The sequence below is a fragment of the Streptomyces flavochromogenes genome (genome assembly GCF_000717595.1).
Lineage (GTDB): Bacteria > Actinomycetota > Actinomycetes > Streptomycetales > Streptomycetaceae > Streptomyces > Streptomyces flavochromogenes.
Genome location: NZ_JNZO01000014.1, coordinates 1 through 57,077 on the forward strand (window position 1 = coordinate 1; position 57,077 = coordinate 57,077).

General features: G+C 72.3%; 43 protein-coding genes, 5 pseudogenes and 1 riboswitch. Of the genes and pseudogenes, 31 read left to right on the top strand and 17 right to left on the bottom strand.

What is annotated here, in order from left to right; genetic code table 11:
* Window positions 1-265 precede the first annotated feature (265 nt).
* A pseudogene (locus IF00_RS47005) lies at window positions 266-655 on the top strand (tyrosine-type recombinase/integrase); the annotation flags it as partial.
* A gap of 99 nt (window positions 656-754) precedes the next feature.
* Here the strand turns inward: IF00_RS47005 and IF00_RS47010 are convergent.
* From IF00_RS47010 to IF00_RS0118095, 7 genes and pseudogenes are all read right to left on the bottom strand, one after another.
* Window positions 755-1,230: pseudogene (locus IF00_RS47010) on the bottom strand (IS5 family transposase); the annotation flags it as partial.
* Between the two features lie 326 nt (window positions 1,231-1,556).
* Window positions 1,557-5,396, bottom strand: coding sequence for a S8 family serine peptidase (locus IF00_RS0118070; protein WP_030319268.1), 3,840 nt, complete (start codon window positions 5,394-5,396; stop codon window positions 1,557-1,559).
* 213 nt (window positions 5,397-5,609) lie between these two features.
* On the bottom strand, window positions 5,610-6,617 hold the full coding sequence (locus IF00_RS0118075; RefSeq protein WP_030319270.1) for a helix-turn-helix domain-containing protein: 1,008 nt from the start codon (window positions 6,615-6,617) through the stop codon (window positions 5,610-5,612).
* A gap of 96 nt (window positions 6,618-6,713) precedes the next feature.
* Window positions 6,714-7,349: an SRPBCC family protein gene (locus IF00_RS0118080; RefSeq protein ID WP_030319272.1), complete on the bottom strand. Its 636-nt coding sequence runs from the start codon at window positions 7,347-7,349 to the stop codon at window positions 6,714-6,716.
* Window positions 7,350-7,436: 87 nt separating this feature from the next.
* On the bottom strand, window positions 7,437-9,824 hold the full coding sequence (locus tag IF00_RS0118085) for a xanthine dehydrogenase family protein molybdopterin-binding subunit (protein ID WP_030319273.1): 2,388 nt from the start codon (window positions 9,822-9,824) through the stop codon (window positions 7,437-7,439).
* Between the two features lie 5 nt (window positions 9,825-9,829).
* The gene (locus tag IF00_RS0118090; RefSeq protein ID WP_037638518.1) at window positions 9,830-10,366 is read right to left on the bottom strand and encodes a (2Fe-2S)-binding protein; all 537 of its coding nucleotides are present in this window, start codon (window positions 10,364-10,366) and stop codon (window positions 9,830-9,832) included.
* The gene (locus tag IF00_RS0118095; protein ID WP_030319275.1) at window positions 10,366-11,235 is read right to left on the bottom strand and encodes an FAD binding domain-containing protein; all 870 of its coding nucleotides are present in this window, start codon (window positions 11,233-11,235) and stop codon (window positions 10,366-10,368) included. Before IF00_RS0118095 ends, IF00_RS0118090 begins: the two co-directional genes overlap by 1 nt.
* Window positions 11,236-11,372: 137 nt before the next feature.
* Between IF00_RS0118095 and IF00_RS41340 the strand changes: the two genes are divergently transcribed.
* The 7 genes and pseudogenes from IF00_RS41340 to IF00_RS46470 all read left to right on the top strand — a co-directional run bounded on the left by IF00_RS41340 (window position 11,373) and on the right by IF00_RS46470 (window position 18,417).
* A complete protein-coding gene (locus tag IF00_RS41340) occupies window positions 11,373-12,446 on the top strand; it encodes an XdhC family protein (RefSeq protein WP_245234560.1) in 1,074 nt (357 codons plus the stop codon).
* A gap of 22 nt (window positions 12,447-12,468) precedes the next feature.
* Window positions 12,469-13,746 (top strand): TetR/AcrR family transcriptional regulator, encoded by a 1,278-nt coding sequence (locus IF00_RS43825; RefSeq protein WP_158710479.1) that lies wholly within the window; start codon window positions 12,469-12,471, stop codon window positions 13,744-13,746.
* 849 nt (window positions 13,747-14,595) lie between these two features.
* Window positions 14,596-14,754, top strand: a pseudogene (locus IF00_RS48055) (hypothetical protein); the annotation flags it as partial.
* A 103-nt stretch (window positions 14,755-14,857) separates the two neighbouring features.
* Entirely contained in the window at window positions 14,858-15,271 is a 414-nt protein-coding gene (locus IF00_RS0118115; RefSeq protein WP_051820389.1) for a helix-turn-helix domain-containing protein, read from the top strand.
* Between the two features lie 193 nt (window positions 15,272-15,464).
* Complete coding sequence (locus tag IF00_RS0118120) at window positions 15,465-16,079, top strand: gamma carbonic anhydrase family protein (protein ID WP_209439777.1); 615 nt, start codon at window positions 15,465-15,467, stop codon at window positions 16,077-16,079.
* A gap of 566 nt (window positions 16,080-16,645) precedes the next feature.
* Window positions 16,646-16,840 (top strand): annotated as a pseudogene (locus IF00_RS48060) (RICIN domain-containing protein); the annotation flags it as partial.
* 332 nt (window positions 16,841-17,172) lie between these two features.
* A complete protein-coding gene (locus tag IF00_RS46470; protein ID WP_158710481.1) occupies window positions 17,173-18,417 on the top strand; it encodes a hypothetical protein in 1,245 nt (414 codons plus the stop codon).
* 56 nt (window positions 18,418-18,473) lie between these two features.
* On the opposite strand, the pseudogene IF00_RS0118135 reads toward IF00_RS46470, so the two are convergent.
* Window positions 18,474-18,803, bottom strand: a pseudogene (locus IF00_RS0118135) (transposase family protein); the annotation flags it as partial.
* A gap of 426 nt (window positions 18,804-19,229) precedes the next feature.
* Between IF00_RS0118135 and dhaK the strand changes: the two are divergent.
* From dhaK to IF00_RS0118185, 10 genes are all read left to right on the top strand, one after another.
* The gene (gene dhaK, locus IF00_RS0118140) at window positions 19,230-20,222 is read left to right on the top strand and encodes a dihydroxyacetone kinase subunit DhaK (RefSeq protein WP_030319286.1); all 993 of its coding nucleotides are present in this window, start codon (window positions 19,230-19,232) and stop codon (window positions 20,220-20,222) included.
* A 26-nt stretch (window positions 20,223-20,248) separates the two neighbouring features.
* Entirely contained in the window at window positions 20,249-20,884 is a 636-nt protein-coding gene (dhaL, locus tag IF00_RS0118145) for a dihydroxyacetone kinase subunit DhaL (RefSeq protein WP_030319288.1), read from the top strand.
* Complete coding sequence (locus tag IF00_RS0118150; RefSeq protein WP_078944746.1) at window positions 20,881-21,372, top strand: PTS-dependent dihydroxyacetone kinase phosphotransferase subunit DhaM; 492 nt, start codon at window positions 20,881-20,883, stop codon at window positions 21,370-21,372. Before dhaL ends, IF00_RS0118150 begins: the two co-directional genes overlap by 4 nt.
* Before the next feature lie 132 nt (window positions 21,373-21,504).
* Window positions 21,505-21,711, top strand: a riboswitch (cobalamin riboswitch).
* A 29-nt stretch (window positions 21,712-21,740) separates the two neighbouring features.
* A complete protein-coding gene (locus IF00_RS0118155; protein ID WP_030319292.1) occupies window positions 21,741-22,439 on the top strand; it encodes an energy-coupling factor ABC transporter permease in 699 nt (232 codons plus the stop codon).
* Entirely contained in the window at window positions 22,436-22,825 is a 390-nt protein-coding gene (locus IF00_RS0118160) for an energy-coupling factor ABC transporter substrate-binding protein (protein ID WP_030319294.1), read from the top strand. The genes IF00_RS0118155 and IF00_RS0118160 overlap by 4 nt, the downstream gene beginning before the upstream one ends.
* 6 nt (window positions 22,826-22,831) lie before the next feature.
* Window positions 22,832-23,581: a cobalt ECF transporter T component CbiQ gene (gene cbiQ / locus IF00_RS0118165; protein ID WP_030319296.1), complete on the top strand. Its 750-nt coding sequence runs from the start codon at window positions 22,832-22,834 to the stop codon at window positions 23,579-23,581.
* Window positions 23,578-24,435, top strand: a complete 858-nt coding sequence (locus IF00_RS0118170) for an energy-coupling factor ABC transporter ATP-binding protein (protein WP_030319298.1) — start codon at window positions 23,578-23,580, stop codon at window positions 24,433-24,435. Before cbiQ ends, IF00_RS0118170 begins: the two co-directional genes overlap by 4 nt.
* A 232-nt stretch (window positions 24,436-24,667) precedes the next feature.
* Window positions 24,668-26,683 carry an NADPH-dependent 2,4-dienoyl-CoA reductase gene (locus tag IF00_RS0118175; RefSeq protein ID WP_030319300.1) on the top strand — a complete coding sequence of 672 codons (2,016 nt, stop codon included), beginning with the start codon at window positions 24,668-24,670 and terminating at the stop codon, window positions 26,681-26,683.
* Window positions 26,684-26,715: 32 nt separating this feature from the next.
* Window positions 26,716-27,252, top strand: coding sequence for a PadR family transcriptional regulator (locus IF00_RS0118180; RefSeq protein WP_030319302.1), 537 nt, complete (start codon window positions 26,716-26,718; stop codon window positions 27,250-27,252).
* Window positions 27,253-27,600: 348 nt separating this feature from the next.
* A complete protein-coding gene (locus IF00_RS0118185) occupies window positions 27,601-28,992 on the top strand; it encodes an FAD-dependent oxidoreductase (RefSeq protein ID WP_030319304.1) in 1,392 nt (463 codons plus the stop codon).
* Between the two features lie 100 nt (window positions 28,993-29,092).
* Here the strand turns inward: IF00_RS0118185 and IF00_RS0118190 are convergent, their stop codons facing one another.
* On the bottom strand, window positions 29,093-30,433 hold the full coding sequence (locus IF00_RS0118190; RefSeq protein WP_030319306.1) for a DUF2252 domain-containing protein: 1,341 nt from the start codon (window positions 30,431-30,433) through the stop codon (window positions 29,093-29,095).
* Between the two features lie 184 nt (window positions 30,434-30,617).
* Here IF00_RS0118190 and IF00_RS0118195 point away from each other — a divergent pair, with 184 nt between their 5' ends.
* A complete protein-coding gene (locus tag IF00_RS0118195; protein WP_030319307.1) occupies window positions 30,618-31,376 on the top strand; it encodes a GntR family transcriptional regulator in 759 nt (252 codons plus the stop codon).
* Window positions 31,377-31,489: 113 nt separating this feature from the next.
* On the opposite strand, the gene IF00_RS0118200 is transcribed toward IF00_RS0118195, so the two are convergent.
* Together IF00_RS0118200 and IF00_RS0118205 are read right to left on the bottom strand one after the other, a co-directional pair.
* Window positions 31,490-33,025 (bottom strand): amino acid permease, encoded by a 1,536-nt coding sequence (locus tag IF00_RS0118200; protein WP_030319309.1) that lies wholly within the window; start codon window positions 33,023-33,025, stop codon window positions 31,490-31,492.
* 73 nt (window positions 33,026-33,098) lie between these two features.
* A complete protein-coding gene (locus IF00_RS0118205) occupies window positions 33,099-34,073 on the bottom strand; it encodes a hypothetical protein (protein WP_030319311.1) in 975 nt (324 codons plus the stop codon).
* Window positions 34,074-34,375: 302 nt separating this feature from the next.
* Between IF00_RS0118205 and IF00_RS0118210 the strand changes: the two genes are divergently transcribed.
* From IF00_RS0118210 to IF00_RS0118230, 5 genes are all read left to right on the top strand, one after another.
* Window positions 34,376-35,857 (top strand): FGGY family carbohydrate kinase, encoded by a 1,482-nt coding sequence (locus IF00_RS0118210; RefSeq protein ID WP_051820391.1) that lies wholly within the window; start codon window positions 34,376-34,378, stop codon window positions 35,855-35,857.
* Window positions 35,854-37,281, top strand: coding sequence for an FAD-dependent oxidoreductase (locus IF00_RS0118215; RefSeq protein ID WP_030319315.1), 1,428 nt, complete (start codon window positions 35,854-35,856; stop codon window positions 37,279-37,281). Before IF00_RS0118210 ends, IF00_RS0118215 begins: the two co-directional genes overlap by 4 nt.
* Before the next feature lie 40 nt (window positions 37,282-37,321).
* Window positions 37,322-38,557 (top strand): FAD-dependent oxidoreductase, encoded by a 1,236-nt coding sequence (locus IF00_RS0118220; protein ID WP_030319316.1) that lies wholly within the window; start codon window positions 37,322-37,324, stop codon window positions 38,555-38,557.
* A gap of 123 nt (window positions 38,558-38,680) precedes the next feature.
* The gene (locus IF00_RS0118225; protein WP_030319317.1) at window positions 38,681-39,157 is read left to right on the top strand and encodes an NUDIX hydrolase; all 477 of its coding nucleotides are present in this window, start codon (window positions 38,681-38,683) and stop codon (window positions 39,155-39,157) included.
* A gap of 62 nt (window positions 39,158-39,219) precedes the next feature.
* On the top strand, window positions 39,220-39,471 hold the full coding sequence (locus IF00_RS0118230) for a hypothetical protein (protein ID WP_030319319.1): 252 nt from the start codon (window positions 39,220-39,222) through the stop codon (window positions 39,469-39,471).
* A 91-nt stretch (window positions 39,472-39,562) separates the two neighbouring features.
* On the opposite strand, the gene IF00_RS0118235 is transcribed toward IF00_RS0118230, so the two are convergent.
* Window positions 39,563-40,810, bottom strand: a complete 1,248-nt coding sequence (locus tag IF00_RS0118235; RefSeq protein ID WP_030319321.1) for a cytochrome P450 family protein — start codon at window positions 40,808-40,810, stop codon at window positions 39,563-39,565.
* A gap of 308 nt (window positions 40,811-41,118) precedes the next feature.
* A complete protein-coding gene (locus IF00_RS0118240) occupies window positions 41,119-43,044 on the bottom strand; it encodes an NAD-binding protein (RefSeq protein ID WP_051820469.1) in 1,926 nt (641 codons plus the stop codon).
* Between the two features lie 333 nt (window positions 43,045-43,377).
* Here IF00_RS0118240 and IF00_RS0118245 point away from each other — a divergent pair, with 333 nt between their 5' ends.
* Complete coding sequence (locus IF00_RS0118245; protein WP_030319327.1) at window positions 43,378-44,706, top strand: D-alanyl-D-alanine carboxypeptidase family protein; 1,329 nt, start codon at window positions 43,378-43,380, stop codon at window positions 44,704-44,706.
* A gap of 349 nt (window positions 44,707-45,055) precedes the next feature.
* Window positions 45,056-45,760 (top strand): DUF6058 family natural product biosynthesis protein, encoded by a 705-nt coding sequence (locus IF00_RS0118250; protein WP_030319328.1) that lies wholly within the window; start codon window positions 45,056-45,058, stop codon window positions 45,758-45,760.
* Between the two features lie 35 nt (window positions 45,761-45,795).
* On the opposite strand, the gene IF00_RS0118255 is transcribed toward IF00_RS0118250, so the two are convergent.
* The gene (locus IF00_RS0118255) at window positions 45,796-48,174 is read right to left on the bottom strand and encodes an ATP-binding cassette domain-containing protein (protein ID WP_030319330.1); all 2,379 of its coding nucleotides are present in this window, start codon (window positions 48,172-48,174) and stop codon (window positions 45,796-45,798) included.
* Window positions 48,175-48,319: 145 nt separating this feature from the next.
* Window positions 48,320-48,562, bottom strand: coding sequence for a DUF5133 domain-containing protein (locus IF00_RS0118260; protein ID WP_030319332.1), 243 nt, complete (start codon window positions 48,560-48,562; stop codon window positions 48,320-48,322).
* 141 nt (window positions 48,563-48,703) lie between these two features.
* Between IF00_RS0118260 and IF00_RS0118265 the strand changes: the two genes are divergently transcribed.
* Window positions 48,704-49,741, top strand: a complete 1,038-nt coding sequence (locus tag IF00_RS0118265) for an NAD-dependent epimerase/dehydratase family protein (RefSeq protein ID WP_030319334.1) — start codon at window positions 48,704-48,706, stop codon at window positions 49,739-49,741.
* 96 nt (window positions 49,742-49,837) lie between these two features.
* On the opposite strand, the gene IF00_RS0118270 is transcribed toward IF00_RS0118265, so the two are convergent.
* A complete protein-coding gene (locus tag IF00_RS0118270) occupies window positions 49,838-50,698 on the bottom strand; it encodes a glutathione S-transferase C-terminal domain-containing protein (RefSeq protein ID WP_030319336.1) in 861 nt (286 codons plus the stop codon).
* A 437-nt stretch (window positions 50,699-51,135) separates the two neighbouring features.
* Here IF00_RS0118270 and IF00_RS0118275 point away from each other — a divergent pair, with 437 nt between their 5' ends.
* From IF00_RS0118275 to IF00_RS47020, 4 genes are all read left to right on the top strand, one after another.
* Window positions 51,136-51,591 carry an RrF2 family transcriptional regulator gene (locus IF00_RS0118275; RefSeq protein ID WP_030319337.1) on the top strand — a complete coding sequence of 152 codons (456 nt, stop codon included), beginning with the start codon at window positions 51,136-51,138 and terminating at the stop codon, window positions 51,589-51,591.
* Between the two features lie 159 nt (window positions 51,592-51,750).
* Complete coding sequence (locus tag IF00_RS0118280) at window positions 51,751-53,118, top strand: acyl-CoA dehydrogenase family protein (RefSeq protein ID WP_030319338.1); 1,368 nt, start codon at window positions 51,751-51,753, stop codon at window positions 53,116-53,118.
* Window positions 53,119-53,277: 159 nt separating this feature from the next.
* The gene (locus IF00_RS0118285; protein WP_030319339.1) at window positions 53,278-54,150 is read left to right on the top strand and encodes a universal stress protein; all 873 of its coding nucleotides are present in this window, start codon (window positions 53,278-53,280) and stop codon (window positions 54,148-54,150) included.
* A 152-nt stretch (window positions 54,151-54,302) separates the two neighbouring features.
* The gene (locus IF00_RS47020; RefSeq protein WP_030319341.1) at window positions 54,303-55,373 is read left to right on the top strand and encodes a CAP domain-containing protein; all 1,071 of its coding nucleotides are present in this window, start codon (window positions 54,303-54,305) and stop codon (window positions 55,371-55,373) included.
* A 17-nt stretch (window positions 55,374-55,390) separates the two neighbouring features.
* On the opposite strand, the gene IF00_RS0118295 is transcribed toward IF00_RS47020, so the two are convergent.
* The gene (locus IF00_RS0118295; protein WP_030319342.1) at window positions 55,391-56,989 is read right to left on the bottom strand and encodes a sigma-70 family RNA polymerase sigma factor; all 1,599 of its coding nucleotides are present in this window, start codon (window positions 56,987-56,989) and stop codon (window positions 55,391-55,393) included.
* Between the last annotated feature and the right edge of the window lie 88 nt (window positions 56,990-57,077).

Genomic DNA, 57,077 nt, shown 5'->3' on the forward strand with positions numbered 1-57,077 from the left:
TCGCTGGAACAGTTCCCACAACTCGTCCGGCACCAGCCGCTCAACAATCCCCGCCACGAGCCCGCACCCTACCGGCTCCCCAAATGAGATGGCCTCTAAGAGAATCCTCCTGGACGCCCACCGCAAAGGCGGGATCACCGACGACCCCTTCCAGGGCGTTATCCCACCGGAGTACATACCCAACCGGATCACCATCCCCACGCTGGAGGAGATCCACGCGCTCAAGGCGGTTGCGTCCGAGGCGCTCGTCGTCATCATCGACCTGATGTCCGGGTGCGTACACCGGAACGGAGAGGCGTACGCAGCCAACCTCGAAGGGATGGTCGCGGACGACGGCTACCACATCACCGAGCAGATCGAGGGGAGGACCCGCCAGTGCGCCCCGTTCAAGCACCGGAAGCCCGGCGAGTTCCGCGAAGTCCCGATGCCGGCCACAGTCCGGGAAACCTTGCTCAGGTATGCAAGGGGCGCCGGCTCGGACCAGAGCGGCTTCCTCCTCCGCACTCAGCGCAACCCCTACTGGTCGCACTCGACGCTCGATTACCAGTGGAGCGCAGCAAGGAAACGTGCGGGCATCACGCGGAAGCTGAATCCGTACTCGCTGCGCCATTTCTTCGCCTCGAACCGCCTGTCCAACGGCATCCCGATCGCTGACGTAGCCGAATGGATGGGGCACTCGAACATCAACATGACGTACCGCATCCATCGCCACCTGATGCCCGCATCAATCGGCCGGGCGGCCAAGGCACTTGAGTACGGAGGCGGCGGTGACCAGGACGGTCAACACCAGTCCGAGGGTGTCGGTGATCAGGTGACGCTTGCGCCCTTTGATCTTCTTGCCGGCGTCGTGCCCTGACTGGTCTCGGCGACGTTGCCCGAGGTCTTCACGCTCTGCGCGTCCACTACGGCCGCGGATGGCTCCACCGTTCGGGCTTCGCCCGGCAGGTTCTGTCCCGCAGCAATTCGTGCACCTGCTCGGTGGTTCCGTCCGCCTCCCACTTGGCGTAGTAGTCGTAGACCGTCTTGAACGGCGGGAAATCGTGCGGCAGGTAATCCCACGGGATCCCGGTGCGGTTGACGGAGAGGATCGCGTTCACGATCTCTCAGATCATGCACCCGCGCCGCCGTCCCGGGCCCAGAGCGGGCCGCCCTCCAAGCAACGAACACGGGCTCGATCAGCGCCCAGCGGGCATCGGAGACGTCACTGCGATACGCACGCCGAGCACTCATACTCCGGCCAACGACCAACGAGTCGTGCAGTCACAAGAACATCCCAAAACACCAACTACTTAGATCAGATGCCCTCGCTGCGTGATCCACATCGTTCGGAACGCCGGCAGCGATCGAGCGCTGCATACAACACGCTGACGGCCGGGTCCCGGTCTGCGGACGGCCTCTTTCGCTCGACCGGCTGGGGTGTCTGTGGGCGATGAGACAGGTGGCGAGGCGCGTATGCGGCCGTCCGACGTGGCCAGTTGCCGGACCGGCACGTGGGTCCCCCGCCGGATGTCACCGCCCGGGGGGCCCACTTTGCATGCGTGTTGCTCAGTGTCGCCCTACTTGAGGGCGTACGCGCGGGTGATGGTCTGGACGGTGCGGCTGCCTGCCGCGTCCCAGGCCTCGGTCTTGAGCGTCACGTACCCGTTGGTGTCGGCGAGCTTGGGGTGCCAGAGCAGCGCCTGGAAGGAGTTGCTGTCCTTGCGCAGCACCTTGGCGGACTTCCAAGTGGCTCCGTCGTCATACGACACCGACACCTTGGCGCCGGCCATCGCGGCGGAGCCGGTCCAGCCCTTGGCCCTGGTGCCGTCCACGGTGAAGGTGAACGGCAGGCCTGCCCGCGCCTGGTTGAGCTCGTTCAGCGGCAGGTCGTAGTCGAGCAGGACCACCGGCATGGGCTCGCAGACGTTGGGCTTGGGAATGAACGCCGTGTCGCAGTCCTTGACGGCCATGGTGGTCGGTGCCGCCTGGCTGAAGTTCCACTCGGTGCGGATCTGGCGGCCCAGGGTGACGCCCGGGACATCGGTGGCGAGCTTCTGGTCGAGCACGTACCGGTAGTCCGCCTTCTCCGGCACCAGCTGACCGAAGCCGGTGATCGGCTGCCCGTTGAGGTAGAAGCTCCAGGTGTTGGTCAGGCCCCGCAGGGTGTGGGTGGGCTCGTTGTCGGCACCGCTGCCGCCGGGCAGCTTCTGCCAGACGTCGGTGCGGCAGAACACACACGGTCCGAATTCGTACGGTGACAGGCGCGTCGGACCGGCGAACCAGCTGCGGGTGTAGGTCTTGCCCGGTGTACCGAAGGTGCTCCGCAGATCGGCCATCGTCCAGGTGGAGGTGTGGAAGTTGGCCCCCACCGACGGCATATAGGAGACGCCGGTGCCCGCCAGGAAGTGGTCGTCGCGGCTGGTGCCCTGGTAGAGGGGTTGCCCGTCGCTGATCGCGGTCCACTGCTTCGGACCCCAGGCCGGCAGGTACTCGGCACCGAGGCGTCGTGCTCCGTCGGAGTGGTACGTGTTCCTGACCTTGGCGAAGGCTCCGACGGCGACGGTCTTGGCGAGGTCGGCGGGGATGTGGTCGTCGGTGAAGTGCGGCGCGTAGGTGTAGCTCGACTCCAGGACGCCCTTCAGGGCGATCCGGACCGTGCCCTTGGCCAGCAGTGCCTTGAGGCCGGCTGCGTTGTCGTACGTGGCGTGGGCGACCGGGACGGCCTGGCCCGCGGGAACGCCGCTGCCACTGGGACCCGGGTTCGCGGGCGCCACGATCACCGCGGCGGCCCCGGCGGCCGCGGCCCTGACGGCCTGCTCATCGGCCTTGGTGACGTCGGCCACGGAGACCAGGACAGTCTTGCCGTTGACGTCGGCACCGGAGAAGTCCTGCTCGGTGCCCGCGCCGAGGTCGACCAGTTCGGTGCGCTTGGTGCCCTCGAACCGTTTCGCGAGAACCGAGGACTTCAGCGGGATGCTGAGGCGCCCGGGGCTGGTGACCTCCAGCTGTACCAGCGGCTCGCGCCGGTGCAGGAAGGTCTCCACCCGCAGTGCACCGGAGGTGGCGCCCGCACTGGGAATGGCGCCGAACTTGGTGTCGGACCTGTTGGCGGACCCGCTGACGCCGACGAAGTTGGAGTGGCTGTTGATCGTGCCATCGTCGCGGACGATCTGCAGTGCCACCTGGCCGGACTCCAGCGGCCGCTTATCACCGTCGATCTTCACGCTGAGGTCGGTGGCGGTGGTGCCGTCGACGGTGAAGCTCTGGTCGCGGTCGGCGACTTCGATGTTCGGGGCGGTGAAGAGGTCTGCCGCATGGGAGACCGCGCCGCCGGTGGGGGCCGCCGAGAAGACCGAGCCCTCGACGGAGTAGTGGCCGAGCGGCACTGACAGGGTGACCGCGCCGGTGTCGTACAGCGTCCGGGTCTCCCAGACGGTGTTGTCCAGCCCGTGCAGGGTGAACTTGAAGGCCCGGGGGGTCTTGCCGAAGCGGTCGGTGACGTTCAGCGTGACGTCGTGCTGTTCGACGGCGGTGGCGAAGCCGAGTGCGGCGTGCACCGACTCACCGCTCGTGGCGGTGGCGGTGACGGAGCCGCTGTACAGCCCGGTCGCCAGACCGTTGGGGTCGAGGATGACGTTCACCTCGGCGGTGGAGCCGGCCGGGACGGCGAGCCGCCCGTCGGACAGACCCGCTCCCGAGAGGGACAGCGAGCCTGCGGGGACCTCGGTGCCGCTCGCGTCCTCGGCCGACGCGGCCAGGGCAACAACAGTGTCGGTCGTGGCGTTGTTGCGGAGCCTCAGGGTGCGGGTCCGCTTCTCGTACGTGTCCTTCTGCCACGGGATGATGCGGAAGTCGGCCGTACCGGACAGCTCCAGCGACGGGTCGAGCGCGGCTGGGATGTCGACCCGGCCGTAGCCCTGCTGATAGACGGTCTGCCCGGCGGCGGACTTGGCGTGCGCGGTCAGTGCCTCCTTGATGCGCTGCCCGGACCACTCGGGGTGGCGCTGCTTCAGGATCGCGGCGGCCCCGGACACGTGCGGGGTGGCCATCGAAGTGCCGTTGGCCGAGGTGTAGTTGGCGTCCACGGGGGTGCCCATGGCGGTGCCGGCCGCGCGGGCGGCGACGATGGCCACACCCGGCGCCGTGATCTCCGGCTTCATCGCCATGTCGCCGAGCCGCGGGCCGCGGCTGGAGAACGGGGCGAGCTCGTCGGACTTGTCGACGGCGCCGACGGTGAGGGCCGCGTCGGCGGCGCCGGGGGTGCCGAGGGTGCTGTCGCCGGGGCCGCTGTTGCCCGCGGCGATGACGAACAGGGTGTCCGAGGAGGCGCTGAGCGAGTTGACCGCGATGGTGAGCGGGTCTTCACCGGGAGCGTCGTCGCCGCCGAGGCTCATGCTGACGATGTCGGCTCCCTGGGCGACGGCCCACTCCATCCCGGCCAGGATGCTGGAGGTCGGGCCCTGGCCGGTGTTGCTGAGCACCTTGCCGATCAGCAGGTCGACGCCCGGGGCGACGCCCTTGTGCTTGCCGCCGGAGTTGGCGCCGCTGCCCGCGACGGTGGCCGCGACGTGGGTGCCATGACCATGGCCGTCCTGGACCCCCTGACCGCTGATGAAGCTCTGGCTCCCGACGATCTCCGACTTGATGTCGGCGTTGTTCAGGTCGGCACCGGTGTCCAGGACAGCGACCTTCACGCCCTTGCCGTCGTACCCCTTGCCCCAAGCCTCCGGGGCGCCGATCTGCGGCACACTCTGATCCAGCGCGACCTCGGCCTTGCCGTCGTACCAGAGCTTGGTCACCCCGGCCGCGCCGGGCATCGTCGCGCCGCGGGCCTTGCCCGCCTTCGGATTGACGGACTGCCAGAAGTCCTTTGCGTACTGCTTGTGGACGTGGACCGAGGACAGCCCGAGCCGGGGCATGACGCGCATGCTCTCGCTGCCCGGCAGATCCTCGGACTTCACTCGCAGCGCCGCGGCGTCCGGCGCGCCCTGGAAGTCGACGATGGCGGGAAGTTCGGCGGACTCTGTGTCGGCGTATCCGTCCCGAATCAGCCGGCTGACATTGAACAACTCGCGGTCCACCGTGCCCGAGGCGAGCGCCGTCGCCGTGACGTCCGGGTAGACGTAGACATCGCCGTTCTGGCCGCTGGTGGACTCGAAGGTCTTGGAAGTCCCCTCTGCCGACTGGACCTGCACCGCCTGACGGCCGCCGGGCTCGGTGGTGAGCGAGACGGTGTCGCCGGTGATCAGGGTGACGGCCGATGTGGTCGCCCCCTGCTGCAGAACCGACCGATCGCTCAGGTCCTGGGGTGTCGCTGCGGTCGCGGTCGGGAGCTGGCTCGTCAGTGACAGTGCGACTGTCACCGCGATCCCGCTGACGAGGGCGTTGCGCCGTCGTCTGAGGCGGGCTGTCTGCATCAGGTGTCCTTTCAAGAGCTCAACGAATGGGCGCGTCAAGGCAGTTGATGTCTGAAGAGTCCCGACCGAACGTCCGGCCGATGACGCGCCAACCGGAACCTAGCTGTCCGGTCAGGGAGCCATCCAGAGCCCGAGTGGCGCATACATGCCAACTGGCGCATCATCGCCAGTTGGCGGCATGACGGTGACCCGCCGAAGGGGCCAAGGACCGCCCTATGCGGAGGTGTTCGTTTGCGTCCGATCTACGCCGGATGGGGTGATCCAGCCCCGCTCGGACGCCTGCCAGCCCAGTTGCATGCGGCTCGAGGCGCCGGCCAGGTCCATGAGGCCGCGGATTCGGCGGTTGACCGTCCGCTTGCCGATGTCCAGTTGCCGGGCGATCGCGTCGTCGGTCAGACCGGAGAGCAGCAGGATCAGGAGCTGGATCTCCGCACCCGAGAGTTCGTTCCTGCCGCGTGTGTCGGCAAGCCGCGGGTCCAGAGGGAGTGCCGACGCCCATGCAAGTTCGAAGAGTGCGATCAGGGCATCGAGCAGGGGCCCTCGGTGGATCTGGACGACGGCACCCGGCGGCCTCCCGCCGTCTGTCCGCAGTGCCACAAGGGCGGCGGATCTGTCGACGATGACGAGTTTGACGGGGACCCTTCCGAGCACACGAGCCTGTTCACCGGCATCCGCATACAGGCGCATCTCCCCCTGTGCGCCGTCCTCCTCGATCGCGGCGCGGTCGTACACCGTGCGGTAGCGAATGCCTGCGGTCAGCTGTTCGAGCTCGGCCGCGTTGACGTCCTCGTCCACCAGATACGGCGCCGTGTCGAAGCGCAGCACCTCCTTGCGCGCGCGGCGCTGGATCTGTTCGTACCGCTGCGCCAGCGTCTCGTCCGGCACGATCTCGGCGATCTCCTCCAGAGAGGCGGTCCCGGGCGCGGTGCGGTACTCCTTGGTGAGCTGCCTCAGCACACCTCTGACGGATTTGAGTTCGTTCATCCGCAACTGCAGCAGCGTTTCGCCGGCAATGTCCGGTGGGGCGGGTATGAGTTGCGCGGGCCGGTCGTCGGTGATGGTGACGAGGCCCTTGTCCGCGAGCCCTGTCAGCGCCTCGTCGAGGTGTTCGCCGCTCAGCCCGAGCAGCTGCCGCACGCGGTTGACCCGGCTTCGGCCACACCCCACCAGCAGGTGGTACACCTGAGACTCGGCCGTGCTCAGGCCCAGCGCCTCCAGCATGCATGTCCTTTCTTAGCCGATTCCTTGCGAGGCTTCTGTGCGGACGGCTCCCCCAGGAACCGTGGTCCGCGCCCGGGGCGACTGCGCCGTAGGGTTTCATCTGCGGGAGCGCCGCCTCAGCGCATGGATCATCACCACCGCGAGCAGTACGGCCGCCGTGGGTGCCGCGGCCTTCCTGAGCAGCACGGGCAGCGCCGCCGCACCGAGGTCGATGGCTTCCGGCTCGGTCGCGCGTCGGCCCTGGAGGGTGTCCGCTGTGCCCGTCGTGTGCACCGCGGACGCGGCAGGCCCGGCGTCCCGCAGAAGGTCTTCGAGTCGGGTGGCGAACTGCCGGACTATGCGGTCGCCGACCTCGGTCATGATGCCCCGGCCGAACTGTGCCGGCCGGCCGGTGATGTCGAGGTCCGTGCGTACGCGCACCAGGGTGCCGGCCGGGTCGACTGTCAGCGTCGCGGTGACCAAGGCCGACGCGGTGCCCGCGCCGCGGGTCTCGCTCCCGCTGAGGTCGAGGAGCATCGAGCGGGCGGCGGCGTCGCGGGTGACGGTGCCCTCGCCGCGGTAGCTCATCTGCACTGCGCCGACCTTGACCTTGACGCGGCCGGTGAACGAGTCGCCGTCGAGGGTGTCCAGCACGGCGCCGGGCATACAGGGCGCGACCCGGTGGAGTTCCTGGAAGAGTTTCCAGGCGTCGTCGGGGTGGGCCGGGACGGTGAAGGAGTGATCGAGCTGCATGGTTGTCCAATCAGGGGGCGACCGGCCGGGGACGGCCGTGGATGCGGAGCCCGTGCAGGTGCGGGCGGGCTCAGGTGCGGGGCGGACTCAGGTGCCGGCTGCCGTACGGATCAGTGCGCGCACCCGACTGGGTGAGAGGGGGCCGCGTCGTACGACCGCGCCGAAGGGGCGCAGCGCGTCCTCGACGGCGCCGGCGAGTACGGCCTGGGGGGCGATCGCGCCGCCTTCGCCGAGTCCCTTGACGCCGAGGTCGTTCATGGGGCTCGGGGTGAAGATCTCGTCCATGTCGAGGTCGGGGATCTCCGAGGACGTGGGCACCAGATAGTCCATGTAGGTGCCGGTGCGGGGCTGACCGTCGGGGCCGTAGACCATCTCCTCGTACAGCGCTCCGCCGATTCCTTGCGCGATGCCGCCGGTGACCTGTCCTTCCGCGATCATCGGGTTGACGATGTTGCCCGCGTCGTGGACCACGACGTAGTGCAGGATCTCGATCTCGCCCGTGTGTTCGTCGACCTCGACGACGGCCGCATGCGCTCCGCTCGCGACCGCGAAGCCCGGTGGGCGGAAGTGCACGGTCTCGCTGATCTCTGTGCCGTGCCGGCCGTCGGTGGGTTCGGGGGTGCCGGGCAGCGGTGCCTTCCCGGCCAGTTCCGCCAGGCTGATGGACGGGCCGCCCGGTTCCTTGGCCCGCACGATGCCGTCGCTCAGGTCGAGGCAGCCTTCCGCGACACCGAGGCGGCGGGCTGCCGCTTCGACGATCTTCTCGCGGACGAGCCGGCCGGCCCTGTGGGTGGCGTTTCCGGCGTTGACCAGGGCGCGGCTGGCGATGGTGCCGACGCCGAACGGGGTGGCTTCGGTGTCGCCGCCGATCACGTCGATCACATCGAGCGGCACTCCGATGGCATCGGCGGCGATCTGCGCCATGGAGGTGCGGTGGCCCTGCCCCTGGGACGGGGCGCCGATGGCGAGCCGCACCCGTCCGCTGGGAGCGATGTCTATGCGCGCGGTCTCGAACGGTCCGAGGCCGGTGGCCTCGATGTACATGGCGAATCCGATGCCGACGTGCTTGCCGTCGCGGGCGCCTTCGCGTTGTCGGGCCCGTACCTGATCGACGTCGGCCTTCGCGACGGCGCGGCGTAGGAGTTCGGGGAAGTCCCCGGAGTCGTAGGACTGCGGTTTGCCCGAGCGGTCCACCAGGCCGGTCGCGTACGGCATCTCGTCGGGCCGCACGAGATTGCGCGCCCTCAGCTCCTCGGGCTCGATGCCCAGTTCTGCGGCCAGCCGGTCCATGGCCCGTTCCATGGCGAAGACCGTCTCCGGACGTCCGGCTCCCCGGTAGGGCGTGGCGAAGGCCGTGTTGGTGAGCACGCCGACGACGTCTATGTGCACGTTCGGGACGCGGTAGGGGCCGAGGAGGTGGCACAGCGAGTTGTACGGCACGACCAGCCCGGTCATGTTGTACGCGCCGAAGTTGACGGTGATGCGGTCGCGTACCGCGATGAGGCGGCCTTCGGCATCCGCGGCGAGTTCGATGCGGTGGATCTGTTCGCGGGCGTGCGAGGAGGCGGTCAGGTTCTCGTTGCGGTCCTCGCGCCACAGCACGGGGCGGCCGAGGTGACGGGCGGCGTGCGGGATGAGGAGTTCCTCCACGTAGAGGATGCCCTTCTGGCCGAAGCCCCCACCGACGTCGGCCGCGATGACGTGGACCGTGGCGGGTTCCAGGCCGAGGGTGTGGGCGATGGCGTCCCTCAATCGGTGCGGGGTCTGGGTGCCCGACCAGACGATCAGTCGGCCGCTGTACGGATCGACCTGGGCCGAGATCGCGCGGGTCTCGATCGGCGAGGCGACGTACCGGTGGGCCTCGAAATGTTCGCTGACCACGGCGTGCGCGCCTGCGAACGCCTCATCCGGGTTGCCGACGCGGGTGGCGACGGCGACTGCGGTGTTGTCCGGCAGGTCCTCGTGGAGTCGGATCGCGCCCTCGGTCAGGGCATGTTGGGGGTCGACGAGCACTGGCAGCGGGGCGTACCGCACCTCGACGAGTTCCAGGGCGTCCTCGGCCAGGTAGCGGTTCTCGGCGAGGACGACGGCGACGGGCTGGCCGACGTAGAGGACCTTGTCGCGGGCGAGCAAGGGCATGGGAGTCATCCGGACCAGCGGGTCCAGGAGTTCGGCGAGGCCCGGCGGGGTGCGCAGTTCTTCCTTGTTCAGCATCGCGGGCAGGTCCCTCACGTGGTCGCCTGTCCACACGGCGACGACGCCTGGTGCGGCCAGGGCCGCGGTCACATCGACCGACTCGATGCGGGCGTGGGCGTGCGGGCTGCGCAGGAAGGCGGCCTCGACGGCGCCGGGGAGGGCGATGTCGTCGACGTAGCGGCCGTTGCCGCGCAGCAGCCGGTCGTCCTCGACGCGTGGGACGGAACGGCCGATCCAGCCGCCGTCGCCGGACCGGGCCCGGCCGGAATCGTGGGACATGCGGGTCACTCCCCGAATCGCTCGTCGAGTGCCTGGCACACGGCACGGCGGATGTTGCGGTAGCCGGTGCACCGGCACAGGTGCCCGCTGAGCGCGTCGGCGACCTGTTTCTCGTCGGGGCGCTCGTGCTGTTCGACCAGGGCGGTCGCCGTCATGACGAATCCGGGCGTGCAGAAACCGCACTGCATGCCGTGGCACTCGTGGAAGGCTCGCTGCACCGGGGTGAGTGGGGCGTCGGCGGGGGCTAGGCCCTCTACCGTGCGGAGCTCGGCACCAGCGCATTGCACAACCAGGGTCAGGCAGGTGCGCACCGGCTTGTCGTCGACGAGAACGGTGCACGCCCCGCAGACTCCGTGTTCGCAGCCGACATGGGTGCCGGTGAGGCCGAGCCGGTCGCGCAGGAAGTCGCTGAGCAGCAGCCGCGATTCGACCTGGGCGGTGACAGGCCGTCCGTTGACGGTGAGGCTGATCTCGTGCCAGGCGGAGGGCTCGGCGAGCGGCGGTGTGCGCGCGCCGAGCGGGGCGGGGACCGAGGGGGTCATCAGCAACGCTCCCAGGCGGTGGTGCAGGCGCGGACGAGGAGGTGGGCGGCGCCCTCGCGCCGGTACTCGGCGGTGGCGTGGACGTCGTCGGAAGGGGTGAGGCGGGAGAGTGCGGCGTTGGCCGCTGCGGCGACAGCCTGCTCACCGATGTCGCTCCCCACGAGCGCATCTTCCACAGCGGGCAGTCGTACGGGGACGGGGCCGGCGCCGCAGAAGACCACGCGGGCGGCGCGGCAGGTGTTGGTGGCGGTGTCCCGTTCCAGGACTGCGGCCACGCCGACGGTGGCGAAGTCGCCGTGTCTGCGGGTCAGTTCTTCGAATGCCCAGCCGTGGTGTGCCGGGGGCAGCGGGAAGACGACCTCGGTGAGGAGCTCGTCCGCTTCGACTGCCGTGGAGAAGGTGGCGACGAAGAAGTCCTCGGCGATGACCGTACGGGTGCCCCGCGGACCCGTGATCACGAAGCGGGCGTCCAGGGCCAGTGCCGCGGTGGGCAGCTCTGCGGCCGGGTCGTGGTGGGCGAGGCTGCCGCAGACGGTGCCGCGGTTGCGAATCTGAGGGTGTCCGATGTGGCCGATCGCGGCGGCGAGCAGCGGCCATCCGTCCCGTACCGCGTTGTCCGCGGCGGCGTGGGCCTGCCGTACGGCGGCTCCGATGCGGAGGTCGCCCGACCCGTCCACGTGGAGCCGGCCGAGTTCGGGGATCCGTGTGATGTCCACGAGCACCTCGGGCCTGGCGAGACGCATGTTCAGCATGGGGATCAAGGACTGGCCGCCCGCCACGACCTTGGCCTCCCGCTCCTCGTCGGCGAGGAGGGCGACCGCCTCGCCGACGGTGCTGGGGGCGGTGTAGTCGAAGGGTATGGGTTTCAACCTGCTGCCACCGGACCTCTCGTGTCGTCGCGCCGTGGCATTCCACACGGGCCAACTTATCTAGTACCTTAAATGATTCACATTAAAGCTTCTTCTTGGCAAGAGGTTGCGAGAGATTTCAGGCCCGTGGAGGCGACATGCGACACGTCATCGACCAGGCAGCCGCCTGGCAACGCTCCGGAACCCGCTTCGCCATGGCAACCGTCGTGCGGACCTGGGGCTCGTCCCCGCACGGTCCGGGTGCGTCGATGCTCGTGTCCGAGGAAGGCCGCATCGTCGGCAGCGTCTCCGGCGGCTGCGTCGAAGCCGCCGTATGCGCGATCGCGGAGGAGGTGCTCGCGGGCGCCGCCCCTACGCTCGAACGCTGGGGGGTCGGTGACGAGGACGCCTTCGCGGTGGGCCTGACCTGCGGCGGGACGATCGAGGTACTGGTCCGCGAGGTGGGTGCGGATGTACCGCTCAGTCGACTCGCCGCCGACATCGCGGCCGGCGTACCAGTGGCCCTGGTCACCCCCGTCGACGGCAGCGGCTTCCTGACCGTCGGCTGCGGGAGGGCAACCGGCTCCCTGGGCGACCCCCGGACGGACCGGGCGGCGACCCTGGCCGCCGAGGGCATGCTCCGGCGCGGCGCCAGCGGACTCGTGACCAGCGGGAACGACGCGACCGAGGAATCCGCCTGCGCGCCGGAGCGTGAGCTCCTGGTGCAGTCCTTCGCCACGCGACCACGCCTGCTGATCTTCGGCGCGGTGGAGTTCGCCCGTCCCCTGGCGGACATGGGCGCCGCACTCGGGTACCGCGTGACGGTCTGCGACGCCAGGCCCGCCTTCGCGGTGGCCGAGCGCTTCCCGAGGGCCCACGAGGTCGTCACCGAACGACCCGACCGCTGGTTCCGCGCCCATGAGCACCTGGTCGACGCTTCGTCCGCGGCATGTGTGCTGACCCATGACGCACGGTTCGACGTGCCGGTTCTCGACCTCGCCCTGCGTAGTAGAGCCGGGTACGTCGGAGCCATGGGCAGCCGCCGGACGCACGCGGACCGACTGGAGCGGCTGCGTAGAGCGGGCACGACCGAAGCGGAACTGGCACGGCTGCGCTCGCCGATCGGCGGCCGAGATCGTCGCGGTACTGCGCGGCGGCACCACCCTGCCGCTCACCTTGCGAACCGGCCCGGTACACAAAGTGTAATCTTTTTTGAACGACTGTTTTTATGAACACTCGTTTAATCTGTACTGCGTGGATCCGAAGAACAAGAGCCGTCGACGATCGGCCGCAAGCCCCAAGCCGGAAGCGGAAACCGGCCGGGGAACAGGGCAACCGCCACCGCGCCGTCCCGGCTCCCACAACCCGGAGCGCAATCGCCAGGCGGTCCTTGACGCGGCGCGGCGACTCTTCGGCGCACACGGCTACAAGGGCGTGGGCGTCCGAGCCATCGCGGCCGAGGCGGGAGTGACACCCGGCCTGGTGATGGCGTACTTCGGAACCAAGGACGGCCTGTTCCGTGAGGCGGTGGCCGGCGGGTCGGGCATCACCGACGACGTGCTGTCCGCCGCAGCGGACAGCACGGGCGAACTGCCCGCGACTCTGGCCCGCGCCTACCTCAACCGGTGGGATCACCTGCCGGTCGACGACCCCTGGCCCGCATTGATCCGCTCGGCCGTCAACCACCCGCCAAGCGCCGAGCTTCTGCGCACGATCCTGGAGCAGCAGGTCGGCGAACCCCTCGCGCGCCTACTGGGCGACTCGGCCGACGCGGAGGCGCGTGCCGCCGTCATTCGGAGCGTCCTGTTCGGCGTGATCATGGAGCGCTACCTCTTCGCCCATGAACCGGCGGCCTCCGTGCCCACCGAGGAGCTCGCTCCTGCGTTGACGGACGTGCTCACCACCGCATTCGGCAACGCCCTCGACCTCGCTCCCCCACCTGCGCCGGGCGGCGCCACCGACGGCGAGGAAGGATCCGTTCGCCCCGGCGTCGCCCGCTCCACAACGGGCTCCGAGGACACCTGGCCGCACTCGGAGCCCGTACACCCCGAGCATCTGCGCCCGGCGCCCGCTACCCGGGCGGCGGACAACTCCCCCGCAGCCGTGTTCGCACGACTCAACGAGTGCGCCGCTGCTCACCAGGAACTGATCAGCAGGACCGTCCGCGAGTACGGCATCAGCCTGCCCGCCTACGACGTGCTCGCCGCCCTCCACGACGCGGGAGAGCCCTACCGCCGGACGACGGGCGAAGTGGCAGCGGCCGACAGGGTCCGCGCGGGCGGTCTCACCCAGCACGCGGACCGTCTGGAGGCAGAGGGGCTGATCCGGCGCGAGCGCGACGCGGACGACCGCCGGATCATCCGGCTGTGTCTCACCCCGGAGGGTCTCGCACTGGCCGAGCGGATCTTCGCCGTACGGTCGGCCCAGGAGCAAGAACTGCTCGCCGGACTGGGCTCGGCAGACCGGCGCCGGCTCTCCGGGCTGCTCGGAGCCCTGGGGCGAACGCTGGGGGCCGGGGTCCCGGAGAAATGACGGCAGCCGGCAATGGCGGTTGCCGTCATACGTGTCCGATCCGCACAGCACGCCTGGAGAGCCTCCGTTCTTCCGGTGAGGACGATGTCAAAGGCTGCCGAGGCAGGGAGGAGCAAACACTCGGCTTCCCAGGCAATACAGGGGCAGAGGCGATCGGCCTGTCGAGCCGCGTCCATCGGGCACTCGTCCCACGCAGGAGCAGTTCCGCCACACGGACGAGTGACAGCGCCGGGTGCAGGGTGAAGAGCCTGCGCTCAGTCCGTCCGTCTCGACGCAGGTGCCGATGAGGATGGTCATCTGCGTTCTGCTCCGGCATTTGTCGTGTGAGGCACATGGGCTCACGAGATCGTGCGACTGTGGGATATCTGCTGGTTGTGAGCACGTGTTGACGGATCCGCATCGAAGACCGGCTTCAATCCAGCCCCTGGGACGTCGGCCGACAGCGCTCACGGCGGCGTGCAGGGCGGCGGGAGGTGCGTGGTGCGGTCCTGTAGCGCTGCTGTGCGTAGTGCGGCAACCACGGCCGCGGTCGTCGGGTTGGTCGTCTCGGTGTGACGGGTCGCGGCGAACAGGAGGCGCAGGATCGGGTGGTCCTTGATGGGCGACATGCGGATTCCGGGTGTGCCCGGGTCGATGGCTGTCTGGGGGACGAGCGCGGTGGCGAGGCCGGCTCGTGCGAGGGCGAGCTGGGCGGCGATGTCGGCAGTGACTCGATAGCCTGCCTAAAGGGTTCCATTAGAAATCATCCCCTTGACCTGACAAGTCGAGGTGAGCGACCTTCAGCGCATGGAAATCCTCGACTGCATCTCCGCGGTTGCCCGGCCCATCCACGATTTCGGGGACGAGTTCATGTCCGACGATGCGACCGCCGCCATCGGCCTGCGCGCCGGGTTCGCACCAGGGCGTGGCTTCTACTGCCGGGGACGCTTCGGGGTGCTCGGCGAGGCGCCGGCTTCGGTGGTCCAAGCGGTACAGGGTTTCCTCGGCCCCGATCTGGTCACTGTCGGGTGGCGGGCCGGACGGTCCGTGATGCCTCCGGAGGAAGCCGCCGCCTGCTACGCACCAGGCCGTCCGGACGTGAGGGCGCGCAAACATCCCCACCGACGCCGACGTGGAGCACTTCAACCACCTGGCACAGCAGCTGATCGACGCCGCCGACGCCGAGGCACTGCCTCTGTTCGCCGGCTGGCGCGCGCAGCCCTGCCCCGGCGACGCCCCTGTCGGAGCGGCGATGCAGCGCATCCACGTGCTCAGGGAACACCGTGGCGCCTGCCATCTGGCAGCGGTGCGCCTGTGCGGGCTGAGCGCCCAAGAGGCAATGGTCATCAACCTCGGCGTCGAGCAGGCAGCCCACTACGGCTGGCAGGAGCCACGTCCCGTCGCCGCAGCCCTGACCCCCCGATGGCAGCGTGCCGATCGACTCACCGACGAGTTGCAAGCGCCGCTCTACGCCACACTCACCGACCGGCAACGAACCGAATTCGCCCAGCACGTCCATGCATTGACCGGCGCCCTGACCGCATGACCGGATGTCGTGAACACCAACAGGTGAACGAAGGCCGGGCGGTTTTCACCACCGCCTAACCACCGGCCCTGGACGCCACCCCAAAGAGAAATGCGATGAAGGTCAGCACAACGCCCCTCTCGCAGGTGCTCGGCCGGTCCGGGCGCGGGTCTCGCCTGGTGGAGCGGCGCGCGCCAGCACTCCAGGGCGCGGCATGATCGCGACCATGCTGATTGCTCATGAGGGTCGTTCACCGACCGTCCACCCCACGGCCTATGTCGCTCCGACCGCCACGCTGTGCGGAGACGTGCGCGTGGGGGCAGGATGCCGGGTGCTGTTCGGCGCAGTGCTCACCGCCGAGGGCGGGCCGGTGGAGCTGGGCGAGGGCAGCATCGTGATGGAGAACGCCGTCCTGCGTGGCACCCGACGGGATCCGCTGATTCTTGGACGGCAGGTCCTGGTCGGCCCCACCTCCTACCTGACCGGCTGCCGGGTCGAGGACGAGGTGTTCCTGGCCTCCGGCAGCCGCGTCTTCAACGGAGCCCGGATCGGGACTCGCTCCGAGGTGAGGATCAACGGCATCGTGCATCTGCGCACCGTGTTGCCCGCCGACTCAATGGTGCCGATCGCCTGGGTCGCCCTCGGCGACCCGGTGCGCATCTTTCCGCCGGAGGACCACGCCGAGATCTGGGCGGTGCAGAAGAACCTGGACTTCCCCGGCTACGTCTTCGGACTGGACCGTCCAGCCGACGGCGAAAGCCTGATGCCGGCCATCGCCGAACGCTTCGGCCGCAGCCTCGGCCGCCACAGCAACGACCAGCAGATCTGAGCCCCGCGGGAGAGGCTCGGGCCTGCCATCCGCTCAAGGGCCGGCGTGGCCCGCCTGCCCGTACACGGCGGTCAGCAGGGTCCATAAGGGCCGCAGGCCGGGGTCACTCCACCGTCTGCCGGGCCAACCAGCATTCCGCCGGAGCGCGGAAAAAGGGGCGCCGGCCCGGGCCGAAACCGAAGACCATGCGCTCGGGCGCTCTCGTGGCGGCCTGGGCACAAGGAAGGGCGGGGCGGGGTCGGGAGCCGCGGCCGGGACCACTCGGCAACCAGCAGCTTTGTGTCCGCCGCTGCTTGCCGGGTCGCACCAGTCCAACTCGGCGTATACGTGCTCGAACCCGACGGCGGCCAACTGCCGCTCACCCCAGACCTCAGCCACCCGGACAGATGCCGTCAGACGCCGTTGGCGTACACGATCACGATCCACAGCCGGAGTAAAGGCGCCAAGCTCGGCTCTGCTGGAGTTTCGCCGGGTGGAGCCTCATGCTTCGTCGACGGGGAAGATAGAGTCCGCGATCTGCACGAGCTGGTCGTCACTCAGCTGCGTGGGAACCATCCACGGAGGCCGGTTCCACTCTCGGATTCTCCACGTGCAACGGCTCGCCCGCCCAGCAGTTCATCCCTCTGGCGGACATCTCCGTCTCCCCGTCAGGCCGGTGCCTCCACGTGCCCTGGGGCAACACCACGAACGGCACCCGGTTCCAGATGCCCGACTGCAACGGCGGGCCGCCCCAGAAGTGGTCGTTCATGACCCGCGATTGAGCCTCCGCGTCCACCCGTACCCCGCCCCGCTCGACCGTGCGGGGTGGGGCAGGGGCGGGCCGGTCTCCTCACGCATATCGGCCCACCAGGTCCGGGGCCACACAGGTATCCCCGAGGTGAGGACAATCGCCTCTACGCGAGACGCCGGGACCCAATCGGCCAGGACGGCGGCCGACTGTCGGGGCGGTCCAGATGCCGTGTCCCTTCGGGTGCGCGCCTCGTTCGCATACGTGGGCTTCGGTCGATCGAGTACGAGGTGCCTCATGCGGGTCCGGATGGTTTCGGAGAGTGAGAACGGGTCCTGTGCGGGGACGGTGGCACGTACGGGGAGGATGAACGTCCTGGACCGCGCGTTCGCGCTGTTCCCGGACCGCAGCCCCGCGCGAGTGACGGTGGTCCACGTCCTGGACTTTCCCGCGGGGTCGTTCGCGCTCGACGACCTGCGCGCACGTGTGGCCGAGCGGGCGCCCGGGCTGGAAGCCCTCAATGTCGCGGCGGTCGGAGGAGCTCGGTCCTGGACGCGGACCGCGCCGCCCGAGGCCGGGCTGCATGTGGGCGCGGAGCACGTGGACGGCCGGCTCGGCGAAGCCACCGACGCGCTGCTGCGCGGGGCTCTGCCCGCCCGTCCGGCCCCCGGCTGGGACCTGCGGATGCTGACGTGTCGGGTCGATCAGGTGCAGCGGGTGTGCTTCCGCATCGACCATGCCGTCACGGACGGCGTCGGTGCGGCCCACCTGGTGGCGGCGCTTCTGGCGGACGCACCCGTCGTAGGGCCGTACCCCTATCGGCCGCCCGTGTCGCGACGTACCCCGCGAGCGTGGTTGCGTACGTCGCCGTTCGGAAGGTTTCCCGAGCACGAGACGGTTCCCGCCGGGTGCGACGCGGCGGGGAGCGGGCTGGCGGCCATGGCGTACGCGGACGTCCCGGACGGCCGCCTGCGGGCGGTGGCTTCGCGGTGGGGAGTGGGCGCCAACGATGTCTACCTCACAGCGGTGACCGGCGCGCTCGCGGCCTTGCAGCTGCGGCAGGCGGGCCGGGCACAGGACCTGCGGGTGGTGATGCCTATGTCGGTCCGAACGCAGGAGGCACAGTTCACGCCAGGGAACGCCGCTCTGCCGGCGATGCTGCGGTTGCCGTGCACCGCGACCGGCCCGGGTGCCCGTCTGGAGACCGTGGCCGGGCAGACCCTCGCCCACAAGGGTTCCGGGCTGCGGGAGGGCGGCTGGAAGACCCTCCTGCGCGTACCTCCCCGACTCCTGCACCGCTCGATGCAGCGCCCCGGTTTCCGCCTGGCCACCAGCCACATCCACATCAACGGCACCTACCGCGTCCTGGGTGCTCCCCCGCTCGCCGCCAGCATCTTCGGCCTGAACAGCCCCGGCATGCTCGGCTACTTCTCCCTCACCCGGACCATGACTACCGCCCGCATCACGATCGTCCACGACCAGTCCCATACTGCGGCCGCCGACCTCCCCGAGCTGTGGCTGAAGGCTCTGGACGAACTCTCCGAGCACATGGAGCCCGTCGGCGCGATGCAGCAGATCGTCCCGCCCACCCAGTTGCGGGACAGCCCTTAAAGGGTGTTGCAGAAGGTCCGGCTTGGGCATGCCGAAGTGGCGCCTGACCTGCTGTCTCACCGTGTCATGGCGAGGTTGTGCATGGTGGCGACGGCCTGCACCGCGTGGTGGAGGCCGTCTCCTTTCTGGCGGCAGTCGCGCAATATCTTCCAGTTCTCCATCCGGGCGAAGGTGTGCTCGACGCGGGCACGGACGCGGCGGTGTTCGGCGTTGTCTTCCTCCTGGCCGCGCAGGAGGGGACGTCCGGCTCTTTTGCGGTGCGGGACGATCAGACCGGTGCCGAGGCAGGCGCCGTCTGCGAGGCCCGACTCCCGCCACACGTGGGCGTCGGCCCTGTTGAGGTGGCCTGCTACCAGGGCCGCCGGCACTGGGTGGATGGCCGAGATCGGGATCCACCGCCACGGGCAGCCAACGATCCGCGGTGGCGTCATCGACGACAACCACTGGGGTCGCGTCGGGGGCGAGGGGAGAAATGTCGTGCTCAGCCACGGCCAGGAGTGTCCCACGCGCCGCGCCGGACCCGCCCTTGCAGACGCTCCGGAATCACGTCCACGGGATCCGACTCACGACGCACCGGTGCACTACCGCGGCCTCGCGTCGATAATTGCGCCATGATGCGCATTCGCAAAGAGCATCCTCTGTCACTTCAGCCTGACGCACCATCAGGAAAGTCGGCATTCAGTCAGCATCCGTACCGCGCCGAACCGTCGCCGGGCGCCACGAACCGCCAAGATCAACAATTGGCCTCGCCTGCCCTGACCTGCAAAAACCCTGCTCAGCGACTTGACTGCTAATCTCACTAGGAGGTATCCGTGAGGATGCTCATCAACGTCCCCGAGACCGTCGTCGCCGACGCGCTGCGCGGGATGGCCGCCGCTCATCCCGAGCTCACCGTCGACGTGGAGCGGCGGGTCGTGGTGCGACGGGACGCGCCCGTCGCCGGGAAGGTCGCGCTGGTCTCCGGCGGCGGGTCCGGGCACGAGCCGTTGCACGGGGGGTTCGTGGGGCCCGGGATGCTGGCGGCCGCCTGTCCCGGGGAGGTCTTCACCTCGCCGGTGCCCGATCAGATGGTGCGGGCCGCGGCCGCCGTCGACAGTGGCGCCGGGGTGCTGTTCGTCGTCAAGAACTACACCGGTGACGTGCTGAACTTCGAGATGGCGGCGGAGCTCGCCGAGGACGAGGGCATCCAGGTCGCCAAGGTCCTGGTCGACGACGACGTCGCCGTCACGGACAGTCTCTACACGGCCGGCCGGCGCGGGACCGGCGGCACGCTCTTCGTGGAGAAGATCGCGGGCGCGGCCGCCGAGGAGGGCGCGCCCCTGGAGCGCGTGGAGGCGATCGCCCGCCGCGTCAACGAGCGCTGCCGCTCCTTCGGCGTCGCCCTGAGCGCGTGCACCACCCCCGCCAAGGGCAGCCCGACCTTCGATCTCCCCGAGGGCGAGCTGGAGTTGGGCATCGGCATCCACGGCGAACCGGGCCGTGAGCGCCGCCCGATGATGACCTCCCGCGAGATCGCGGACTTCGCCGTCGACGCCGTCGTCGAGGACCTCCGCCCGTCCGGGCCGGTGGTCGCGCTGGTGAACGGGATGGGCGCCACTCCGCTCCTCGAACTGTACGGGTTCAACGCCGAGGTGCAGCGCGTCCTGGGCGAGCGGGGTGTGCCGGTGGCCCGGACGCTCGTCGGGAACTACGTGACCTCGCTCGACATGGCCGGCTGCTCGGTGACCCTCTGTGAGGTGGACGAGGAACTCCTGCGCCTCTGGGACGCGCCCGTGGAGACGCCCGCGCTGCGCTGGGGCCGGTGAGACCGGCGAAGGCAGAGGGGACCGACATGACACAGACCTTCGACGCCGACTTCCTCGTGCGCTGGCTGGCCGCCGTGGCCGAGGCCGTCGACCGGGAGGCGGACCGGCTCACCGAGCTCGACTCGGCCATCGGCGACGCCGACCACGGCGCGAATCTCAGGCGCGGGTTCGCCGCCGTGACCGAGACCCTGGCCAAGGACCCGCCCGCGACGCCGGGCGCGGTGCTCACCGCCGCCGGGCGGCAGCTGATCTCCACCGTGGGAGGCGCTTCGGGGCCGCTGTACGGCACGCTGCTTCGCCGTACCGGCAAGACGCTCGGCGACGACGAGCGCGTCACCCGCGAGCGGTTGGCGGAGGCGCTCGGATCCGGCGTGGCCGCCGTGTCCCAGCTGGGCGGCGCGCAGGTGGGCGACAAGACCATGATCGACGCGCTGGTGCCGGCCGTGGAGGGGTTGCGGGGCTCGTTCGGCGCGGCCCGCGCGGCGGCCGAGGAGGGCGCGCTGGCGACCGTACCCCTGCGGGCACGCAAGGGCAGGGCCAGCTATCTGGGCGAGCGGTCGGTGGGGCACCAGGATCCGGGGGCCACGTCCTCGGCGCTGCTGTTCGCCGCGCTCGACGAGATCGCCCGCACGGAGACGTCGGGCACCGAGGGGGCGTCATGAGTGCGGGGAGCGGGCCCGGCGCGGGTGCGGTCCGCCCCGGCGCGACCGGCTCCGGCTCCGGCTCCGGTGCGGACTCCGAGTCCGGTTCCGGTTCCGTCGGCATCGTGCTCGTCTCGCACAGCGCCGCCGTCGCGACCGCCGTGGCCGGGCTGGCCCGGGGGCTCGCCGGTGGCGGTGACCTCGCCCCGATCCTCCCGGCCGGCGGGACCCCGGACGGTGGTCTCGGGACGAGTTCCGAGCTGATCTCCGAGGCGGCGAAGGCTGTCGACCGGGGCGCCGGTGTGGCGATCCTCGTCGATCTGGGGAGCGCGGTGCTCACCGTGAAGGCCCTCCTCGCCGAGGGCGACGAACTGCCCGAGGCCTCCCGGCTCGTGGACGCGCCGTTCGTCGAGGGCGCGGTGGCCGCCCTGGTCACGGCGAGCGCGGGCGGGGACCTCGACGCCGTGGCGGCGGCCGCGTCGGAGGCGTACGCCTATCGCAAGGAGTGACCGAGGAGGGTGACCGTGGGAGTGCCCCGGGGCCGCCCGGGGCACTCCCACGAGTGACTGCGGGTGACTGCGGGGAGTGAGCGAGGGGCCGCACCCGGTGGCGACCGTGTTGTGATCCAGCAGGTCAACGCACTAATGTCGCAGGGCCTTGGTGTACGGGAAACCGGTGCAGTACCGGTGCGGCCCTCGCCACTGTGATCGGGAGGTCCGGCTCCACCCCCGCGGGGAACACCCTCGGGGAAGCCACTGGACCACGTCGGGAGACCGTCGTGGTGTGGGAAGGCGGAGTCGGGCGGAATGACCGTCAGCCAGGAGACCGGCCAGGGTGCGTTGTCCATCCACGAGGTGCTGGAGAGGGTCTCCCAACCATGCATATAGCCGAGGGGTATCTGCCCCCTGTGCACGCGGCCGCCTGGGGCGTCGCGTCCGCGCCGTTCGTCGTCCACGGGGTCCGCGCGCTGACCCGCGAGGTGCGTTCGAATCCTGAGTCCACCCTGTTGCTCGGCGCCGCCGGCGCCTTCACGTTCGTCCTGTCGGCACTCAAGTTGCCTTCCGTGACCGGCAGTTGCTCCCATCCGACGGGTACGGGCCTGGGCGCCATCCTGTTCCGGCCGCCGATCATGGCGGTCCTGGGGACGATCACCCTGCTCTTCCAGGCCCTGCTGCTCGCCCACGGCGGGCTCACCACGCTCGGCGCGAACGTCTTCTCGATGGCGATCGTCGGGCCCTGGGCGGGATACGGGGCCTACGTACTGCTGCGCCGGTTCGGTGCCCCGCTGATGGTCGCCGTCTTCTTCGGCGCGTTCGTCGCCGACCTGTCGACGTACTGCGTGACCAGCGTCCAGCTGGCGCTCGCCTTCCCCGACCCGGGCAGCGGCATCCCCGGCGCACTCGCCAAGTTCGGCGGGATCTTCGCCGTCACGCAGATTCCGCTCGCGGTCAGCGAGGGCCTGCTCACCGTGCTCGTGATGCGCCTGCTCACCCAGTCCAGCAAGGGCGACCTGATCCGGCTCGGCGTCCTCGCCGGACGCACGTCGGAGCGACGCGAGGAGGCGACCGCGCGATGAGCCGGAACGCGAAGATCAACACCCTGCTGCTGCTCGTCGTCGCCGCGCTCGCGGTCCTGCCTCTGGCGCTGGGACTCGGGGACCACAAGGAGGAACCCTTCACGGGGGCCGACGCGGAGGCCGAGACGGCGATCACGGAACTCCGGCCGGACTACGAGCCGTGGTTCAGCCCGCTCTACGAGCCGCCGTCCGGGGAGATCGAGTCGGCGCTGTTCGCCCTTCAGGCGGCCCTCGGCGCCGGTGTCCTGGCGTACTACTTCGGACTGCGGCGCGGCCGCCGTCAAGGAGCCGCGCGGGCCGGGGCGGACGGGGCCGATGCCACGACCGGAACCGCGGACGGCAAGGGCGGCTCCGGCGGCGGGTCCGCCGGCGAGCCGGGCGCGTAGCCGCCGATGCTGCCGATCGACGCGGCGGCGCACAGCAGTCGCTGGCGCCGCCGCCATCCGGCCGAGAAGGCGCTGCTCGGCTTCGGTCTCACCCTGTGCGCGGTCGGTCTGCCGCCGTGGCCCGGCGCGGTCCTCGTCGCCGCGGCCACGCTCACGGTGCTGCTCGGTCCGGCCGGTGTGCCGGGCCGGGCGCTGTGGCGGGCGTTCCGCATCCCGCTCGGGTTCTGTGTCACGGGCGCGATCCCGCTGCTCTTCGAGGTGGGCGGTACCCGGGGGCTCGTGGCCCTCGCGCCGGACGGTCCGACGCAGGCGGGCGAGTTGCTGCTGCGGACCGCTTCGGCCTCGCTCGGGGTGCTGCTCTTCGCGTTCACGACGCCGGTGTCCGACGTGCTGCCCCGGCTGGTACGGGCGGGGGTGCCGGCGCCGGTGGTGGACGTGGCGCTGGTGATGTACCGGATCATCTTCCTGCTGCTCGACGCCCTGTCCAAGATCCGGCAGGCGCAGGCGGCCCGGCTCGGGCACACCACGCGGGCCGCGACCTGGCGTTCCCTCGCGGGTCTCGGTGCGACCACGTTCGTACGGGCCTTCGACCGGGCGCAGCGCCTGCAGTCGGGGCTCGCCGGGCGCGGGTACGACGGGACGCTGCGGGTCCTGGTGCCCGCGTGTGCGCTCTCCCGTCCGTTCCTCGCCGCGACGGGTGCGCTGCTCGCCGGGCTCGTCGCCCTCACCCTCGTACTGGAAAGGCTCCTTCCGTGACGTCTCCGACCCCTGTCGTGGAACTGGTGCAAGCCGGCTTCGCCTACGAGGACGGGCCCCCGGTCCTGTCCGGCGTGGACTTCGCCGTCGCGGAGGGGCGCGCGGTCGCGCTGCTCGGGCGCAACGGCAGCGGCAAGACGACGCTGCTGCGCCTGCTCAGCGGCGGGCTGCGATGCGTGAGCGGGTCGCTGCGCCTGGACGGTACGGAGGTGGCGTACGACCGGAAGGGGCTGACCCGGCTGCGGACCACCGTGCAGCTGGTGGTGCAGGATCCCGACGACCAGCTGTTCGCCGCGTCCGTGGACCAGGACGTGTCGTTCGGTCCGATGAACCTGGGCCTGCCCGAGGAGGAGGTGCGGCGCCGGGTTCGCGAGGCCCTCGATGCGCTGGACATCACGGCGCTCGCCGACCGGCCGACGCATCTGCTGTCGTACGGGCAGCGCAAGCGGGCCGCGATCGCGGGCGCGGTGGCGATGCGCCCCAGGGTCCTGATCATGGACGAGCCGACGGCCGGTCTCGATCCGCACGGGCAGGAGCGGCTCCTCGACGCGCTCCAGCGGCTGCGGGAGGCCGGTACGACGGTGCTGATGGCCACGCACGACGTGGATCTGGCGTTGCGCTGGGCGGACGAGGCGGCGGTGCTCGCCCCGTCGGGGCTGCGGACCGGCCCGGTCGCGGAGCTCCTCGCGGACGACGCGCTGCTCGACGAGGCCCGGCTTCGCCGCCCCTGGGGTACGGCGGTGGCCCGGCTGCTCCGCACCCACGGCCTGCTCGCCACGGGGGCGTCCGAGCCGCGGACGCCGGAGGAGCTGGACGCGTGGCTCGGGGCGGCGGCTTCCTCGCGTACCGAGTAGCTCGGAGCCGGCGTCTTCCCTGCGGAGCCAGTGACTCGGAGCGGCGAGGACGCCCCTGCGTACCGAGGGCTCGGAGCGACGGCTCCTTCTCCTCGGGAGCCGCACGCGCCGAGCGGCCGCCGGAAGCTACCGAGTAGTAGACATCACGTTCCGAATCTTCTGCAACTAGTTGCACAAAGGGAGGGGGTCCCCTAGAACTGAGGACGACGATCCTGCGCGAGGAGGCGCCCGCATGACCCCGTACCCGCACCTGCTGAGCCCGCTCGACCTCGGGTTCACCACCCTGCCCAACCGGGTGATCATGGGGTCGATGCACGTCGGCCTCGAGGAGACCGAGCACGGCTTCGAGCGCATGGCCGCCTTCTACGCCGAGCGGGCCCGCGGCGGCGTGGGCCTCATCGTCACCGGAGGCATCGCGCCCAACGACGCCGGCCGCCCCTGGGACGGCGGCGCCAAGCTCACCACCGCCGACGAGGTCGCCGAACACCGGCTCATCACCGACGCCGTGCACGCCGAAGGCGGCCGGATCGCGATGCAGATCCTGCACTTCGGCCGGTACGCGTACCACCCCGCGCTCGTCGCGCCCAGCGCCCTCAAGGCGCCCATCAGCCCCTTCGTACCGAACGAGCTGACGGACGCCGAGGTCGAGCAGACCGTCGAGGACTACGCCCGCTGCGCCGAGCTCGCCAAGGAGGCCGGATACGACGGCGTCGAGGTGATGGGCTCCGAGGGCTACCTCATCAACGAGTTCATCGCCGCCGCGACCAACCAGCGCACCGACCGCTGGGGCGGCTCCTACGAGAACCGCGTCCGCTTCCCCCTGGAGATCGTCCGCCGGATCCGCGAGCGCGTCGGCGAGGACTTCATCCTCGTCTACCGCCTCTCGATGCTGGACCTCGTGCCCGGCGGCTCCACCCTGGAGGAGGTCGTCCAGCTCGCCAAGGAGATCGAGGCCGCCGGGGCCACCATCATCAACACCGGCATCGGCTGGCACGAGGCGCGCATCCCCACCATCGCCACCTCCGTGCCGCGCGGTGCCTACACCTGGGTGACGAAGAAGCTGATGGGCGCGGTCTCCGTGCCCCTCGTCACCAGCAACCGCATCAACACCCCCGAGGTCGCCGAGGAGATCCTCGCCGACGGCCGCGCCGACCTGGTCTCGCTGGCCCGCCCCTTCCTCGCCGACCCGGACTTCGTCGCCAAGGCCACCGCCGACCGCGCCGACACCATCAACACCTGCATCGGCTGCAACCAGGCCTGCCTCGACCACACCTTCAACCTGAAGATCACGTCCTGCCTGGTCAACCCGCGCGCGTGCCACGAGACGGAGCTGGTCCTCTCCCCCACCCGCCGCGCCAAGCGGATCGCCGTCGTCGGCGCGGGCCCGGCCGGCCTCTCCTGCGCGGTGTCGGCCGCCGAGCGCGGCCACTCCGTGACCCTGTTCGACGCGGCCGCCGAGATCGGCGGTCAGCTGAACATCGCCAAGAAGGTCCCCGGCAAGGAGGAGTTCGACGAGACGCTGCGCTACTTCCGCGTCCAGCTCGCCGAGCGCGGGGTCGACGTACGCCTCGGCACGCCGGTCTCGGCCGGTGACCTGGACGCGTTCGACGAGGTCGTCGTCGCCACCGGCGTCTCCCCCCGCACCCCCGGCATCGCGGGCGTGGACCACCCGAGCGTGCTCAGCTACCTGGACGTGCTGCGGGACGGCGCGCCCGTCGGCGAGCGGGTCGCGATCATCGGCGCCGGCGGCATCGGCTTCGACGTCGCCGAGTTCCTCACGGACGGCGGGGAGGGCGCGAGCCAGGACCCCGAGACGTACTTCCGCCAGTGGGGTGTCGACACCTCGTACGAGAACCGGGGCGGCCTGCGCGCCCCCGAGCGCGGCGCGCCGCCGCGCCAGGTGCACCTGCTCCAGCGCAAGGAGTCCAAGGTCGGCGCCGGCCTCGGCAAGACCACGGGGTGGATCCACCGCACCGAGCTCAAGCACCGGGGCGTCGCGATGGTCGCCGGCGTCTCGTACGACCGGATCGACGACGAGGGCCTGCACGTCACGATCGGCGGCGAGTCGCAGCTGCTGCCCGTCGACACCGTCGTGCTCTGCGCGGGCCAGGAGCCGCGCCGGGACCTGTACGAGGAGCTGATCGCGGCGGGCCGCGTGGCGCACCTGATCGGCGGCGCCGACGTGGCCGCCGAGCTGGACGCCAAGCGGGCCATCGACCAGGGCACCCGCCTCGCGGCCACCCTGTGATCACCGTGGCCGGCCACTCCTAGGATGCGTTCATGTCACTCCCGCACGCGATCCTCACCGCGCTGCTCGAGAAGCCGTCCTCCGGCCTCGAACTGACGCGCCGCTTCGACAAGTCGATCGGCTACTTCTGGTCGGCCACGCACCAGCAGATCTACCGCGAGCTGGGCAAGCTGGAGCAGGCGGGGCACATCCGTGCCCTGCCCGCCCCGGTGCCGGTACGGGGACAGCGCAAGGAGTACGAGGTGCTGCCCGCGGGCCGCGCGGAGCTCGGCACCTGGGTGGCGAGGACCGAGGACCCGAAGCCCATGCGGGCCGCCCTGCTGCTCCGGATGCGGGCGGCCGCGGTGGTCGGGGCGTCGGGCCTGCGCGCCGAGCTGACCCGTCATCTCGCTCTGCACCAGGAGCAGCTGGACGAGTACCTCGCGATCGAGACGCGTGACTTCCCCAGCGAACGCCGCCACTCGGAACCCGACCGGCTGCGCCATCTCGTCCTGCGGGGCGGGATCGAGATGGAGCGCTTCTGGGTGGAGTGGCTGACGGGGGCGCTGGCGGAACTCGGGACGGAGTGACGTCCCCGGCGGGCCTCTTCGGACCCGCCCGGGCGACGACAAGGCGGCTGGGGGTCCCCCTGCTCGAAGAGCTCGGGGGAGCGGTGCCGGACGCCGCGAGCCCGGCCTGATCGAGAAGACACGCCCTGGGCGAACCAGAGACCGGAGCGCCGGTGCCGAGCGGGAGGTACGTCCACGGTGTCGGCCGCCCCCGGGTCGAGTGTCCCGCCGGGCGAGTTCGCGAGGTGTGCCACGCCCGTCACCCTGGCCGGGCTCCCGGGCGGCCGAAACCGAGTGGCGGTGCCGCCCCTCGACACGTACGCGCGTGGATACTGGGTCGTTGGAGTTCCACGACACGAAAGGGCGGGTATGGCCGACGACTTGGGGCATCGCGCGACACGTCACGCGGTGGTCATCGGGGGAAGTCTCGCCGGGCTGCTTGCCGCCCGGGTGCTGGCCGAGCACGCGGAGAGGGTGACGGTCGTCGAGCGCGACCGGCTGCCCGGGGGCCCGGAGGCACGGGCGGGCGTCCCGCAGGGCAGGCACCTGCACGTCCTGATCGCGGGTGGGCAGCGGGCGCTCGACGAACTGCTCCCGGGGTTCACGGACGAGTTGACCGCGCTCGGGGCGCCCACGGTGGGCGCCCCCGCCGACATGATCCAGTGGCAGAACGGCAAGTGGTTCCGCCGCACCACCGCCACCACCCACCACTACACCGGCCCGCGCCCCCAGCTGGAATGGCTGGTGCGGCAGCGGGTGCTCGCCGATCCGCGCATCGAACTGATCGAGGGCACCGAGACCGTGGGCCTGACCGGCGACTCCTCGCGGGTCAGGGGCGTACGGCTGCGCGAGCGGGGCGCGGGGGCCGACAGGGAGTCCCGCACCCTGGCCGCCGATCTCGTGGTGGACGCCTCCGGGCGCTCCACGAAGGCAGCCGACTGGCTCGCGGGGATCGGGGCGGAGGCTCCGCACGAGGAGACCCTGGACACGGGTCTCGCGTACGGCACCCGGGTGTACCGTGCCCCGGACGATGACCCCGGCACCGACGCGACGGGCTACTACATCGTGCCCAACCCCGCCCAGGTGTACGGCGGTGTCGTACTGCCCCTGGGCGACGGTCAGCACCTGGTGACCCTCTCGGGCTTGCGCGGCGACGAACCGCCCACCGAGGAGGGCGCGTTCGAGGAGTACGCGAAGCGGCTGCCGCATCCGGTGATCAGCGACTGGCTGGCGCGGGCCGAGCCGGTGTCCCCGGTGTACGGCTTCCGCAGGACCGCCAACATCCGGCGCCGGTACGACCGTCCGGGCCGCCGCCCGGCCGGCTTCCTCGCGACCGGCGACGCGCTCTGCGCGTTCAACCCCATCTACGGGCAGGGCATGGCGGTCGCCGCGCTCAGCGCCGTCGCGCTGCGCCGGGCGCTCGCCGACCCGAAGCGCACCGCGACGACCCGTACGGTGCAGCGCGCGCTCCTCGACGCCTCCCGGCAGGCCTGGGACATCTCGGCGGGCGCAGACAAGAAGATGCCGGGCGCGACGGGTGACGCGGCCCGGCCGGGTCCGATGGACCGGGTCGTCGGCTGGTACCTGGGCCGGGTGGTGGAGCGGTCCGCGGGTGATCCGGCCGTGGGGGCGTCGTTCCGTGCGGCGATGACCCTGACCGCCCCGCTGACGAGCCTGTTCGCCCCGCCGGTGGCGCGGGCGGTGCTCTTCGGGCCGATGGCCGAGACGCCGTCGGGGCCGCCCCTGCGCCGCGACGCGTAGGGGGCCTCCGGGGCCGGGCCGCGGCCGTGGGGCCCGGCCCGGCCACCGGAGGGTGGCAGGGCCTCTTCGGTACGTTCCCTCTCAGCCCCCGGCTTCCTTCTCAGGCCCCCGGCGCGGCCACCACCACCCCGGCGGCTATGGCGCCGCCGAGTGCCGCGTAGTCGTCGGCGTTCTGGTTCGCGTAGGCGAGGGAGAAGTCGGCGACGGCACGGTCGAAGACGTCCGAGCCGCCGAGGTAGGCCGCGATCGCGATCCGGTCGCCGGAGCGGGCGTGGGCGCGGGCCAGGGCACGGCCGCAGAGCCTCGCGTAGTCCCGCAGCATGGCCGGGGACATGGTCTCCACCTCGGCGGAGCCCTTCATGTCGCGCAGCTGGCGCCAGTAGAAGTGGCGTTGCTCGGGTCCCGTCATCCAGCCGAGGAAGATGTCGCTGGCGGCCTGGGTCAGGCGCTGCCCGTAGACGACACGGCGCCCCTGGTGGGCGTACGCGCTCGGCTCCAGGTAGGGCTCGAGGACCGATCTGCCGGCCTCCTTGATCTGGAGGAGGAGCGGGTCTCCGTCGTCCCGCCCTTCGAGGAGAAGGACGAAGCAGCGGGTGCCGACGCTGCCGACCCCGACGACCTTGCGAGCGGCTTCGAGGAAGTGGTAGCGGTCGAGGAGCACGCGCCGCTCCTCGGAGAGCGAGCTGCGGTAGTCGTTGAAGATCTTGCCGAGGGTGACCCGGTCGATGTCCGTGGTCCGTTCGAGGAGCGGCGGGTCGTCGACGAAGTGCCGGACGCCGGTCCCGTCGGTCTCGGTGAGCTTGGCGAGCGCGTGGAGGCTGGTGCGCCGGCGGGCGCGGGCGAGCCGGTTCTCGAATCGGGCGCGTTCGTCACGGCGTACCAGGGGGACGAGGTCGTCGGCGGCGATCCGCTCGTACCAGACGGTGAGTTCCCCGAGGTCGGCGAGACGGCGCATGGTGGTCCGGTACGACTCCACGGCGACGAGGGCCGCCCGGCGGGCCTTGGCCCTGCTGCCGCCGTTCTGGAGGGCGGCGACGGTGATGCTGGCGGCGAGCCTCTTCACGTCCCATTCGAAGGGGCCGGGGAGCGTCTCGTCGAAGTCGTTCACATCGAACAGGAGCGTCCGTTCGGGTGAGGCGTAGACCCCGAAGTTGAGGAGGTGGGCGTCGCCGCAGAGCTGGACGGTGAGTCCGGTGTGGCTCTGGGCGGCGAGGTCGGCGGCCATGACGGCGGCGGCGCCGCGGAGGAAGGCGAAGGGGGAGGCCGCCATCCGGCCGTACCGGAGGGGTGCGAGGTCGGGCAGCCGGTCCACGGCCTGGCGTTCGAGCACGTCGATGGGGTCGGGGCGCTGGGAGCTGGGTATCCAGCGGCCGTGGGAGGAACGGGGGACGTGCTTGCGGGCCGCCCTGCCTCGTTCGGCACGCTCCGACGGTGTCGTCATCCGGCCTCACCCGCCTCATCCGCGGTCACGGTCCCGTCCCCGTCACCTGGTACCTCATTACAAGGTGACTCGCTCGTTTCGGCCACTCTGCCGGGCAGCCCTGGCAAAATGGTTTAGACCAATGATAGGAATTGGTCACCCGCACGACCCATGCGGTCACGCTGAGCGAAGAGAGGGTTTGATCATGGCCGAGCCCGAATCCGAGGCGGCGGCAGACGCGCCGCTCTATCTCCGGGTCGCCGCCGCGCTGCGCGAGGACCTCGCCCACCGCCGCATCCCCCCCGGCAGCAGGCTCCCTTCAGAACGATCCCTGTCCCAGCGCTACCACGTCAACCGTCAGACGGTACGCAGTGCGCTCCAACTCCTGCGGGAAGAACGGCTCGTGGTGACCGACCGGCGCGGCACCTTCGCCGCCTCCGGAGCCGAGGGCGGGGGCGAACCCGTCGCCCCGGCCCTGACGGCCCGCCGGCCGACGTTCCCGGGCGGTCCCCGCGCGGCCGAGGCACTGGTACGGGCCTCGCTCACCTGGGAGCCGCCGCCCACTCCGCTGACGACGCGGCTCCTGCTGACGCCGGGCGAGCCGACGCTGGTGCACCGGCACGTGGTGCTCGGGCCGCACGGAACGGCGCTCCAGCGGGCGGTGTCGTGGTTCTCGCGGCCCGCACTCACCGAGATCCCCCAACTCGCGCGCTACCGGCGGGGGCGGGACTGGCGCCAGCAGCCCGATCTCCGGCTGCTGTACCACTGGATGCACCAGGCGGGCCTGCGGGTCACCCACCGGGAGTCGGTCGGCGTGCCGGGACCGGCCACGACGACGGCCGGCGGCGCGGCCCGGCTGATCGTCCACCGGGTGGTGAGCGATCAGCACGGGCACGCGCTGGAGATCACGGACATCGACTTCTCGGCCCAGTCGGCGGCCTGGACGTACGAGTTCAGCGCCTGAGGGGCGGGCCGGTTCCTGTCCGGTACGGGGACAGGAACCGGCTCTCCCGTCACGGGACCCGGCTCACCCCTGCCGTCCGGCTCCCGGGCCACGACGGCTCCTGGGCAGCTCCGTCAGATGATGCCCTCCGAGATCTCCGCCTCCTCGCGGGCGTTACCGTACGTCGTCGGGGTGCCGTACGAGCGCCGGGCCACGTACCACCAGACGCTGGCCAGGACGAGCACGGCGGCCAGCGCGATCACGGCGTAGTTCATGGTGTCGACCGTCACCGGGGACTTCTGCGGCAGGCAGAACAGCACGGTCACGAACGCCACCCAGACGACGGCGGTCCAGCCGATCGGCTTGCTCCAGCGGCCCAGGCTCCACGGGCCGGGCGTGAACCGGTTCCCGGCGCGCAGTCGCAGATAGATCGGGATGGCGTAGGCGGGCGTGATGCCGATGACGTTGATCGCGGTGACGGCGCCGTAGGCGGTGGCGGAGTACAGCGAGGGAAGGGCGAGCACCGCGGCCACGGCCACGGCGAGCCAGACCGCCGGGACCGGGGTCTGGGTGCGGCCGCTGACCTTGCGCCAGATCGCCGAGCCGGGGAGGGCGTTGTCGCGGCTGAAGGCGAAGACCATGCGGCTGGCGGCGGCCACCTCGGCGTTGCCGCAGAAGAGCTGGGCGACGATGACGACGAGGAGCAGGGCGGTGGCTCCGCCGCTGCCGAGCGCGTCCAGGAAGATCTGGGCGGGCGGGACGCCCGTGGCGCTGTTCTGCGTGGCGGTGTAGTCCTGGATGGCGAAGCTCAGCCCGGCGAGCAGGGCGAATCCGGCGAGCCAGGAGACCCAGATGGCCCGCACGATGCCCTTGGAGGCGGCGACGGACGCGTTGGACGTCTCTTCGGAGAGGTGGGCCGAGGCGTCGTAGCCGGAGAACGTGTACTGGGCGAGGAGCAGGCCGATCGCGGCGACGTAGAAGGGATTGGCCCACCCGGTGTCGTTGACGAACTCGGTGAACACGAAGTCGACGGACTGGTGCCGGTCGGGGATGAACGCGAGGGCGCCGACGATGATCGCCACGCCCGCGAGGTGCCACCAGACGCTGATCGAGTTGAGCACGCTGACCAGGCGGACGCCGAAGAGGTTCAGGACGGCGTGGAGCAGCAGGATCGCGAGGAATATCAGGAAGGTGGAGCCCGCGGTGGGCTCGAATCCCCACTGGAGGTTGAGGAAGGCTCCGGTGAAGAGCGCGGCGCCGTAGTCGATGCCCGCGATGGCGCCGAGGAGACCGAGCAGATTCAGCCAGCCGGTGTACCAGCCCCAGCGACGTCCGCCGAGCCGGTCGGCCATGTAGTAGAGGGCGCCGGAGGTCGGGTAGGCGCTGGTGACCTCGGCGAGGGCGAGGCCCACGCACAGCACGAAGAGACCGACGCCGACCCAGCCCCAGAGCATGACGGCGGGGCCGCCGGTGCCCATGCCGAAGCCGTACAGGGTCATGCATCCGGAGAGGACGGAGATCACCGAGAAGCTGATCGCGAAGTTGCCGAATCCGCCCATGCGGCGGGCGAGGACGGGCTGGTAGCCGAGCTCTCTCAGCCGCGCCTCCTCGTCCTGGGCCGGGGGTGGCTTGCGCAGCGCTTCGGTGGGGTCGGGGGCGGTGCGGGACATGCGTTCCTCCGGGGACGGGGGGTGAGCGGGCTCGGGGGGTGCGGGGGGACGGGATGGGACGCGGGAACGGGCCTCAGCCGCTGAGACAGCGGGCGCGGGCCCGCAGGAAGACCTCTTCGGCGAGCACGCGGTCGTCCGGATGAGGGGTCCGGTACGCCCACGGCAGGGTCGTGTAGTACGGGCCGAGCGATTCGAAGACCCGGGCCGCGTCGGTGAAGCGGAGGGCTCCGAAGAGGGCGTGCGCCAGGTGGTTGAGGTCGAGCAGGGAGGCCTCGTCGGTGGCGCAGAAGAGGAACCAGGTGTCGAGGGCGCGTTGGGCTTCGCGGACGGCGTCCTCGGCGACCCAGTGGAGGTCGAGGGCCCGCTCGTGGCCGCGCTCGCGCCGGTAGCGCTCGACGCGCACGTACAGCGGGAGGACGTGCAGGGCGGAGCCGACGGGTGCCGCAGAGGCGGCCCAGTGCGAGTAGTTGACGGCCTCGGAGAGCGGTCCCGGGCGTCGGGCGTACACGAACTGGAGCATGCGGTGGTGCGCCTCGCGGTTGTGCGGGTCGCGCTTCTCCGCCTCGGCGAGCAGGCCCCAGGGGCCGGGCGGCAGCATGGGGGCCGGCGGGGACAGCCGGTGCTCCTCCATGCGCTGTCGGCCGTCGAGGGCGGCGAGGGCGATCAGGCCGACCCAGGGCACCGGGTCGTCGGGGGCCAGATCGGCGGCCTCCCGGCACGCGGTCCAGGCTTCCTGCCAGAGCTCCCGGGTGCGGGCGTGGCCGGCGCGGTGCGCGCGTACGGCCCGCTCGACGGTCACGCGGCTGTGCATCACGGTGGCGGCGAGGCTCCCGGGCTGTTCGGTCCGCCACATGTGGACGACGTCGGTGCCCGCGGCGACGGCCGCGAGGACCTGGGTGCGGCGGGTCCAGCCGTCCCAGCCCCTCGTCTCGTCGAGGAGCCGCGCCATCGCCACCCAGCGTCCGGTGCGTAAGTCCTGGACGGCGTTGCGCAGGGCGTGGTCGTGGCCCGCGGGGTGGTAGACGGGTCTGAAGCCGTGTCCGGCCATCAGGGGGTGGTGCGTGGTGTGGATGACATGGGTCCTCGGTGGATGGAAGGGGGTGGTCAGTCCCCCGGCGGGCGTCCCGGCCGTTGATCGGCGATCACTATAGAGGGCTCTGGATCCGACCGGTCCACTTTCTTTCGTGACAGTAATTATCAAGCCAACGACCAAATTTGACTCACCGTCAGGTTCGGATGCAGACCTGACGGGATCACCCGCCGGGGCTTGACGGAGCGCCGCGACGACGGCACCCTGACCCTTTTCGGTGATCGGATGATCACTGAAAGTCCAGGGACAGGAGCAGCGCGATGACGGGCGGCCCGGTACTCGCCGTCGACCAGGGCACCTCGGGCACCAAGGCCCTCGTCGTCTGCCCCGAGCGCGGAGTCGTCGGCACCGGTACGGCTCCCGTACGGCCCCGGTACCTGCCGGGCGGCCTCGTCGAGGTCGACCCGCGTGAGCTGTACGACTCCGTGGTCACCGCGGGCCGCGCGGCGCTCGCCGAGGCCGGTACGACGGTCGTCGCCGTGGGTCTCGCCAATCAGGGCGAGACCGTCCTCGCGTGGGACCCCGCCACCGGCGAGCCGCTCACCGACGCCCTGGTCTGGCAGGACCGCCGAGCGGCCTCCGTCTGCTCCGAACTCGATTCGCACGCAGAGCAGTTGCGGCATCTGACGGGCCTCCCCCTCGACCCCTACTTCGCCGCCCCCAAGATGGCCTGGATCCGCCGCCACGCCACCGGCGCAGGCGTCGTGACCACCAGCGACGCCTGGCTCGTCCACCGGCTGACCGGCGCCTTCGTCACCGACGCGGCGACCGCGGGACGGACCGGACTGCTCGACCTCGACAGCGTCGCCTGGTCTCAGACCGCCCTCGACCTGTACGGCCTCGGCGGCGAACGTCTCCCCCGGGTCGTGGACTGCGACGCGCCCGTCGGCACCACCACCGCCTTCGGCCCGACGCTGCCGCTCACCGGCCTGCTGGTCGACCAGCAGGCGGCGCTGCTCACCCAGAGCGCCGACGACCCGGCCGCTGCCAAGTGCACGTACGGCACCGGCGCCTTCCTCCTCGCGCAGACCGGCCCCGCACCCCGGCGCGCGTCCTCGGGGCTGGTCAGCTGTGTCGCCTGGCGGCTCGGCGGACAGGTCGCCCACTGTCTGGACGGCCAGGTGTACACCGTGGCCTCCGCCGTGCGGTGGCTCACCGACCTCGGCGTCATCGGCGGGGCGGCCGAGATCGACCCGGTCGGCGGAGGGGTCCCGAACTCCGGCGGCGTCACCTTCGTGCCCGCGCTCGCGGGACTCGCCGCGCCCTGGTGGCGGGGCGACGTGCGCGGCTCGCTCACCGGGCTCGGCCTGGACACCACGCCGGGCCATCTGGTCCGCGCCCTGTGCGAGGGCATCGCCGCGCAGGTCGTGGACCTCGCCTCGGCCGTCGCGTCGGACCGGGGCGCACCGCTGACCTCGCTGCGCGCCGACGGCGGCCTCACCCGGTCCGCGCTGCTCATGCAGACGCAGGCGGACCTCCTCCAACTGCCGGTCGAGGTCTCGTCGCTGCCGGACGCGACAGCGCTCGGTGTCGGCGCGGTGGCCCGGCTCGGACACGACCGGACTCTCACCCTCCGCGAGGCCGTACCGGAGTGGAAGCCCTCGGCCGTGTACGAACCCCGGATCTCGGGCGACGAGGCGGACACGCGCCTCGCGCGGTTCCGGGGCGAGGTGGCGGCGCTGGTCGAGCGGGCGGGGTCGGGCTCCGGGGTCCCGACGCGCGAGGGCTCCGGCTCCTCATGAGCGTCACCCGTACAGGTCCCCTGCCCGCCGGCTCCGAGGCGACGTACGACGTCGTGGTCGTCGGCGCGGGGGTCGTCGGCTCCGCGATCGCCCGGACGCTGGCCCGCCACCCCCTGCGGGTCGCCCTCGTGGAGGCCGCGAACGACGTCGGCGACGGCACGTCGAAGGCCAACACCGCCATCCTGCACACCGGCTTCGACGCTCTGCCGGGCACGCTGGAGGCGAGGCTCGTCCGCGAGGGATACCGCATGCTCTCCGCGTACGCCCAGGAGACCGGCATCCCCGTGGAGCCGACCGGCGCCCTGCTCGTCGCCTGGGACGAGCAGCAGCGGGCCGCCCTCCCCCGCCTCGCGGAGAAGGCCGAGCGCAACGGACACCACACCACCCGGCTGCTCACCGCCTCCGAACTCCGTGCGCGCGAACCACACTTGGGTTCCGGTGCGCTCACCGCGCTCGAAGTGCCGGGCGAGTCGGTCGTCTGCCCGTGGACGACCACCCTCGCGTACGCCACCCAGGCCGTCCGCTCGGGCGTCGACCTGCACCTCGACTGCCGGGTGGAGAAGGTCCGCCCGGGGGATCCGTACCACCGGCTCGTCACCCGGCGCGGGGTGCTGCGGACCCGGCATCTCGTCAACGCCTGCGGTCTCCACGCCGACGCCTTCGACGCGCTGGTCGGCCGCGAGGACTTCACCGTCACCCCGCGCCGCGGGCAGCTGCTCGTCTTCGACAAGTTCGCGCGCGACCTGGTGCGGCACATCCTGCTCCCCGTGCCGGGCCCGCTCGGCAAGGGCGTGCTGATCGCGCCGACGGTGTACGGGAACGTCATGCTCGGGCCCACCGCCGAGGACCTGGACGACAAGACCGCCACCGGCACCACGGCGGAGGGACTCGCCGGACTCCGCGAGCAGGGCGGCCGGATCCTCCCGGCGCTGCTCGACGAGGAGGTCACCGCCGTCTACGCCGGGCTGCGGGCCGCCACCGGGCAGGAGGACTACCGGATCGCCGCGCACCCGGCTCTCCGCTATGTGACCGTGGGCGGGATCCGGTCCACCGGGCTCACCGCCTCCTTGGCCATCGCCGAGCACGTCCGCGGGCTGCTCGCCGACTGCGGGCTCGGCCTCGGGCCCGAGCGGCCCCTCGCCAGGCTCCAGATGCCGAACCTCGGCGAGGCCTTTCCCCGCCCGTTCCGGGACGCCCGGCTCATCGCCAGGGACCCGGACTTCGGTGCGATCGTCTGCCACTGCGAGCGGGTCACCCGGGGCGAGATCCGGGCCGCGCTCACCTCGACGATCCCGCCGGGCGGCCTCGACGGACTGCGCCGCCGCACGCGCGCGCGTGGCGGCCGCTGCCAGGGGAACCACTGCGGCGCCGAGGTACGGGCGTTGTTCGAGGAGCACGCGGAGCGCCGGGAGGGGAACCGGTGAACCGTACGGGCATGGTCGCAGGGGTACGAGGAGGGGCCCGGTGAACCGCACGGTCGACGTGCTCGTGGTGGGCGCCGGACCCGCCGGACTCGCGGCGGCCGCGCGCCTCGCCGCAGCGGGTGCGGGCCACGTCGAGGTCCTGGAGCGGGAGCAGGCCGCCGGCGGGGTCCCCCGGCACTGCGCCCGTGCGGGATTCGGCGCGGACGCCCGGGGCCGCCCCCTGGACGGTCCGGGCTACGCGCGCCGCTCGGTGCGCGCGGCACTGCGCGCCGGGGCCACCGTCCGTACGGGCGTGTCCGCCACCGGCTGGGCGGGGCCCCTCACGCTCGACGTCACCGCGCCGACCGGGCTCGAACGCATCCGGGCCCGCGCGATCGTCCTGGCCACCGGTGCCCGCGAACGCCCTCGCAGCGCACGGCTCGTCCCGGGGTCGCGGCCCGACGGGGTCCTGACCACGGGCGAGCTCCAGCGGCTGGTCATCCGGTTCGGTGCGCGGCCGGAGCGCATCGGGCGGCGGGCGGTGGTCGTCGGCGGCGATCCCGTCGCCCGCAGCGCCGTGCGAACGCTGCGCGCCGCCGGGGTCGAGGTGGCGGCCGTCGTCTGCGAACACCCGGCGGGAAGGGCGGCGTTCGGGGCCGTCCCGGTGCTCACCGGCGCGGTCGTGTCGGAGCTTCTGGGCCGCGGGCGGCTGACCGGGGTCACGGTCCGGAGCGGGGCGGACGGTGCGACGCGGCACACGCTGCGGTGCGACACCGCGGTCTTCACCGGGGACTGGATCCCGGACCACGAACTGGCCCGCGCCTGCGGCCTGCCGCTCACGCCCGGCACGCGGGGCCCCGCGACGGACGGCGCCTTCCGCACCACCGCACCCGGGGTCTTCGCGGTCGGCAACCTCCTGCGCGGCGTGGAGCCGGCGGTGGTGGCCGCCGCCGAGGGGCGCGCGGTGGCGGCGGCCGTGATCGACCTGCTGGAAGGAGACCCCTGGCCGGAGGGTGCGGTGCCGGTGGGAGTACCGCCGGCCGTACACACGGGATCGGCGGGGCCGCTGCGGTGGGTGACGCCCGGTCTGTTCGGCCCGGTGGCCGCGCCTCTGCTCGTACGGCCGGAGCGCGGGCTCGTCCGGCCGGTCCTGACCGTCACCCAGGACGGTGCCCCGCTGCGGCGGATGCGGCTGAGCGGCTCGCTCGTCCCGTGGCGGACGGTGCGGTTGCCGGCGCGGTGGGCGGACGGGGTGGATCTCGGGGGCGGTCCGGTGGTGGTCGGCGCCGAGGAGTGACGCACGCGGCGGGGGCGTGGGCGACGAGCCGTACGCGCGGGGCGCGAGGGCCCGGTGTGCGCGGCAGCGGCGACCCGTGTGCGCGGCTGCGGCGACGGGGGCCCTTCGGCCAGACTGGCCCGCATGTCTGACAAACGCAGTGCGGGTCTTCTCGTCTTCCGCCGTACGACGGACGGCGGCGTCGAAGTACTCATCGGTCATATGGGCGGGCCCTTCTGGGCGTCCCGCGAGCAGTCGGCCTGGTCGATCCCCAAGGGGGAGTACGAGCCGGACGAGGCCCCGGAGGCTGCGGCGAGCCGCGAGTTCCTGGAGGAGCTGGGGCTTCCGGCGCCCGAGGGCGAGTGGCTGGACCTCGGCGAGAACCGGCAGCGCAACGGAAAGCTCGTCACCGTCTGGGCCGTCGAAGGGACACTCGACGCGGGCGCGATCGTGCCGGGCACCTTCACGATGGAATGGCCGCCGCGCTCCGGCGTCCAGGGGGAGTTCCCGGAGATCGACCGGGCGGGCTGGTTCGTCCCCGAGGCGGCCGCGCCGCTGCTCGTGGAGGGTCAGCGGGTCTTCCTGGAACGGCTGGTGGAGCGGCTCGACGGGCGGGGCTGAGGGCGATTGTCAGACCCGTACGAGAGGGTGGTGAGCGCCGAACTGTCGAGAGGGAGCCCGACATGACCACGACCACGATCACCGCAAGCGAGCGCGCGGCCGCCCAGGCGTACCTGCGGTTGCTCGAATCCACCCAGGCCGTGCTGACCGATCCACAGCTCGCCCCGTACGCGGGGGTGATGCTCACCCATCCGATGGCCGAGGCGGACGAGGCGCTCCGCGCCGCGGGCCTCGTGGGCAACGAGGCGCGGCTGCTGCGGCTCGTCTCGTCCCTCCGCACCTCCCCCGCGACCGTCTGGGGACGGGCCGGGTGAGGGGGCCGGCCGGGTCCGGAGGAGCCGGGTGAGGGGGCGGGCCGGGTCCGGAGGAGCCGGCCCGCCCCGCCCCCGCACGGTTCGGGGACCGTCAGCCGCCGGGCCTGACCGGAAGCGTCCTGACGCTGTTGCCGACGAAACCGGCGTGGCGGGGCAGCTCTGACTCCGGGACGGCCAGGTCCAGCTCCGGGAAGCGGGTGAAGAGCGCCTCCAGGGCGATCGTGGCCTCCATCCGGGCGAGCGGGGCCCCCAGGCAGTAGTGGGGGCCGTGGCCGAGCGACAGGTGCTTCACGGTCGCCGTGCGGGTCAGGTCGAAGCGGTCGGCGTCCGGGCCGTGGGCCTTGGTGTCCCGGCCCGCAGCCGAGTACCCGGCCAGAACCGGTGTGCCCCGCGGGACAAGGATGCCGTCGACCGTGAGGTCGCGGGTCGGATAGCGGAACGGGAAGTAGCTGACCGGGCTGTCCCAGCGGAGGGTCTCCTCCACCACGTCCGCCCAGGTCGCTCGGCCCTCGACGACCAGGGCGAGCTGGTCGCGGTGGGTGCAGAGCGCCCGGACCGCGTTGGTGAGCAGGTTCAGGGTGGTCTCGTGGCCCGCGACGATCAGCAGAAGAAGGGTGCCGATCAACTCGGCCTGGTCGAGCCGGTCGCCGTCCTCGTCCCGGGCGGCGATGAGCGCGCTCGTGAGGTCGTCGCCGGGGGCGGCGGCCTTGTCGGCGGCGATGGCGGCGAGGAGTTCGACGAGTTCGCGGTTGGCCGCGACGGCCTGTGCGGGCGTGGTGTCGGTCGCGACCACCAGGCTGGAGAGACGGTGCAGCCGGTCTTGGTGCTCGGCGTCGACGCCGAGCAGTTCGCAGATGACGCCGAGCGGCAGCGGAAGCGCGTAGTGGCGGCGCAGGTCGGCGACGCCGTCGCCGGTCCTGGCCGCCTCGGCGAGCCCGTCGAGGAGCCCGGCGGTGACCGCCTCGACGCGCGGGCGGAGTTCCTCCACCCGGCGGTTGGTGAAGGCGCTGCTCACCAGGGTGCGGAGGCGGCGGTGGTCCGCGCCGTCCGCGGTGATCATGCCGGGCACGGTGGCGAAGGTCCGCAGGGGCCAGCCGTCGGGTATGCGTCCCTCGGCGAGTGCGGTGAAGTGCTGGGGGCCCTTGGCGACGTCGGGGTGGGAGAGGAAGTCCCGGAGGGCGTCGTGGCCGAGGACCGCCATGCCCTCGATCTCGCCGGGGAGCACCACCGGGGTGACGGCGCCTTCGGCGAGGAGGCGGGCGTTGTGCGCGTGGGGGCAGCCGCCGGCGGGGTCCAGGCGGTGGGGGGGGCGGGGGGTGGGTGCGGGCAGTGCGTTCACTTCGGCAGCTCCTGTCTGCGGATCCTTGCGGGCGGGACCAGGGCGGTGGGACCCGGTGCGGGTCCTTGTGGTGCGGAACCAGGGCGGTGCGGGTCTCACGGGTGCGGGGCGAGGGTCGTGGGCGCACGCCAGGGCGCCGTCCCGTGTGCCCACCCGTCCCGACCCCGCGTGCCCACCCTTCCCGACCCGGGGGTCCCCGGACGGAGTCCGGGGGAGGGACGATCGCCCACGCGAGAGGGACGCGTGCGGCCGCGGGCAGGCCCACGGGACGAGCGGTCAGGGCCGGTGCCCGTGGGCCGAGCCTACGGTCAATCGTGCTCCGCTCGTGGGGGGTTGAGCGGCGCGTGGCCGCCGCGGCCCAGGAGTTCGGCCAGGCCTCGGCGGGTTGCCGCCACGACGACCCGGTCGTCCGGCTTCAGGACGCGGTCGGGGTCCAGGCGCCAGGCCTGGCCCGTACCCGGCCCGGTGCCTGCGCCGTCCATGGCGATGACGCGCCACTTGCCCGGTTGGAAGGCCTCGGCCACGGTCAGGCCGTCCAGGAGCGGGTGGGCCGCGACGTCCACGGCGGCGAAGAGCAGGACCCGGCGCTCGACCGGTACGGCGCCGAGCACCTGACGGCCCAGCATGGCTCCCGCGAAGGCGGGTGCGGCCAGGTGGGAGACGCTGCGGCTGCGGGTGAGGGCCGCCGGGTGGGCCGTACGGAGCGTACGGAAGACGGCCGTGGCGAAGTCGTCGTCGTACAGGCGCAGGACGACCCTCAGGTCGGGGCTGACGGCGCGGGCGGAGAGCGCCGCTTCGAGGTTGGTGATGTCGACGCTGGTCAGGGCGAGCAGGGCGTGGGCGCGGTCGATGCGGGCGGCCTCCAGGACGCCCTCCTCCGTGACGTCACCGATGACGGTGGGGACGCGCAGCCGTCGCGCGACGGCGACGCCGCGAGCCTCCGGGTCGGACTCGACGCAGACCACGGGGATGTTCAGCCGGCGGAGCCGCGCGAGGACACGGGTGCCGACCTTGCCGAGGCCGAGGAGGACGACGTGCCCGGAGAGTCCGCGCGGCGGCCGACGCAGGGTGGTCGCCGTACGGAAGGTGCCGAGGCCTTCGATGAGGGCGGCGACGATCACCGGCAGGAGGAGCAGCCCGACGAACCCGGCGAGGATCTGGAGGACCTGACGGCTGGTCGATTCCCCCACGGCCGGGTCGCCGATGGCGAAGATGTCGAGCAGCGTCAGATAGGCGGCGTGCAGCGGGTGGTCGCCGGTGGTGAAGGTGGAGGCCAGGGCGAGTGCGAGGACGGCGGCGGCCGCCCCGGCCAGGGACCAGCGCAGCCGGCGTGAGAAGAGCGAGGCGACGGGCAGCGCGGAGGCGGCGAGCCGGGCGGACGCCAGGGCGGGGCCTGCCGCGGTGACCGCTTCGAGGGTGACGGCGGCGCGGCCGGTGGCGGCGGCCACCGTGCGGTCGTCCGGAAGGAGTCGGGGACCCGCGTCGCCGCTCCGCTCGGAGCCCTCGCAGCCCGCCGGGTCGCCTGCCGTGGCGGAGAGCAGGGCCAGGGTGCACAGGCCCGGGTCGGGGGCCTCTCCGGCGGCGGGCAGCCGCTCCACGGCGTGCAGGAGCAGTCCGCCGGCCTGGACCACCTTGCTGGTGCCCGCGACCGCGGCCGCGGCGAGGCCGGGGGCGGCGGTGTCGACGTCCGAGAGGACGGTGGTGGCGGCGTCGAGCTTCCCGGGGTCGAGGCCCGGTTCGGCGACGGCGGCGGCCTGGTCGAGGAGCGTTTCGAGGTGCTGGCCGAGCTTGCGGTTGTAGAGCCGGATGACGAGACGCAGCCGGGGGTTGAGGCGGCGGGCGGTGAGTGCGGCCCGGATGTTGGTCTCGTCGTCCTCGTGGACGAGGGCGAGTGCGGCGGCCCTCTCCACGCCGGCGTCCGTCAAGGCCCGGTCGTCGGCCTCGGCGGACTCGACGACGCGCAGGGTGCCGGCGGGTTCACCGCCGTCCGCGCCGGAGGCCGTCGGGGCCGCCGGGGCGGAGGTGCCGGGAGCGCCCGCAGGAGCGGTGCCCGTGGTGCGGATGACGGCGGCCGTGACGCGTCCGAAGAGGGCCAGCGCCCGGCCGGTGCGGGCGCTGGGCGTGCGCGGCGCGTCGGGCCGTACCGGCACGAGGAGGGTCACCTGCTCCCCGTACACCTCGTGCAGCTCGCCCGCGAGACGGTGGGCGAGGGCGTCGTCCCCGCAGACGATCATGTGCCCGGCGGCGGCCTGACGCGGCTGCCGCTCGGCGCGGAAGGCGGGCGCGCCGAAGGGACCGCCGCCGGTGGTCGCCGAGGATCTGGCGGGGCCGGGAACGGACCGGGAGACCGGTTCGGCGGGAGGCGCTCCGGCGCTCTCGGCCGGAACGCCGTTGCTCTGGTACGGGTGTGAGGGCACGTCACAAGGATGCCCTGCGCCACCGACAGCGGGCCGGGGAGGGCGTCACCACCCGGGCGGGCTCACGACTCGCCGCCGTACGCCACACCCGCTACGCCGGTCGGCGCACTCCGATCTGCGCGTTCCGCACCTCCTTCCTACGGTGACTGAATGATCGTCACGTCAGCTGTCCGTCATGCTGCCGCCGGTACCGCGGCGGTGCTGCTCGCGCTGCCCGCTCCGTCGGCCACGGCATCTCCTGTCACCTCGACCGCGACTGTCACCTCCACCGCGGCAGTCCCTTCGACCGCGACCGTCACCACTTCTTCCGGGTCCCTTCGGACCTTCCTCCGGGAGCCCACGCCGCCCGCGCGCCGGTACCTCGACCGGGCCCGGCTCGACCGGAAGGGCACCCAGGTGCAGCCGCTGTCGGGCGCGCCCGACGTGCCCTCGGTATCCGCGCTGTCGTGGGTGGTCGCGGACGCGTCCTCGGGCGAGGTGCTCGCCGCACGCAACGCCCACCGGAAGCTGCCGCCGGCCAGCACCCTCAAGGCGCTGTTCGCCCTGACCGCGCTCCCCCACCACGAACCCTCCGAGCAGCACACCGTGGCCGATTCCGAGCTGACCGGAATCGGGGACGGCAGCAGCCTGGTCGGAGTGAAGGAGGGGTACACGTACAAGGTCTCCGACCTGTGGAACGGCGTGTTCCTCAGCTCCGGGAACGACGCGGTGCACGTCCTGGCCGCGATGAACGGCGGCTGGGAGTCGATGTCCCGGCAGATGCAGGAGAAGGCCAGGTCACTGGGCGCCCTGGACACGCAGGTGGTGTCCCCCGACGGATACGACGCACCGGGGCAGGTGTCCTCCGCGTACGACCTGGCCGTGTTCGGCAGGGCCGGGCTCCAGGACCCGGCGTTCACCCGGTACTGCTCGACGGCGTACGCCGACTTCCCGGCGGGCTCATGGTCGTACGGCATCGCCAACACCAACCGGCTCCTGACGGGCGCGAACGGCGTGGGCCGCTACCCGGGGCTCATCGGGATCAAGAACGGCTACACGAGCAACGCGGGCAACACGCTGATCTCGGCGGCCCGGCGCGGTGACCGGACGCTGGTCGTCACGGTGATGAACCCGCAGAGCGGCGGCGGACTCGCCGTGTACGAGGAGGCGCGCGAACTCCTGGACTGGGGCTTCGAGGCGGCGGACCTGGTCCAGCCGGTGGGCTCGCTGCTCCCCGTACGGACGACGACGACGGCGGCAGGTTCGGGCAACCGTGCGGTGGCGGTGGCCCGTGAGGGCCGCGACGCGAGGGCGGACGGTCGGGCCCCCCGAGCGGGGGCCGAGGCCGCTGCCGCTGCCGCGCCCGCCAAGGACCCCGCGCACGGGGAGGAGCCCTCGGGCGCGTCGGCCGGCCTTCCGCTGGCCCTGGTGGGATCGGCCTGCGCGGCGGCGCTCGCGCTGTGGGGCTGGCGGCGCAGGACGGCCCACCGGGCGGGCTGACGCAACGGTGCGCCGAGCGAAAAGTGCGCCAGACAAAGGGCACGCCGGACCGGGTCGGTCGAGCCGGGTCGGTCGGACCCGGCCGTCGGGACCCGGGTCGGTCAGGCCTGTCCGGTCGAACCAGGTCGGTCAGGACCGGCCCGTCGAACCAGGTCGGTCAGGACCGGCCCGTCGAACCGGGTCGGTCAGGACCGGCCCGTCGAACCAGGTCGGTCAGGACCGGCCGGTGGGGCCGGGCCCGGTCCGGCCCTGTCGGCGACGGTTCGGTGGGTGCCGCACGGTCCCGCTTCTAGCCTGCGGGGACGCCGTCCGGGGCACGCTCGGGCGGCTTTCCCGAGGGAGTGATGTGATGGCGGACCGGACGCTGGTGCAGCGGATCGCCGAGCGGTTCCGCGAGGTGAACGGCGACCATCCGATGACCGCGGCCGACGACGCGTACGTCACCGCGCAGTTCGTCCCCCTGGAGGCCCTGTGCGCCTCGCTCGGGCGGGACTCCGACGCGGCCCGGCGGCTGATGCTCGGGCGGCTCCTTCCGCTGCCGGGCTATCTGCGCTCCGACGGCGCGGAGATGGTGCCGCGCGACCTGTTCCGCCTCGCCGAGGCCGCGGGCGGATCCGAGCGGCTGCACGCCTGGTTCACCGCGCACTGGGAGGACCGGGCGCGGGGTGAGGCGGAATGGGAGGCGTACCTGAGCGGCCGGTACGTCTGTCTGCACACGGTGACGCCGACGCACATACGGCGCAAGGAGAAGCTGACGGCGGAGATCACCGGGGCGCTGGCCATGGCGACGGCCGATACGGGGGTCGCCGTCTCGCGCGATACGGGGGTCGCCATCTCACCCGGAACGGCGGACGGAACCCCGGCCGGAGCGACGGACCGGACCTGCCCTTCCCCGGAGTGGCGTGCCGCGCTCCACGCGCGCGTGGACGAGCTCGACGCCCTGGAGCCGGCGTTCACGGCGTACGACCGGCTGCGCTTCGGCGGCCCCACCTCCCGGGACACCTGCGTGGACGCACCGCGCGCCCTGTTCCCGCGCGTAGGCCCGGCGGCCTGAGAACACGAGCCGCCGGGCCGATGTCGGTATCGTCGTCAGGCCCCCACGTACGCCGCCAGGTGCTCGCCCGTGAGCGTCGAGCGCGCGGCCACCAGCTCGGCGGGCGTGCCCTCGAAGACGATCTTGCCGCCGTCGTGACCGGCGCCGGGACCGAGGTCGATGATCCAGTCGGCGTGGGCCATGACCGCCTGGTGGTGCTCGACGACGATCACCGACTTGCCGGAGTCCACGAGCCGGTCGAGCAGGCCGAGCAGCTGCTCGACGTCGGCGAGGTGCAGACCGGTGGTCGGCTCGTCGAGGATGTAGACACCGCCCTTCTCGCCCATGTTCGTGGCCAGCTTGAGCCGCTGCCGTTCGCCGCCGGACAGGGTGGTGAGCGGCTGGCCGAGGCTGAGGTAGCCGAGACCGACGTCCGCGAGGCGCGCGAGGATGCGCTGCGCGGCCGGGGTGCTCGCCTCGCCCGCACCGAAGAACTCCACGGCCTCGGTCACGGACATCGCGAGCACCTCGCTGATGTCACGGCCGCCGAGGAGGTATTCGAGCACCGAGGCCTGGAACCGCTTGCCCTCGCAGTCCTCGCAGGTCGAGGAGACGCCGGCCATGATGCCGAGGTCGGTGTAGATGACGCCCGCGCCGTTGCAGGTGGGGCAGGCGCCCTCGGAGTTGGCGCTGAACAGCGCGGGCTTCACCCCGTTGGCCTTGGCGAAGGCCTTGCGGATCGGGTCGAGCAGTCCGGTGTACGTCGCCGGGTTGCTGCGGCGCGAACCGCGGATGGGGCTCTGGTCGATGGACACGACGTCGTCGCTCGCGGGAATCGAGCCGTGCACCAGCGAGCTCTTGCCGGAGCCGGCGACGCCGGTGACGACGGCCAGGACCCCGAGCGGGATGTCGACGTCGACGTCCCGCAGGTTGTGGGTCGCCGCGCCGCGGATCTCCAGGCTGCCGGTGGGCTCCCGCACGGTGTCCTTGACGGAGGCCCGGTCGTCGAGGTGCCGGCCGGTGACGGTGCCGCCGGTCCGCAGCCCGTCCACGGTGCCCTCGAAACAGACGGTGCCGCCCGCCGTACCGGCGCCGGGGCCGAGGTCGACGACGTGGTCGGCGATCACGATGGTCTCCGGCTTGTGCTCCACGACGAGCACGGTGTTGCCCTTGTCCCGCAGCTGCAGGAGGAGTTCGTTCATCCGCTGGATGTCGTGGGGGTGCAGGCCGACGGTGGGCTCGTCGAAGACGTACGTGACGTCGGTGAGCGAGGAGCCGAGGTGGCGGATCATCTTGACGCGCTGCGCCTCACCGCCGGACAGCGTGCCGGCGGGCCGGTCGAGGGAGAGATAGCCGAGACCGATCTCCACGAAGGAGTCCAGGGTCAGCTGGAGCGCGGTGAGCAGCGGCGCGACCGAGGGCTCCTTCAGGCCGCGGACCCACGTGGCGAGGTCGCTGATCTGCATGGCGCAGGCGTCGGCGATGCTGATCCGCTTGATCTTCGACGACCTGGCGCCCTCGGCGAGTCGGGTGCCGTCGCACTCGGGGCAGGTGGTGAAGGTGACGGCCCGCTCGACGAAGGCCCGGATGTGGGGCTGCATGCCCTCCTTGTCCTTCGCCAGGAAGGACTTCTGGATCCGGGGGATGAGCCCCTCGTAGGTCATGTTGATGCCCGCGATCTTCATGCGGGTGGGCTCGTGGTGGAGGAAGGCCTGGAGCTCCTTCTTCGTGTACTTGCGGATCGGCTTGGCCGGGTCGACGAGGCCGGATTCGCTGTAGAGGCGGTAGTTCCAGCCGCCGGGCGTGTAGCCGGGAATGGTGAGCGCGCCCTCGTCGAGCGACTTGGAGTCGTCGTAGAGCTGGCCGAGGTCGATGTCGGAGACCGTGCCCCGGCCCTCACAGTGCGGGCACATGCCGCCGGTGCGGTTGAAGGTCGCCTTCACGGTCTTCTTGTCGCCGCGCTCGACCGTGATGGCACCCCTGGCCGTCACCGAGGGGACGTTGAAGGCGTACGCGCTGGGCGGGCCGATGTGCGGCTTGCCGAGCCGGCTGAAGAGGATGCGGAGCATCGCGTTGGCGTCGGTGGCGGTGCCGACGGTGGAGCGGGGGTCGGCGCCCATCCGCTGCTGGTCGACGATGATCGCGGTCGTCAGGCCGTCGAGCACGTCGACCTCGGGCCGCGCCTGGGTCGGCATGAAGCCCTGGACGAAGGCGCTGTACGTCTCGTTGATCAGCCGCTGGGACTCGGCGGCGATCGTGTCGAAGACGAGCGAGCTCTTGCCCGAGCCGGAGACGCCCGTGAACACCGTGAGCCGGCGCTTCGGGATCTCGATGCTGACGTCCTTGAGGTTGTTCTCCCGGGCGCCGTGCACCCGGATCAGATCGTGCCGGTCGGCCGGGTGCGGCTGCTTGTCCGCCCTGGGGGCCTTGCTCATCGTCTCTCCAGCTGTCGCGCGGGGCCGAGAAAGGGACCGGCGCGGTGCGGCGTGAGCGACGGCTGCCGTAGCGCGAGGTCCATGACAGCCACGCTAGCGGCGGCCGGACGCGGACGCTTCTCACATCCTGATCGGACGATCCTGATCAGGCTCCCGGCAGGCCCTCCAGGGTCGGGCGCGAGGCCGGTCGGGTTCCGGCCACATAGTGCTCGGCCGCCTGGACGGCCTCGCGGGCGGTACGCTCCCCCATCAGCACGCACAGCGTGTAGGCCGTGTCCTCGAAGCGCCGGCGTGCCGACAGGTCGCACGGCCTGGCCAGCACGGTCCGCTCCTGGGCGCGGTAGTGCCGGAGCAGCCGGTCGACCGTGTTCCTGTCGGGCAGCAGCATCGTGTCCTCCTTCTCCTGAGTCGCTCCATACTCCCGGTCGTCGGCCACACTCGCGACCGACACGGACACGCTGTGTGACGACCGGGTGTTTCAGGGCGCCCCGGAGTGCGGTTCCGACGCCCATGGCGGAGGGTCGGAACCATGAACCCGAGCGAGATTTCACGGGTGGTCGTCACCGGCGCCACCGGCAACGTGGGCACCAGTCTGGTACGGCTCCTGGCGCGCGAGCCGCGCGTCGGCTCGGTCCTGGGGCTCGCCCGGCGCCGGCCGGGACTCGAACTGCCCGGGGTGGAGTGGGCGGAGGTGGACCTGTCCCGGGAGGGCGACGAGCCGCTGCTCGCGCGGCACGTCGCCGACGCGGACGCGGTGGTGCACCTGGCCTGGCGGTTCGGGCCGACCCACGATCCGGTGGAGACGTGGCGGACCAATGTCCTGGGCGCGGTGCGCGTCTTCGAGGCGGTCGCGGCGGCGCGGGTGCCTGTCCTGGTGCACGCCTCCTCGGTGGGGGCGTACTCACCGGGCCCGGCCGGCGGTGCCCCGGTGTCCGAGGCGTGGCCGACGCACGGCTGGCCGGGTGCGGCGTACACGCGGGAGAAGGCCTATCTGGAGCGGGTCCTGGACACCTTCGAGCGGGACCATCCGCTGATCCGGGTGGTGCGGATGCGTCCGTCGTTCCTCTTCAAGGAGGAGTCGGCGAGCGGGCAGCGACGGATCTTCGCGGGGCGCTTCTTCCCCGGGCAGCTGATGCGGCCCGATCTGCTGCCGCTGCTCCCGGAGTTCGACGGGCTCCGCTTCCAGGTCCTGCACACCGAGGACGCCGCGGACGCCTACCGGCGGGCGCTGCTGAGGGACGTCCGTGGTGCGTTCAACCTGGCCGCGGAACCGGTGATCGACGGAGCCGTCCTGGGCGAACTCCTCGACGCCAAGCCCGTACGGGTGCCGGCGGGCGCGGTGCGGGGCGCGCTGTCGGCGGCCTGGCGTCTGAGACTCGCCTCCGCGTCCCCCGATCTCTTCGACGCGCTGCGGCACATGCCGCTGCTCGCGACGGAGCGGGCCCGGAAGGATCTGGGCTGGGCTCCGTCGAGAACCTCCCTGGAGGCGCTGGAGGCGTTTCTGCGGGGCGTCCGTTCGGGTGCGGGCGACGACACGGGCCCGCTGGCGGGCCATCGCATCGGCTGAGACGAGGCTGGGGAGCACGGGGTGCGGGCGGCCCGGGTCCGTTCGCCCGAGCCACCCCTGCTTTCCTTCGCCGGCCCTCCGTCCGCGTGCCCGGCGTCAGTCGGTCGGGCCGGACCAGTCGACCAGTCGGATGCCCGCGCCCGCGGCCTCGCGGCCCCGGCAGTGGGTGCGGTGGCGGCGCAGGATGCCGTCGATGTCGAGCCGGTGGGCGAACTCGGGGCGTGCGGCGAGGCGTCGGGCGTAGGCCCAGAGGGCCGGGTATCCGGCGACCCGGTCCATCGCGGCGGCGTCCAGGTGCCAGCGGTGGACGGTGTCGAGCTGGACCAGGGTGACCCAGACCTGCACGTCGGCCGCGGTCGGGGCGTCGCCGAGCACGTACGGGTGGCGGGCGAGGCGGCGTTCCAGAGAGCCGAGGGCCGCGAAGAGGACCGTGAGGGGGTCGTGGTGGGCGGCCTCGCCGTCGAGTCCGAGCTCACCGGCGCGCTGGGCGGCCCGGTTGATGCTCCGCTCGCACAGGTCGGCGATCGCCTCTGTCTCGCCGCGGTGTTCCTCCGGCAGCAGCTCGGGGCCTTCGCCGCGGAAGCGGAGGGCGAGGTCCCGCAGGATGTCGGGGACGTGTGTGCTGACGATCCGTCCGGTCCACCCGTCGCTGAGGACGGGCGCCGCGGCCGGCCCGTCGTAGAGGTGCGCGCTCGCCTCGTACAGCGGGCGGAGGGCGGTGTACCCGCCGTCGGGCGTGTCGGGGCTCTCGGGCAGTACGGAGAGCGGGAGCGTGTCGTCGAGTCCGAGCAGGCTGTGGGTCAGGGCGATGCTCAGACAGCCGGGGTCGTACGGGGCGACGTGGAGGCGGTAGCGGTGCGGTACGGCGTAGTGGCCGCTGTGGACGTCGCGGCCGATCCGGCCCCGGAAGGCGGGCACGGCGGAGGCGGGCAGCAGCGAGGACGGGACGACGGACATGCTTCTCCCTTGAGGGTGCTCGGTGCTGGGTCCGGGCGGCGCGCGGCGCGGCGCCGGTCGCGGCAGCGCGATGACGGCACCGGCTCCACGAGGGCCCGGAGGCAGCAGAGGTACGGGAAGAGGAGGGGAGGGGCGCGGCACTGCGCCCGCGGGGGTGACGCCCCTTCGGCGGTCGGGCCCTCAGCGGGTGGGGCGAACCACCGGGCGGTGCCCGCGACTCGCCGCGCTGCAGACCCGCAGCAGGTCGATGTGGCGGCGGGAGGTGAGGGGCAGGGACCGCGGGAGGGGTGCGGCGAGTGGCGTGTCGCGTCGACCGCTGCGTCCCATGATTCCCTACCTGTTCGCTCGGTTTCCCCGTCCCGAGTGTCCGACCGGCCCAGGACGACGTCAAGGGTGCGGTACGGGCCACCTCCGCAGGCGTGCGGAATAATGCGCGCATGCGCATTTCAGCCAGGGCCGACTACGCGGTGCGTGCCGCCCTCCAGCTCGCCGCCGCCCAGGACGCGGGTCCGCTGAAGGCCGAGGCCATCGCCGAGGGCCAGGGCATCTCGCACAAGTTCCTCGAAAGCATCCTCGGGGATATGCGCAAGGGCGGTCTCGTGCAGAGCCAGCGCGGCGGCAACGGCGGTTACTGGCTGGCCAGGCCCGCGGAGTCGATCTCGGTGGCGGAGGTCATCCGCTGCGTGGAGGGCCCCTTGGTCTCGGTCCGCGGGGAGCGGCCGCCGGACCTGTCGTACACCGGTCCCGCCGAGTCGCTGCTCACGCTCTGGATCGCGCTCCGGGCGGGTGTCCGCGAGGTGCTCGGGGTGTCGCTCGCGGAGGTCGCGGCGGCCCAGCTGCCCGACACGATCGTCGCGCTCGCGGACGATCCGGAGGCATGGACCAACCCCTGAGCCCTTGGGCCCAACCGCGCATGACCTGCACCGATGTGACTGCTTCTCACTTTTCGAGACGACCTTGTCCAGCTTACGGACGCCTCTTGGGGCGACGGCCTGCCCTCTGCCACTATCCCTACTATTCCAGTGGGGATACGAGAAGACGTGTGAGGTGACGTGAGTACGCCGAGGAAATCGCCGAAGAGACCAGCGATACGCACCACCTCCGCACCGGCCGCGGGCCCCGTCGCGCGATCCGCCGAACGGCCCGGCGAAAGCCCGGTCGACCGGCCCGCCGACGATGCGATCTGGCCCCGCGTCACCCGCGAACTCGCCGACGACCTCGCCGTCGACGCCCTCGCCAGGGACCGTGCGGGCAAGGCGCCGTTCGACGAGGTCGCCCGGCTTCAGGAGGCCGGGCTCCCCGCCCTCCTGACGGCCCCGGGACCGAACCGGCGGGGCGCGGACTGGCAGGCGGCGTGTGCGGTCGTCCGGGAGATCTCCGCCGCCGACAGTTCGGTCGGCGAGCTCCTCGCCCACCACTACGCCCTGTCCTGGAGCAGCCGCTTCTTCGGCGGCCCCGCGCGGGACCCGGGCACCCCCCTCGCGAACGGCCACCCCCTCGACGTGCGCACCACCGAGGGACGCTGGCTGCTCGCCGGGGGCGTCGAGACGCCCCGCCCGGAGACCGGTACCGGCCTCACGCTCACCCCGGCAGACTCCGGTGGCGGCTGGATCCTCGACGGGACCCGCAGCTTCGCGTCCGCCGTGACGGTCGCCGACCGGCTCGTCGTCGGGGCCCGCCCCGGCGGCAGCGGCGACCTCTTCGTCGTCCTGGTGGACCCGGCCGAACCCGGGGTGTTCACCGACAACGGGACGGAGCGGGTCGGCCAGAGGCTCGCCGGCGCGGGCACCGTCACCTTCGACCGGGTCCCCGTGGCACCCGAGGACGTCCTGGGCGCACTCCCCCACGACGAGCACGCCGTCGCCCCCTTCTCCACCCTCGCCCCGCTCGCGCTGCGGCTGCTCCTCGTCCACGTCGGGCTCGGCATCGCCGAGGGGGCGCTCGCCGAGGCCAGGGACATCAGCCGCGCCGGTCATGCCGGACCGGCACCGGCGGATCGTTCCGGCGGCGGCTCCGCACCGACCGGCGCCGGGGACGACCCGTACCTCCTGCTGGCGTACGGGGAGCTGGCGACGGCCGCGCACGCCGCCGCCGCCGTGGTGGAGCGGGCGACGGACGCGCTGACCCAGGGTCTGCTCGCCGCCTGGTCCCTGGGCGTGGAGGAACGCGCCGACATCGCCGTCCTGGTGGCGGCCGCCGAGACCGTCACCGGCCGGGCGGCCGTGCACATCACCACCCGCATCCTCGAACTCGTCGACGGTACGGCGGGCGCCGACGCACACGCCGGGGGGCCCGGCTTCGACCGCTTCTGGCGCAACGCCCGCGCACTCACCGCCCCCACCCAGGCGGCCCACCGGCTCCGCGACATCGGCGACCACTACCTCAACGGCACCCACGCGCGGCTGACCCTGCCGGCCTGACGGAGGGCGTCCCCCCGGCCGAGGGGGGACGAAGGGACGGACGGACCGGCATGTCGGGACGTCCGGCCCTCCCGCCGGGCGTCCGAAGGGCCCAAGCTGGGAGGTACGGGGTCCGGCCGTCCGGCGGGGCCCGACACGGAACCCCACGGAGGCAGCCTGATGAGTCGTGAGATCGTCGCAGGAGTGGACGGATCCCCGGAGAGCCTCGCCGCGGCGGACTGGGCCGCCCGCGAGGCGCTCCACCGGGACCTCCCGCTACGGCTCGCGCACACGTGGCGCTGGGAACCGATCGACCTCCCCCTGATCCAGGACCGTGCGAGCCAGGAACGCGTCGCGGACGCCGTCCTGCGCGAGGCGGAGGACACGATCGCCCGGCACTATCCGACGCTCGCCCTCACCGCCGAGGTGCTGAGCGACACGCCGGTCGCCGCGCTCATCGGCACCGAGGAGCGGGCGGAGATGCTGGTCATCGGCTCGCGCGGGCACGGGGCCGTCGCCGGGTTCCTGCTCGGCTCCTACGGCCAGCAGATCATCGCCGACGCCACCCGCCCCGTGGTGGCCGTCCGGTCCCGCGACGGCGATCCGGCCGAACCGCCCACCGGGCACGTGCTCGTCGGTCAGCTCGGCAGCCCGGAGGACAGCGCCGCCGCGCTGGGCTTCGCCTTCGCGACCGCCGCCGCGCGGGGGGCGTCCGTGCGGGCCGTGCGGGCGTGGAGCCTGCCGGCGCTCTACGCGTACAGCCCTGCCTCCATGCGGCTCGCCGACGAGGCCGGCGGGCTGGTCCCGTACGAGGAGAAGGCGCTGCGCGAGGCCCTCGCGCCCTGGCGCGAGCGCTACCCGGACGTGCCGGTCACCGAGCACGTCGAGCTGGGCAGCGCCGGCCAGGTGCTGCTCTCCGCCTCGGGGGCCGCCCAGCTCCTGGTGGTCGGCCGGCGGGCCAAGCGGGGGGCCGTCGGACCGCGCATCGGGTCCGTGGCTCACGCGGCCCTGCATCTCGCGCCCTGTCCGGTGGCGGTCGTCCCGCAGGGCTGAAAGGGTGCGACTCAGGTTGACGCACGGAGTTGACGCGTCAGGTTGACGAGGAGTGTCGGGGCGGACGGGGCCGGAAAGTGTTACCGCCGTCGCCCCGGTGGCTCTCCCCAGCGCCGGACCGTTCGGCGACCACGGCGAGAGAGCGGAGCTCCATGCGGCACCACGACCGTCCCGGTCCCCCCGGCCATCCCGAACCCGCCCCGCACCCGCTCGATGGCGTACGGGACTTCGCGGCGGATCCCGCCACGGCGGACGATCCCGCGACGGAGGACGCCCGCGCGTCGGCATACGCCCCGGGGGCGCGCGTGAGCGGACGGTACCGCAAGGGCGGCGGAGCGAGGCGGCGCCCCGCGCGGCGGCCGTCCTTCCGGACCGCCGTCACCGTCGCCGGGTCCGCGGCCGCCGTCCTGACGGTGGCCACCGGGATGTACGTCGCCTCCCTCGGGTCCGGTGGCACGACCGCCGTCCCCTCGGCCGCCGAGCCGGTCGTGGCGCTGCCTTCCACCACCACCGCCGGGGCCTCGGACACCGCCCCGGAGACCGTACGGGGCGCGGGAGGCGTACGGGAGGTGCGGGCCGTACGGGTGACCGGGCCGAGCTCTGCCGTCCCGTCGCCGCCCTCGACCGCTGCCACGCCCTCCCCCCGTACGGCGGGGACGGCCCCGGCCGGCTCCGCACCTGCGGCGCCCCGGCCGGAGACACCGCCGAAGGCGGAGTCGGAGCGACAGCGCGAGCCCCGCCGCGAACAGGCCCCGGCGCAGCCGCGGCCGGCGCAGCCCCAAGGGCTGCAGCGGGCGCAGGGTGCGGCCCCGGTGGCACAGGCACCGGCGGGAAAGGCGCCGCGGTTCGTGCAGGACGTCATCGCGCTCGCCAACGCCGAGCGGGAGAAGGCCGGTTGCGGCCCGCTGCGGTCCGAGAGCCATCTGCGGACCGCCGCCCAGGGCCACGCCGACGACATGTCCGCCCGCGACTACTACGAGCACGACGATCCGGAGGGCCGCGACGCGGGCGACCGGATGACCGGCGCCGGGTACACGTGGTCGACCTGGGGGGAGAACATCCACCGCGGGCCGAAGACGCCGGCGAGGGCGATGGAGGACTGGATGGACAGTCCCGGCCACCGGGCGAACATCCTCAACTGCTCGTTCAAGGACATCGGCGTCGGGGTGACGCTGACGGCCAACGGTCCTTGGTGGGTGCAGAACTTCGGTGCCAGGCGCTGAAGCGCCGGCCGGGTGGGTCACGAGGCGGGAGCGGCGAGCTTCTGCACCCAGATCGTGCCGCCGGGACCGGGCGCCGACGCCACTCCGGTGTCCCGGTACCGGCAGTCGAGCATGTTCTCCTCGTGCATCGACCCGTCCGTCCAGTCGTCGACGACGGACGCCGGGTCGGCCGTACCCCGGTCCAGGTTCTCCGCCCAGGCACCCCAGGCGTAACCCGCGGCGGTGATCCGGCTGTCCGCGAACTCGCCCTCGGGGCTGGCGTGGCCGAAGTAGCCGCGCGCGGCCATGTCACGGGCGTAGCCGCGGGCCGCCTCGGTGAGCCGGGGGTCGATGCGCAGCGGGGCGCAACCCGCCTCCGCCCGCAGCCGGTTGACGAGACCGGTCACCCGTTCCTCACGCGTGGGTGCCGGCGTGGGGCGCGGGGTGCGGCGGGGGGTCGGAGGCGTGGCCGTCGGCGTGGGTGCGGCGGTGCGGGTGGGGGTCGGCGTCGCCGGGGGCGTGGTCGGGGCGGGGGGCGCCGGGGGCGCGGCGACCGGGCTGCCCGGCGCCATGCGCACGTGCGGGTCCTGGGGGACGAGGAGGGCGACCGCACCCAGGACGGCGACCGCCGCGGCTCCGGCGGCTCCGGCCCGGCGCAGGGGTGTCCACCGGGAGACGCTGTCGGACACGGCCGGGTCGGGGGCGATCCCCTCGGAAGCGGGCGTGTGCGACACGGCCGCGTCGGGGGCCGCCGGGCCCGGGAGAGTGACGTCCGGGAAAGCGGCGTCCGGGACGGTGGTGCCGGACGCCAGCGTGTCGAAGGCGACGGATTCGGCGGCGGGACCGTCCGTGAGCCCGATCACCAGCGGCGGTACGAGTCCGAGGCCGACGAGCAGGCCTTCGACGGGAGCGAGGCCGCTGCGGCCGGTGACCCGCGCCGTGCAGGCGGCACAGGTGCGCACGTGGCGGGCGATGCGTTTGCGCCAGAGCGGGGAGGGCCGGCCGTCCCAGGCCGTGACGGTCTCCGCGAGGTCGGGGCAGCCCGGCATCGCGTCGAGGGCGCGGACGACGGCGCGGCCGGTCTCCAGGCGTTCCTTCATCCGCTGGACGCGGACGGCGGCGTGCTGCGGGGATATCCCGCCGAGGCCCTCGGCGAGCTCGGCGCGGGTCAGCTCGCCCGCGGCCTCCAGCCACCACAGCGCGAGCAGCTCACGGTCGTCCTCGTCGAGCCAGCGGGTCGCGCGTGCCACGTCGCGGCGCTGGCCGGACAGGCCGAGCCGGAGGATGGTGACCTCGGTGAAGTCGCCGGCGGCCGGGTCGGCCAGGTCGGCGGCCCGGTCGAGGCCGGGCACGGCTGCCTGCTGGCGTTCGCGCCAGCGGCGGCGGATCCCGTTCATGGCGATGGCGACGAGCCAGGACCGGAAACGGGCCGGGTCGCGGAGACCCGTCAGGCCGTCGAGGGCGCGGACCATCGTCTCCTGGACGATGTCGTCGGTGTCGGCGTGGCCGTCGAGGGCCCGGCCGACGATGTTGTGGACGAGGGGCAGGTAGGCGCGGACCAGCGCGTCCCTGGCGTGCGCGTCACCGGCCCTGGCGGCTTCCACCAGCGCGGTGGTGCGGCGCTCGTCGCTGTGCATGGATCTGCTCCCTCATCCCTGGTGCGAGTCCCCCGTGGTTCGGAGACCCGTGGGCGAGGGAGGGATAACACTTATCGGTGATCGACGC

What these genes read in the sequence shown, in the direction of transcription:
- IF00_RS0118070 (WP_030319268.1), bottom strand. Translation starts at nt 5,396, where the DNA reads ATGCAGACAGCCCGCCTCAGACGACGGCGCAACGCCCTCGTCAGCGGG.
- IF00_RS0118075 (WP_030319270.1), bottom strand. Translation starts at nt 6,617, where the DNA reads ATGCTGGAGGCGCTGGGCCTGAGCACGGCCGAGTCTCAGGTGTACCAC.
- IF00_RS0118080 (WP_030319272.1), bottom strand. Translation starts at nt 7,349, where the DNA reads ATGCAGCTCGATCACTCCTTCACCGTCCCGGCCCACCCCGACGACGCC.
- IF00_RS0118085 (WP_030319273.1), bottom strand. Translation starts at nt 9,824, where the DNA reads ATGTCCCACGATTCCGGCCGGGCCCGGTCCGGCGACGGCGGCTGGATC.
- IF00_RS0118090 (WP_037638518.1), bottom strand. Translation starts at nt 10,366, where the DNA reads ATGACCCCCTCGGTCCCCGCCCCGCTCGGCGCGCGCACACCGCCGCTC.
- IF00_RS41340 (WP_245234560.1), top strand. Translation starts at nt 11,373, where the DNA reads ATGCGACACGTCATCGACCAGGCAGCCGCCTGGCAACGCTCCGGAACC.
- IF00_RS0118120 (WP_209439777.1), top strand. Translation starts at nt 15,465, where the DNA reads ATGATCGCGACCATGCTGATTGCTCATGAGGGTCGTTCACCGACCGTC.
- IF00_RS46470 (WP_158710481.1), top strand. Translation starts at nt 17,173, where the DNA reads ATGAACGTCCTGGACCGCGCGTTCGCGCTGTTCCCGGACCGCAGCCCC.
- dhaL (WP_030319288.1), top strand. Translation starts at nt 20,249, where the DNA reads ATGACACAGACCTTCGACGCCGACTTCCTCGTGCGCTGGCTGGCCGCC.
- IF00_RS0118150 (WP_078944746.1), top strand. Translation starts at nt 20,881, where the DNA reads ATGAGTGCGGGGAGCGGGCCCGGCGCGGGTGCGGTCCGCCCCGGCGCG.
- IF00_RS0118155 (WP_030319292.1), top strand. Translation starts at nt 21,741, where the DNA reads ATGCATATAGCCGAGGGGTATCTGCCCCCTGTGCACGCGGCCGCCTGG.
- IF00_RS0118160 (WP_030319294.1), top strand. Translation starts at nt 22,436, where the DNA reads ATGAGCCGGAACGCGAAGATCAACACCCTGCTGCTGCTCGTCGTCGCC.
- cbiQ (WP_030319296.1), top strand. Translation starts at nt 22,832, where the DNA reads ATGCTGCCGATCGACGCGGCGGCGCACAGCAGTCGCTGGCGCCGCCGC.
- IF00_RS0118175 (WP_030319300.1), top strand. Translation starts at nt 24,668, where the DNA reads ATGACCCCGTACCCGCACCTGCTGAGCCCGCTCGACCTCGGGTTCACC.
- IF00_RS0118180 (WP_030319302.1), top strand. Translation starts at nt 26,716, where the DNA reads ATGTCACTCCCGCACGCGATCCTCACCGCGCTGCTCGAGAAGCCGTCC.
- IF00_RS0118185 (WP_030319304.1), top strand. Translation starts at nt 27,601, where the DNA reads ATGGCCGACGACTTGGGGCATCGCGCGACACGTCACGCGGTGGTCATC.
- IF00_RS0118190 (WP_030319306.1), bottom strand. Translation starts at nt 30,433, where the DNA reads ATGACGACACCGTCGGAGCGTGCCGAACGAGGCAGGGCGGCCCGCAAG.
- IF00_RS0118195 (WP_030319307.1), top strand. Translation starts at nt 30,618, where the DNA reads ATGGCCGAGCCCGAATCCGAGGCGGCGGCAGACGCGCCGCTCTATCTC.
- IF00_RS0118200 (WP_030319309.1), bottom strand. Translation starts at nt 33,025, where the DNA reads ATGTCCCGCACCGCCCCCGACCCCACCGAAGCGCTGCGCAAGCCACCC.
- IF00_RS0118205 (WP_030319311.1), bottom strand. Translation starts at nt 34,073, where the DNA reads ATGGCCGGACACGGCTTCAGACCCGTCTACCACCCCGCGGGCCACGAC.
- IF00_RS0118210 (WP_051820391.1), top strand. Translation starts at nt 34,376, where the DNA reads ATGACGGGCGGCCCGGTACTCGCCGTCGACCAGGGCACCTCGGGCACC.
- IF00_RS0118215 (WP_030319315.1), top strand. Translation starts at nt 35,854, where the DNA reads ATGAGCGTCACCCGTACAGGTCCCCTGCCCGCCGGCTCCGAGGCGACG.
- IF00_RS0118225 (WP_030319317.1), top strand. Translation starts at nt 38,681, where the DNA reads ATGTCTGACAAACGCAGTGCGGGTCTTCTCGTCTTCCGCCGTACGACG.
- IF00_RS0118230 (WP_030319319.1), top strand. Translation starts at nt 39,220, where the DNA reads ATGACCACGACCACGATCACCGCAAGCGAGCGCGCGGCCGCCCAGGCG.
- IF00_RS0118240 (WP_051820469.1), bottom strand. Translation starts at nt 43,044, where the DNA reads ATGATCGTCTGCGGGGACGACGCCCTCGCCCACCGTCTCGCGGGCGAG.
- IF00_RS0118245 (WP_030319327.1), top strand. Translation starts at nt 43,378, where the DNA reads ATGATCGTCACGTCAGCTGTCCGTCATGCTGCCGCCGGTACCGCGGCG.
- IF00_RS0118250 (WP_030319328.1), top strand. Translation starts at nt 45,056, where the DNA reads ATGGCGGACCGGACGCTGGTGCAGCGGATCGCCGAGCGGTTCCGCGAG.
- IF00_RS0118255 (WP_030319330.1), bottom strand. Translation starts at nt 48,174, where the DNA reads ATGAGCAAGGCCCCCAGGGCGGACAAGCAGCCGCACCCGGCCGACCGG.
- IF00_RS0118260 (WP_030319332.1), bottom strand. Translation starts at nt 48,562, where the DNA reads ATGCTGCTGCCCGACAGGAACACGGTCGACCGGCTGCTCCGGCACTAC.
- IF00_RS0118265 (WP_030319334.1), top strand. Translation starts at nt 48,704, where the DNA reads ATGAACCCGAGCGAGATTTCACGGGTGGTCGTCACCGGCGCCACCGGC.
- IF00_RS0118270 (WP_030319336.1), bottom strand. Translation starts at nt 50,698, where the DNA reads ATGTCCGTCGTCCCGTCCTCGCTGCTGCCCGCCTCCGCCGTGCCCGCC.
- IF00_RS0118275 (WP_030319337.1), top strand. Translation starts at nt 51,136, where the DNA reads ATGCGCATTTCAGCCAGGGCCGACTACGCGGTGCGTGCCGCCCTCCAG.
- IF00_RS0118285 (WP_030319339.1), top strand. Translation starts at nt 53,278, where the DNA reads ATGAGTCGTGAGATCGTCGCAGGAGTGGACGGATCCCCGGAGAGCCTC.
- IF00_RS47020 (WP_030319341.1), top strand. Translation starts at nt 54,303, where the DNA reads ATGCGGCACCACGACCGTCCCGGTCCCCCCGGCCATCCCGAACCCGCC.
- IF00_RS0118295 (WP_030319342.1), bottom strand. Translation starts at nt 56,989, where the DNA reads ATGCACAGCGACGAGCGCCGCACCACCGCGCTGGTGGAAGCCGCCAGG.